Origin of the sequence: Micromonospora sp. CA-244673, assembly GCF_050948395.1 — a bacterium.
In the GTDB taxonomy this organism is placed as follows: domain Bacteria; phylum Actinomycetota; class Actinomycetes; order Mycobacteriales; family Micromonosporaceae; genus Micromonospora.
Genome location: NZ_CP192019.1, coordinates 3,512,491 through 3,570,161, shown reverse-complemented (window position 1 = coordinate 3,570,161; position 57,671 = coordinate 3,512,491). Strand labels below are relative to the sequence as shown.

General features: G+C 71.7%; 48 protein-coding genes (2 of these 48 only partly in view). 18 read left to right on the top strand and 30 right to left on the bottom strand.

The window, feature by feature from the left end; genetic code table 11:
- Window positions 1-1,229, top strand: partial view of a DUF4127 family protein gene (locus ACQP12_RS16575; protein ID WP_433289006.1) — the 3' portion only. Its footprint begins 412 nt before the window's first position; only the last 1,229 of its 1,641 coding nucleotides appear in the window; the start codon falls outside the window, past its left edge; its stop codon occupies window positions 1,227-1,229.
- 78 nt (window positions 1,230-1,307) lie between these two features.
- Here ACQP12_RS16575 and ACQP12_RS16570 read toward each other — a convergent pair whose 3' ends face one another.
- From ACQP12_RS16570 to ACQP12_RS16515, 12 genes are all read right to left on the bottom strand, one after another.
- The gene (locus ACQP12_RS16570) at window positions 1,308-1,724 is read right to left on the bottom strand and encodes a hypothetical protein (RefSeq protein WP_433289004.1); all 417 of its coding nucleotides are present in this window, start codon (window positions 1,722-1,724) and stop codon (window positions 1,308-1,310) included.
- A 3-nt stretch (window positions 1,725-1,727) separates the two neighbouring features.
- A complete protein-coding gene (locus ACQP12_RS16565) occupies window positions 1,728-2,216 on the bottom strand; it encodes an EndoU domain-containing protein (protein WP_433289002.1) in 489 nt (162 codons plus the stop codon).
- On the bottom strand, window positions 2,209-2,703 hold the full coding sequence (locus tag ACQP12_RS16560; protein WP_357204368.1) for a hypothetical protein: 495 nt from the start codon (window positions 2,701-2,703) through the stop codon (window positions 2,209-2,211). Before ACQP12_RS16560 ends, ACQP12_RS16565 begins: the two co-directional genes overlap by 8 nt.
- Before the next feature lie 2 nt (window positions 2,704-2,705).
- Window positions 2,706-3,032: a WXG100 family type VII secretion target gene (locus tag ACQP12_RS16555; RefSeq protein ID WP_091257727.1), complete on the bottom strand. Its 327-nt coding sequence runs from the start codon at window positions 3,030-3,032 to the stop codon at window positions 2,706-2,708.
- Window positions 3,033-3,060: 28 nt separating this feature from the next.
- Window positions 3,061-3,882 carry a hypothetical protein gene (locus ACQP12_RS16550; RefSeq protein WP_433289000.1) on the bottom strand — a complete coding sequence of 274 codons (822 nt, stop codon included), beginning with the start codon at window positions 3,880-3,882 and terminating at the stop codon, window positions 3,061-3,063.
- Window positions 3,883-3,967: 85 nt separating this feature from the next.
- Entirely contained in the window at window positions 3,968-4,903 is a 936-nt protein-coding gene (locus ACQP12_RS16545) for an ion transporter (protein ID WP_433288998.1), read from the bottom strand.
- 164 nt (window positions 4,904-5,067) lie between these two features.
- Window positions 5,068-5,361: a DUF1330 domain-containing protein gene (locus ACQP12_RS16540; RefSeq protein ID WP_357943728.1), complete on the bottom strand. Its 294-nt coding sequence runs from the start codon at window positions 5,359-5,361 to the stop codon at window positions 5,068-5,070.
- Between the two features lie 81 nt (window positions 5,362-5,442).
- Complete coding sequence (locus ACQP12_RS16535) at window positions 5,443-6,144, bottom strand: copper homeostasis protein CutC (RefSeq protein ID WP_433288995.1); 702 nt, start codon at window positions 6,142-6,144, stop codon at window positions 5,443-5,445.
- Window positions 6,141-8,258 carry a dipeptide ABC transporter ATP-binding protein gene (locus ACQP12_RS16530; RefSeq protein ID WP_433288993.1) on the bottom strand — a complete coding sequence of 706 codons (2,118 nt, stop codon included), beginning with the start codon at window positions 8,256-8,258 and terminating at the stop codon, window positions 6,141-6,143. The genes ACQP12_RS16535 and ACQP12_RS16530 overlap by 4 nt, the downstream gene beginning before the upstream one ends.
- A gap of 13 nt (window positions 8,259-8,271) precedes the next feature.
- Complete coding sequence (locus ACQP12_RS16525; RefSeq protein ID WP_357943722.1) at window positions 8,272-9,192, bottom strand: ABC transporter permease; 921 nt, start codon at window positions 9,190-9,192, stop codon at window positions 8,272-8,274.
- Complete coding sequence (locus ACQP12_RS16520; RefSeq protein ID WP_433288991.1) at window positions 9,189-10,148, bottom strand: ABC transporter permease; 960 nt, start codon at window positions 10,146-10,148, stop codon at window positions 9,189-9,191. The genes ACQP12_RS16525 and ACQP12_RS16520 overlap by 4 nt, the downstream gene beginning before the upstream one ends.
- Window positions 10,149-10,225: 77 nt before the next feature.
- A complete protein-coding gene (locus ACQP12_RS16515; RefSeq protein ID WP_433288989.1) occupies window positions 10,226-12,031 on the bottom strand; it encodes a peptide ABC transporter substrate-binding protein in 1,806 nt (601 codons plus the stop codon).
- Between the two features lie 288 nt (window positions 12,032-12,319).
- Here ACQP12_RS16515 and ACQP12_RS16510 point away from each other — a divergent pair, with 288 nt between their 5' ends.
- The 4 genes from ACQP12_RS16510 (at window position 12,320) to ACQP12_RS16495 (ending at window position 17,452) form a co-directional block, all read left to right on the top strand.
- On the top strand, window positions 12,320-13,465 hold the full coding sequence (locus tag ACQP12_RS16510; RefSeq protein WP_433288987.1) for an ROK family transcriptional regulator: 1,146 nt from the start codon (window positions 12,320-12,322) through the stop codon (window positions 13,463-13,465).
- A 12-nt stretch (window positions 13,466-13,477) separates the two neighbouring features.
- Window positions 13,478-14,947 (top strand): M81 family metallopeptidase, encoded by a 1,470-nt coding sequence (locus tag ACQP12_RS16505; RefSeq protein ID WP_433288985.1) that lies wholly within the window; start codon window positions 13,478-13,480, stop codon window positions 14,945-14,947.
- Between the two features lie 4 nt (window positions 14,948-14,951).
- On the top strand, window positions 14,952-15,944 hold the full coding sequence (locus ACQP12_RS16500) for an ROK family protein (protein ID WP_433288983.1): 993 nt from the start codon (window positions 14,952-14,954) through the stop codon (window positions 15,942-15,944).
- An 83-nt stretch (window positions 15,945-16,027) separates the two neighbouring features.
- The gene (locus tag ACQP12_RS16495; protein WP_433288981.1) at window positions 16,028-17,452 is read left to right on the top strand and encodes a M1 family metallopeptidase; all 1,425 of its coding nucleotides are present in this window, start codon (window positions 16,028-16,030) and stop codon (window positions 17,450-17,452) included.
- A 173-nt stretch (window positions 17,453-17,625) separates the two neighbouring features.
- On the opposite strand, the gene ACQP12_RS16490 is transcribed toward ACQP12_RS16495, so the two are convergent.
- On the bottom strand, window positions 17,626-18,078 hold the full coding sequence (locus ACQP12_RS16490) for a VOC family protein (RefSeq protein WP_433288979.1): 453 nt from the start codon (window positions 18,076-18,078) through the stop codon (window positions 17,626-17,628).
- Window positions 18,079-18,340: 262 nt separating this feature from the next.
- On the opposite strand from ACQP12_RS16490, the gene ACQP12_RS16485 reads away from it, so the two are divergent.
- Window positions 18,341-18,619: a hypothetical protein gene (locus tag ACQP12_RS16485; RefSeq protein ID WP_433288976.1), complete on the top strand. Its 279-nt coding sequence runs from the start codon at window positions 18,341-18,343 to the stop codon at window positions 18,617-18,619.
- 68 nt (window positions 18,620-18,687) lie between these two features.
- Window positions 18,688-19,626 carry an NADP-dependent oxidoreductase gene (locus ACQP12_RS16480; protein WP_433288974.1) on the top strand — a complete coding sequence of 313 codons (939 nt, stop codon included), beginning with the start codon at window positions 18,688-18,690 and terminating at the stop codon, window positions 19,624-19,626.
- A gap of 107 nt (window positions 19,627-19,733) precedes the next feature.
- On the opposite strand, the gene ACQP12_RS16475 is transcribed toward ACQP12_RS16480, so the two are convergent.
- Window positions 19,734-20,021, bottom strand: a complete 288-nt coding sequence (locus ACQP12_RS16475; RefSeq protein ID WP_357948985.1) for a DUF2277 domain-containing protein — start codon at window positions 20,019-20,021, stop codon at window positions 19,734-19,736.
- A gap of 163 nt (window positions 20,022-20,184) precedes the next feature.
- Here ACQP12_RS16475 and ACQP12_RS16470 point away from each other — a divergent pair, with 163 nt between their 5' ends.
- Window positions 20,185-20,622 carry a DUF6069 family protein gene (locus ACQP12_RS16470; protein ID WP_433288972.1) on the top strand — a complete coding sequence of 146 codons (438 nt, stop codon included), beginning with the start codon at window positions 20,185-20,187 and terminating at the stop codon, window positions 20,620-20,622.
- A gap of 64 nt (window positions 20,623-20,686) precedes the next feature.
- On the opposite strand, the gene ACQP12_RS16465 is transcribed toward ACQP12_RS16470, so the two are convergent.
- From ACQP12_RS16465 to ACQP12_RS16435, 7 genes are all read right to left on the bottom strand, one after another.
- A complete protein-coding gene (locus ACQP12_RS16465) occupies window positions 20,687-21,901 on the bottom strand; it encodes an RNA polymerase sigma factor (RefSeq protein ID WP_433288970.1) in 1,215 nt (404 codons plus the stop codon).
- A 43-nt stretch (window positions 21,902-21,944) separates the two neighbouring features.
- Complete coding sequence (locus tag ACQP12_RS16460) at window positions 21,945-22,316, bottom strand: YciI family protein (RefSeq protein ID WP_433288968.1); 372 nt, start codon at window positions 22,314-22,316, stop codon at window positions 21,945-21,947.
- A gap of 149 nt (window positions 22,317-22,465) precedes the next feature.
- A complete protein-coding gene (locus tag ACQP12_RS16455; protein ID WP_433288966.1) occupies window positions 22,466-24,157 on the bottom strand; it encodes a family 43 glycosylhydrolase in 1,692 nt (563 codons plus the stop codon).
- Between the two features lie 101 nt (window positions 24,158-24,258).
- Entirely contained in the window at window positions 24,259-25,263 is a 1,005-nt protein-coding gene (locus ACQP12_RS16450) for a substrate-binding domain-containing protein (RefSeq protein ID WP_357948998.1), read from the bottom strand.
- 23 nt (window positions 25,264-25,286) lie between these two features.
- On the bottom strand, window positions 25,287-26,351 hold the full coding sequence (locus ACQP12_RS16445; protein WP_433288964.1) for an ABC transporter permease: 1,065 nt from the start codon (window positions 26,349-26,351) through the stop codon (window positions 25,287-25,289).
- Window positions 26,348-27,886, bottom strand: coding sequence for a sugar ABC transporter ATP-binding protein (locus ACQP12_RS16440; protein WP_433288962.1), 1,539 nt, complete (start codon window positions 27,884-27,886; stop codon window positions 26,348-26,350). Before ACQP12_RS16440 ends, ACQP12_RS16445 begins: the two co-directional genes overlap by 4 nt.
- Window positions 27,887-27,965: 79 nt before the next feature.
- The gene (locus ACQP12_RS16435; RefSeq protein ID WP_433288960.1) at window positions 27,966-31,217 is read right to left on the bottom strand and encodes a DUF2961 domain-containing protein; all 3,252 of its coding nucleotides are present in this window, start codon (window positions 31,215-31,217) and stop codon (window positions 27,966-27,968) included.
- A gap of 254 nt (window positions 31,218-31,471) precedes the next feature.
- Here ACQP12_RS16435 and ACQP12_RS16430 point away from each other — a divergent pair, with 254 nt between their 5' ends.
- From ACQP12_RS16430 to ACQP12_RS16420, 3 genes are all read left to right on the top strand, one after another.
- Window positions 31,472-32,554: a GTP-binding protein gene (locus ACQP12_RS16430; RefSeq protein WP_433288958.1), complete on the top strand. Its 1,083-nt coding sequence runs from the start codon at window positions 31,472-31,474 to the stop codon at window positions 32,552-32,554.
- A 15-nt stretch (window positions 32,555-32,569) separates the two neighbouring features.
- Entirely contained in the window at window positions 32,570-36,253 is a 3,684-nt protein-coding gene (locus ACQP12_RS16425; RefSeq protein WP_433288956.1) for a GH116 family glycosyl hydrolase, read from the top strand.
- A 157-nt stretch (window positions 36,254-36,410) separates the two neighbouring features.
- Window positions 36,411-37,409: a LacI family DNA-binding transcriptional regulator gene (locus ACQP12_RS16420; RefSeq protein ID WP_433288954.1), complete on the top strand. Its 999-nt coding sequence runs from the start codon at window positions 36,411-36,413 to the stop codon at window positions 37,407-37,409.
- An 83-nt stretch (window positions 37,410-37,492) separates the two neighbouring features.
- On the opposite strand, the gene ACQP12_RS16415 is transcribed toward ACQP12_RS16420, so the two are convergent.
- Together ACQP12_RS16415 and ACQP12_RS16410 are read right to left on the bottom strand one after the other, a co-directional pair.
- On the bottom strand, window positions 37,493-39,127 hold the full coding sequence (locus ACQP12_RS16415) for a fucose isomerase (protein ID WP_433288952.1): 1,635 nt from the start codon (window positions 39,125-39,127) through the stop codon (window positions 37,493-37,495).
- Complete coding sequence (locus tag ACQP12_RS16410; RefSeq protein ID WP_433288950.1) at window positions 39,124-40,662, bottom strand: FGGY-family carbohydrate kinase; 1,539 nt, start codon at window positions 40,660-40,662, stop codon at window positions 39,124-39,126. The genes ACQP12_RS16415 and ACQP12_RS16410 overlap by 4 nt, the downstream gene beginning before the upstream one ends.
- Window positions 40,663-41,916: 1,254 nt before the next feature.
- Here ACQP12_RS16410 and ACQP12_RS16405 point away from each other — a divergent pair.
- From ACQP12_RS16405 to ACQP12_RS16395, 3 genes are all read left to right on the top strand, one after another.
- Complete coding sequence (locus ACQP12_RS16405; protein ID WP_433288948.1) at window positions 41,917-42,498, top strand: GNAT family N-acetyltransferase; 582 nt, start codon at window positions 41,917-41,919, stop codon at window positions 42,496-42,498.
- Between the two features lie 204 nt (window positions 42,499-42,702).
- Window positions 42,703-43,074 (top strand): VOC family protein, encoded by a 372-nt coding sequence (locus tag ACQP12_RS16400; RefSeq protein ID WP_433289295.1) that lies wholly within the window; start codon window positions 42,703-42,705, stop codon window positions 43,072-43,074.
- Window positions 43,075-43,307: 233 nt separating this feature from the next.
- The gene (locus ACQP12_RS16395; protein ID WP_433288946.1) at window positions 43,308-44,324 is read left to right on the top strand and encodes a LuxR C-terminal-related transcriptional regulator; all 1,017 of its coding nucleotides are present in this window, start codon (window positions 43,308-43,310) and stop codon (window positions 44,322-44,324) included.
- A 90-nt stretch (window positions 44,325-44,414) separates the two neighbouring features.
- On the opposite strand, the gene ACQP12_RS16390 is transcribed toward ACQP12_RS16395, so the two are convergent.
- Entirely contained in the window at window positions 44,415-47,363 is a 2,949-nt protein-coding gene (locus ACQP12_RS16390; RefSeq protein ID WP_433288944.1) for a M4 family metallopeptidase, read from the bottom strand.
- A 241-nt stretch (window positions 47,364-47,604) separates the two neighbouring features.
- Here ACQP12_RS16390 and ACQP12_RS16385 point away from each other — a divergent pair, with 241 nt between their 5' ends.
- Complete coding sequence (locus tag ACQP12_RS16385; RefSeq protein ID WP_433288942.1) at window positions 47,605-48,087, top strand: carboxymuconolactone decarboxylase family protein; 483 nt, start codon at window positions 47,605-47,607, stop codon at window positions 48,085-48,087.
- A 181-nt stretch (window positions 48,088-48,268) separates the two neighbouring features.
- Entirely contained in the window at window positions 48,269-48,859 is a 591-nt protein-coding gene (locus ACQP12_RS16380; protein WP_433288940.1) for a DUF4396 domain-containing protein, read from the top strand.
- A gap of 73 nt (window positions 48,860-48,932) precedes the next feature.
- Here the strand turns inward: ACQP12_RS16380 and ACQP12_RS16375 are convergent, their stop codons facing one another.
- Window positions 48,933-49,388, bottom strand: a complete 456-nt coding sequence (locus ACQP12_RS16375; protein WP_433288937.1) for a GlcG/HbpS family heme-binding protein — start codon at window positions 49,386-49,388, stop codon at window positions 48,933-48,935.
- Between the two features lie 131 nt (window positions 49,389-49,519).
- On the opposite strand from ACQP12_RS16375, the gene ACQP12_RS16370 reads away from it, so the two are divergent.
- Entirely contained in the window at window positions 49,520-51,280 is a 1,761-nt protein-coding gene (locus tag ACQP12_RS16370; protein WP_433288935.1) for a PucR family transcriptional regulator, read from the top strand.
- On the opposite strand, the gene ACQP12_RS16365 is transcribed toward ACQP12_RS16370, so the two are convergent.
- Complete coding sequence (locus tag ACQP12_RS16365) at window positions 51,225-52,709, bottom strand: MFS transporter (RefSeq protein ID WP_433288933.1); 1,485 nt, start codon at window positions 52,707-52,709, stop codon at window positions 51,225-51,227. The two genes, ACQP12_RS16370 and ACQP12_RS16365, sit on opposite strands and share 56 nt — an antisense overlap.
- 187 nt (window positions 52,710-52,896) lie before the next feature.
- Here ACQP12_RS16365 and ACQP12_RS16360 point away from each other — a divergent pair, with 187 nt between their 5' ends.
- Window positions 52,897-54,492, top strand: coding sequence for a hypothetical protein (locus ACQP12_RS16360; protein ID WP_433288931.1), 1,596 nt, complete (start codon window positions 52,897-52,899; stop codon window positions 54,490-54,492).
- 66 nt (window positions 54,493-54,558) lie between these two features.
- On the opposite strand, the gene ACQP12_RS16355 is transcribed toward ACQP12_RS16360, so the two are convergent.
- The 4 genes in view from ACQP12_RS16355 to ACQP12_RS16340 are tightly spaced (at most 25 nt apart) and all read right to left on the bottom strand, a layout consistent with a single transcriptional unit that may run on beyond the window.
- The gene (locus tag ACQP12_RS16355) at window positions 54,559-54,978 is read right to left on the bottom strand and encodes a RidA family protein (protein WP_433288930.1); all 420 of its coding nucleotides are present in this window, start codon (window positions 54,976-54,978) and stop codon (window positions 54,559-54,561) included.
- 25 nt (window positions 54,979-55,003) lie between these two features.
- Complete coding sequence (locus tag ACQP12_RS16350; protein WP_433288927.1) at window positions 55,004-56,611, bottom strand: gamma-glutamyltransferase family protein; 1,608 nt, start codon at window positions 56,609-56,611, stop codon at window positions 55,004-55,006.
- Window positions 56,612-56,613: 2 nt separating this feature from the next.
- Window positions 56,614-57,033: a Rieske (2Fe-2S) protein gene (locus ACQP12_RS16345; RefSeq protein WP_433288925.1), complete on the bottom strand. Its 420-nt coding sequence runs from the start codon at window positions 57,031-57,033 to the stop codon at window positions 56,614-56,616.
- A protein-coding gene (locus ACQP12_RS16340) for an aldehyde dehydrogenase family protein (protein ID WP_433288923.1) crosses the window boundary here: on the bottom strand, window positions 57,030-57,671 show its end. It continues 795 nt past the right edge of the window; only the last 642 of its 1,437 coding nucleotides appear in the window; the start codon falls outside the window, past its right edge; the stop codon is at window positions 57,030-57,032. The genes ACQP12_RS16345 and ACQP12_RS16340 overlap by 4 nt, the downstream gene beginning before the upstream one ends.

Genomic DNA, 57,671 nt, shown 5'->3' with positions numbered 1-57,671 from the left:
AGGTGCACGACACCATCCAGCGGCTCGCGGTCACCAGCACCGGCACCGAGCTGGACCGGTACCGCGACGCGCTGGTCAGCTGGGCGAAGCTCTACGACCAGGTGGTCAACCTCGGGCAGGAGGAGCTGCGGGCCCAGCTCGACGCCGTCCGGGCGCAGATCCCCGACCAGGTCGTCGAGGACTACCTCGCCGCGCGGGCCCGCAACCACCAGGTCAACCGCCTGATGGTCGAGTGGGTGGCCGACGGCACCATCAGCCACCTCGTGCTCTCCGAGGACGACACCGCGCCGGTCGGACTGGCCCGCGCCGAGCGGGTGGAACTGGAGGCGCTCGTCGCCCGGCTCGGCGTGGCCGACCGGGTGGAGATCTTCCCCGGCGCCGACGAGGTCGACGCGCTGCTGGTCGCCCGGGTGATCGCGGCCGGCACGACCCCCACCTACCGGGTGGAGTACGCCGGCGTCTCCGGCGAGAACTGGACCGCCCAGCTGGAGGGCATCCCGTTCGCGGAGAACATCCGCCGGCACGTGGCCGCCGTGGGCGGGCGGGTCGTCGACGGCGACGCGGACCTCGTGCTCGCCGTGAACACCCCGTCGGCCGCGCCCGCCCAGCGGGCCGCCGACCTGGACGCCTTCGTCGGGCGGATCGGCGAGCTGCAGGCCGCCGGCACCCCGGTCATCGTGGTGGACCCGCTCATCGTCAACAAGGCCGACCACGACCTGGTCGCGCGGATGGAGAGCGGTCTGGACCTCGCGGCGCTGCTGTCGTACTCGGGGTGGAACACCGGCGGCAACGCCCTCGGCCTGGCGCTCGGGCACGGCACCGCCCGGTGGGCGTACCTGCGCTCCTCCGGCAGCGGGTTCGGCGTGCCCGAGCTGCGCGGGCCCGGCCGGGCGCACGCCGAGTACCTGCTCTACCGGTTCGTCAAGGACGACCCGTGGAAGAACATCGTGCAGGTCGAGGCGTACGCGCACGCGCGGGCCCAGGGCTGGGACCCGCTCGCGCTCACGCCCGCGCAGAAGAGCTACTTCGACGGCTGGGTACGCGAGCGGCTCGTGCCGCTGACCGAGCGGTACTTCGCCGACCACTTCGCGGGGCACCGCATCGTGCTGGGCCGGCGGGGCGCGAGGACGTTCACGGCGACGCTGACGCGCTTCGACTCGGCCCGGGTCGAGCTGCCGTGGGACCGGCTCTTCGAGGTGATCCTGGAGCCTCGCCTGCAGCTGTCCTGACCGGACGGCCGGTCGCGCCGGGGGTCGGCCCGCCGGCGCGACCGGCGCGGTACCGGACCGGTTCGCGGCCTTTCGGCCTCAGTCCGTGAGGCGCAGCAGTGCCCGGCCGGGGAACGGCCGGCCGTTCTCCCCCTCCCAGGTGGCCAGGTGCCGCTTCTTCTCGGCCGGCGACGGCGCCAGGAAGTCGAAGTAGCGGAGGATCACGTCGCGGGCCTCATCGACGGTGTAGGTCGTCCCGGACGGCACCGGCCCGAGGCTCTCCACGGTCACGCCTTCGGGCGTGCAGCGCACGACGGCGGAGTTGCCCTCGAACTCCTCGTACGCGGAACGTCCGGACGTCACATCGTCGATGCACTGCAGCAGCTCCAGGCAGTCCGGGGCGTACGTCTGGATGTCGCTCACCAGCTGGGAGCCCAGGTCGCGGAAGTGCCCGTTGCGCGTCGTCAGGGAAGGCGCGCCGTACTGGTTCCGCTGGAACTCGATGCCGTCCTGCATGTGTCAGTTGCCCCCCGCCACCGGCCAGGCCGAATACCACGTCGTGCCGCCGGGATTGTAGAAGCCCTCCACCAGCAGCCCGTTGGCCCTACCCTGCCACTTGTTCGGATCCCCGGGGTGGGGACCCCCCGCCCGGAACGCGCCCTCGATGGTCTCGTCGACGCGCTGTGGCGTCCAGTTGTCGGGGAAGAACGTGCTGGCGCCCCGCTTCGGGCGCCAGACGCCGGTCGCGTCCTGCACGTCGACCCGGGCCCGGTACGTGCCGTCGACGTAGCGTTCCAGGATCATCTCCCGCCCGTTGGCGTCGACCCGGACCCGCGCTCCCGGCGGGTTCTCGCCCAGGAAGCGGTGGTGGAAGCCGGTGCCGCGTGGCGGAGTGGCGTTGGTGTTGACGTGGCCGCGGAAGACGTGCTCGTAGCGGCGGTGACGCATCCGCGCCCGGAGCCATTTCTCCACGGGCCGGAACAGGCCGGCCTTGCCGCGGCTACCCACCGAGCACCGCGTCGGTCGCCATGGTCAGCAACTGGTCGATGAGGGCGCCGGTGATGAGTTTGAAGATCGGGATCTCCAGCAACGACGCCCCGAAGGTGACCGCGGCCGTCGCGATCGCCTGCGCGATCTGGATGGCCAGCAGCGTCAACTGCACGATCACGTTGATCTTCAGCGCGAGCACGATGCCGGCGCACACCATGAGCCCGGCACCGATCAGCGCCGCCGCGCCGGCGCCGTCGTCGAGGTTCGTCTTCGCCGAGTCGCCTGCCTCCCAGGTCGCCTGGAAGCGCTCGATGGCGGCGTCGCGATTGTCGGTCCAGAGCTGCCGCGCCGACCGATCGGCCTCGGCCACGGGAGCCGCCAGGCGGTCGGGGAACGCCAGCCACGCCTGCCCCATCTCCAGCAGCTTCGTCTCGTCGGCCTCGGGCCAGGTGTACCCGAGCACACCCAGCAGGGACACCAGCTCGGCCGGAAGTGTCATGCCCATGGTCAGCCCAACATCTCGCGCAGGCGGCCGAGGTGCTCGGCGATGGCCCGCTCGGTCTCCTGATAGTTCATGCCCATCACCCGGCTCAGCTTGCCGATGTCCTCGATCTCGACCAGGTTGGCGTCGTAGGTCTCCATCGCCAGGTCCCGGATCGTCTCGTACACCATCCCGATGAGCGAACCCAGATCGTCGCCGCCCCAGGGCGTGCCGAAGGCCGCCAGTTCGGCGTTGAAGGCGGAGACCGCGGAGCGGATGCGCTGCGCCGAAGCGAGGATGTTGTCGCCCGCGTCGATAATCGCTTCCGGGTTGATCTCGATCTCACCGGTCATCGCCTGTCACCCCGACCCTCGCTCATCGTCACGGCTCCCGGATGCGGGCCATGATGCCGGTCAACGCCCCGGTCAGCGCGGCCATCTGCCGGGCACTGGCGTCCTGTAGCTCGGCCACCCGCCGGCTGAGGTCCTCCCCGACCGGTCCGGGAGGTACGGCGTCCGCCGTCCCCACCTCGTCCAGCGCCCGGTTCACCGCCTCGACGACCAGCTCACCGAGCTGCCAGGAGGTGAGCCGGCCGGCGCGCAGCTCCAGACGTACGACGCGACCGGCGCCGTCGACCTCCGCCGACACGTGTCCCGCGTCGTCGGATCCCACGCCCCGCCGCACCGGCTCGTGGGGCTCGCCGGCATCGGACGGAACTCCGCGGGCCGACCTGAGCACCTCCATGACCCCGCCGAGCAGGTCGGACGTTTCCTGAGTGGGGACGTCGCCGCCGAGCCCGGTGCGCGGGCCCGCCTTGGTGATCGCCTCGTTGAGCGCCTCCTGGAGGCGGCGCCAGGCCAGCTCGCTCTGGGCGACGGCCGCGGCGAGACCGTCGGCCAGTCCGGACAGCTCGGGCGCGGGCTCGACGCCCACCGGGTCGGCGCGGGCAGCGGCGAGCGCATTGTTCGCCGCCTCCACGACGACGGGGGCGAGATCATCACCGGACAGTCGCATCAGCTGCGCGGCCAGCCCGACCGACCGCAGGCGGCCCGCCGCCGCGACGACTTTGACCTGCCCGTCCGCGGCGTCTCCGTGGCCCTCGGCGGCGGCCTCCGGCCGGGACCGGTCCGCCTGCAGCTCCGCCAGCTGCCGGCGGTAGGCACCCACCCGCCGCACGAAGTCCACATCGCCGTCGTCTGGCATCCCGTAGCCTCCCCGTCACCGCCACCAAGACCCTAGCAACCGGCATCACCCGCAGCAGCGTCTGTTGTGGACGGACGCGGGGGCGTCAGCCCACGCGGTCGCGGTGCGGGCGCGGTCGGTGCTGCCCGTCCTCGCGGTCGATCCGGAGCTCCCGTTCGAGCTCGCCGATGACGGCGCGCAGGTCGTCCAGTCGCTGGGTGAGGGCGATCCGGTCGAGCTCGTCGGGCACCCCGTCGCCGTCCTCGTCGTAGTCCGGCGACAGCCGCTCGGTCATCTCCAGCCGGCGGGCCTCCTCCATGGAGTTGACGATGACCGCGATCAGGATGTTGAGCAGCAGGTTCACCGTGATCAGGACGTAGCTGACGTAGTAGACCAGCGTCCACGGCGACACGGCCATGCCCTGCTCAAGCAGGTCCGGCAGGGTCTCCAGCGACAGCAGCACGAACAGGGTCAGCAGCGAGCGGCCGATGTCGCCGTACTGCTCCGGGTACCGTGTTCCGAAGATCAGCCAGCCGGCCATGCCGTACACGTAGAGCGTGACCGCGGCCAGCGCGAGGAAGCCCGCGACGCCGGGCAGGCTGCGCCACAGCGCCGCCACAATGGTGCGCAGACCGGGTGAGAACCGCACCAGCCGCAGCACCCGGGCGACCCGCAGGAACCGCAGCACCCCCGAGTCGCCGTGCAGGCCGGGTACGAAGATGCTGGCGATCACCAGGAAGTCGAAGACGTTCCAGCCGTGCCGGAAGAAGTCCTGCGGCCGGCGACCGAAGGCCAGCACCCGGATCGCGATCTCCACGACGAAGACGAGCCGGAAGAACCACTCCAACCACCGCAGGACGGGGTGCGCCGCCCCGACGTCGCGGTAGGTCTCGAAGCCGAGCACGATCCCGTTGAGCATGATGACCACGACGATCACCACGTCGAAGGCACGCGAGTCGGCGATCAACCGGCAGCGCTCCGCCAGGCTGGGCCGCCCGGCCGGCGGTGCGTTGCGCTGCCGGGGCACGGTGGACGGCCTCACCGCCCCGGCCCGCCCACACTCCCAGCGGGACCGTCGGACTGAGCAGGTGCGCGGTGCCGGGCAAGCATGCGGACAAGCCTAGAGGTGCGGCCGGTTCGCGCCCGTCGCCGTCCCCCGGTGCCGCCCGTCCCGGCCACCCGGGCGCGCCCGTCGGTCGGCCGGCGTCAGGGCGTCGCTTCGATGATGCGCAGGTCGCGGTCGGCGCCGTCGCCGAGCGCCCGCAGCGCCTCCTGGTAGGCGGGGGTCTCGTGGGCGGCGAGCGCGGCCTCGACGCTGTCGAACTCGATCAGCGTGGTGCGCTCCAGCGCGCCGGACTCGAACGCGTGCGCCGGCAGGCCGCGCGCCAGGAACGTGCCGCCGGCGGCGCGCAGCGCCGGCCCCGCCAGCTCCGCGTACGCGGCGACCTTCCCGTCGTCGCTGATGGACCGGTAGGTGGTGATCCAGTAGGCCTTCGGCACCGTCGCTGACTCCCGCTCATCAGGATGGGCACCCCCGTTGGACTGCCCTACGCAGGTTAACCGTCCTCGACCGGCGCGCGGTCAGGTCTGGGCACGGGTGGCGTCGACAACCCGGCGTACCTCGTCGCCGTCCGTGGCCTCGCGGCCGTCGCGCCGCGCCGGTGCGCGCAGGTGCACCTCCCGCGCTCCGGTCTCCGCGAGCACCTGCCGGACGTTGTGCGACCGGATGCCGCCGCCGGCGACGACCCGCAACCGGTCGCCGGCCCGCTGCCGCAGCGCCGCGATCCGCGTGGCGCCGGCCAGCGCGCTTGGCGCCCCGCCCGAGGTGAGCACGGCGTCGGCCCCGAGGTCGATGATCTGCTCGATCGCCGTCAGCTGGTCGCCGACCTCGTCGAAGGCCTTGTGCACCGTCACCGGCAGCGGTCCTGCCGCCGCGATCAGGCGCCGCAGCACGGCCAGGTCGAGGTCGCCGGCGGCGGTGACGGCACCGACCACCACCCCGACCGCGAGATCGTGCGGATTGGGCAGGCCGCGGATGGCCGCGATGTCGGCGAGCATGACCTGCTCCTCGACCTCGCTCACCCGGAAGTCACCGCCACGGGGACGGACCATGACCCGTACGCCCACCCGGCGCAGCGTCCGCAGCGCGACCGCGACCGTACCCAGGCTCGGTGTGGTGCCGCCCTGGCCGAGGTCGGCGCACAGCTCCAGCCGGTCGGCGCCGGCGGCCTCGGCCACCAGCGCGGTCGGCACGTCGCTCACGCAGATCTCGACCGTGGTCATGCGGCCGCCCCGGCCCGGGCGGACGCCGCGGTGGACTCCGGACGCAGCGGGAAGTGGCAGGCCACCTGGTGCGCGCCGCCGGCCAGCGGCGGCTCCGTCTCGCAGATGTCCTGAGCGAGGGGGCAGCGGGTCCGGAACCGGCACCCGGTGGGCGGGTTGAGCGCGCTGGGCAGCTCGCCCCGGATGGTCACCCCGTCGCGCGCGGCCGCGGCGTTCGGCGTGACGGACGGAACGGCGTCGATGAGCGCCTGCGTGTACGGGTGCCGGGCGGCGCGGACCACGTCCCGCGCGGGCCCGACCTCGACGAGCTTGCCGAGGTACATGACGCCGATCCGGTCCGCCATGTAGTCGACGACGGACAGGTCGTGACTGATGAAGACGTACGCCAGACCGAGCTCACGCTGCAGGTCCCGCATGAGGTTGAGGACCTGCGCCTGGATGGACACGTCCAGCGCGCTGACCGGCTCGTCGCCGACGATCAGGCGGGGTTGCAGGGCCAGCGACCGGGCCAGCCCGATGCGCTGCAGCTGACCGCCGGAGAACTCGTGGGGGTAGCGTTCCAGGACCCGCCGCGACAGCCCCACCTGGTCGAGCAGCGTCGCGATCCGCGCCCGCCGCGCCGCCGCGCCGCCCACCTTCTGGATCTCCAGGGGTTCGGCGAGGATGGCGTCGACGCGCATCCGCGGGTTCATCGCGGCGTAGCTGTCCTGGAACATCAGTTGGACCTGCCGGTGCATCCGGCGGCGCGCCCGTCCGGCCAGGCCGGCGATGTCCGTGCCGTCCAGCATGATCTGCCCGGCGGTCGGCTGCTCCAGCCCGACGGCCAGCCGGCCCACCGTGGACTTGCCGCAGCCGGACTCGCCGACCAGCCCGAACGTCTCCCCCGGGCCGACGTCGAACGACACACCCGCCACGGCGCTGACCTGCCCGGCGGTCCGGCGCAGCAGCCCACGGCCGTGCGCCGCGTAGTTCTTGACCAGGTCCCGCACCGACAGGACGGGTCCGGCCGCCGGCTCACCGGGTGCGGCCGCCGCGCCGGCCGGCTCCGGCAGCGGCTCGACCCGTGCCGGGGCGGGCAGGCTGACCGGCGCGGCCGGCTCCGCCGGCACCGGGTGCAGGCAGGCGTGCTGGTGCGCGCCGGCCGACAGGGTCACCTCGGTGGTCCGGCAGTCGTCGGTGACGTGCCGGCAGCGTGGGGCGAAGCGGCAGCCGGTCAGGGGGCGGGACAGGTCCGGCGGCAGGCCCGGAATGCTGTAGAGCCGGGCGTGTTCGCCGGACTCCCGGATCGCCGACTCGGGGAGCGCCTCCATGAGCGCCTGGGTGTAGCGATGCCGCGGCGAGCGGAACAGCTCTGCGGTCGCGGCGGTCTCGACCACCCGTCCGGCGTACATGACGGCGACCCGGTCGGCACGGCCGGCGATCACCCCGAGGTCGTGGGTGACCAGGATGACGGCCATCCCGAACTCTTCTCGCAGGTCGTCGATGAGTTCGAGGATCTGCCTTTGGGTGGTGACGTCGAGCGCCGTGGTCGGCTCGTCGGCGATGAGCAGTCGGGGAGAGCAGATCAGGGCCATCGCGATGGCGACCCGTTGCCGCATCCCGCCGGACAGCTCGTGCGGGTAGTTGTCGACGATCCGCTCCGGGCGCGGCATCCCGACCCGGCGCAGGATCTCGATGGTCCGCTCCCGGGCCTCGGCCCGGCCGACCCGCTCGTGCACCCGCAGCGGTTCGCCGACCTGGACGCCGATACGCATGGTCGGGTTGAGCGAGGTGAGCGGGTCCTGGAAGACCATGCCCATCCGGACACCACGGATCCGGCGTACCTCGTCGGCCGGCAGCGATCGCAGGTCCCGGCCCTCGAAGAGGATCTGTCCCCCGGACACCCGGCCGCCGGGCGGCAGCAGACCCATGATCGAGAGCGCGGTCATCGTCTTGCCGCTGCCGGACTCCCCCACGACGCCGAGGGTCTCCCCCGGCATGACCTGCAGACCGACCCCGTCCAGGGCGTGCACCGTGCCGCGGCGCAGCGCGATGTCGGTGTCGAGGTCGCGCAGTTCCAGCAGGGGCTGGACTTCGCCGGCTGCCGGCGTGTGCCGGGCGGTCGATTCGCTCATTCTCTGCTCCTGCTCAGCGTCGCCGGAGGCGGACCTCGAAGGCGTCCCTCAGCCCGTCGCCGATGAAGTTGAAGGCGAGGACGATGAGGATGATGGCGATGCCGGGCGGGTACAGCAGCCACCAGTGGCCGCTGTAGGTGTCCGCCAGGCCGTCGGAGAGCATCCCGCCCCAGTTGGCCGCCGGCGGGGGGACGCCGAGGCCGAGGAAGGACAGGTACGCGACGTAGAGGATCGCGTCGGCGACCTGGAAGGTCGCGTTGACGATCACGGTCCCGATGGCGTTCGGCACGATGTGCCGGCGTACCGCCCGGCCGCCGGTCCCACCCATCCCCCGCATGGCCTGGACGTACTCGCGGGAGCGCAGGGTCAGGGCGTCGCCCCGGACCAGCCGGGCCGGTCCCAGCCAGGCGAAGGCGCCGATGATGACGATGAGCATGGACACGCTCGGTGTGACGATGGCGGCGAGCAGCATGAAGAGGAACAGCGACGGGATCGACATCATGGCGTCGACCACCCGCATCATCGCCGAGTCCACCCAGCCGCCGGCGAACCCGGCGACGGCGCCCCAGATCGTGCCCACGGCGGTGGCGAGGATCCCGGCGGCGAGCCCGACGATGATCGAGGTCTGCCCGCCGAGCATGAGCCGGCCCAGCTGGTCGTAGCCGACCCCGTCGGTGCCGAGTGGATGCCCCTGCTGCCCGGGCGCCAGGTGGACAGCGGTGAGATCCGTGTGCACCTGGTCGGTGTGGTAGAAGAGCGGACCGAGGAAGCAGATCCCGGCCAGCAGGACGAACAGGCCCAGGCCCACCAGGGCGAGCCGGTTCTCGCAGAAGACGACCAGCCCCTGCCGCCAGAGGCCGCGCACCGGCGCCTCGGCGTCGGCCGGCTGGTCGGGGACGGCGCCTGGGCGGACCGCCTCGGAGAGTGTGGTCATGACGCGCTCCGCTGGAGTCGGACCCGGGGATCGATGGCGGCGTAGAGCAGGTCGGCGACGAGCGCGCCGACCACCGTCGCGATCGAGATGATGACGGTGACCCCGAGCAGGATCGGGAAGTCACGCTTGAGCGCCGCCTGCCAGAACAGCTGCCCCATGCCGGGGAAGTTGAACAGCGACTCGACGACCAACGCCCCGCTGAACAGCGCGGGCAGGTACATCCCGAGCAGCGCGATGACCGGGAACAGCCCGTTGCGCAGGGTGTGCCGCAGCACCACCCGCCGCTCCGAGAGGCCCTTGCTGCGGGCGGTGCGGACGTAGTTCTCGTTGAGGTTGTCGACCATGGCGGAGCGGACGTACCGCGAGTAGACCGCGATGGTGACGACGGCGAGGGTGATCGTGGGCAGGACCAGCCCGGCCGGAGCGGCGAGCACCTCCGCCACCGTGAATCCCTGTGGCGCCTCGGGCGGCAGGATCGGCCAGACCTGCGAGAAGAGGATGATCATCATGAGGCCCATGAAGAAGATGGGCGTGGCGTACGCCAGCAGCGACAGCGAGGTGATGGCGTAGTCGGGCCAGCGGTTGCGGCGTACGGCCTGGATCACCCCGAGCGGGATCGCCAGGACGATGGCGAGCACGGTCGACAGCAGCGACAGCACCATGGTCTTCGGCAGCCGCTGGGTGATCGCCTCGACGACCGACTGGTTGAGCTGGTACGAGTAGCCCAGATCGCCCCGCAGCAGACGGTGCACGTACATGCCGTACTGCTGGATCCAGGGCCGGTCGTAGCCCATGTCGTGGTTGAAGGCCGCCAACTGCTCCAGCGTGGCCTCCTTGCCGAGGGTGGCGCGCGCCGCGCCTCCGGGCAGCAGGTGCAGGATGAGGAACGCGATCACCGTGACGAGCACGACGACGACGAGGGCCTGGCCCAAGCGCGTGATGAGGTACCGGACCACCTGGGCCGTGCCTCCTCCCTGGTCGGGGCCCCGGCGGCGCGGTGCGCGCCGCCGGGGCCGGGACGATCAGCGATCGGTCACTTCCAGGACCAGTCCTGGAAGTACATGAAGTTCATCGGGTCCTGCGGCTCGACCCCCTGCAGGCCGGACCGGTACGCCGAGACCTGGAACACCGGGTTCGGCATCCAGAGCACCGGCAGGTCCTTGGCGAGGAAGTCGTTGTACGCCTTGAGCGCGCTCTCGTCGCCGGAGAACTGCGTGGCCTCGATGAGCTTGTCGGCCTCCGGGTTGCTGTAGCTGCCCAGGTTCACCGGGGCGCCGGTGGCGAAGAGCCGCTCGCCGCTGGCGAAGGCCGGGTAGTACCAGCTGCCCTGCGAGCCGAAGAAGGACATGTCCCACGAGCAGGTGGCATCCGTCGGCTTGCACGCCGGGGTGACCGCGACCGAGTCGGGCACCTCCTTGATGGTCAGCTGGATACCCAGCTTGGACATCTGCGACTTGATCTCGGCGAACATCTTCGTCGTGGCCGCGAAGCCGGTCTGGCTGGTCACGGTGAGGTTCAGCGCCGCGCCGGCGGCGATGCCGTCGCCGCACTGGTTCGGCCCGGTGCCCGGCGTCTGGCAGGTGGTCTGCCCGTCCGGGGTCACCTTCCAGCCGTGGCTCTCCAGCAGTTCCTTCGCCTTGGCCGGGTCGAAGGAGTACGCGCAGCCGGCGGCGTCGGCGCCGTTGGTGCCCGGCTTGGCCGGCACCGGACCGCAGGTCGGCGCGGCCGTGCCGGACCAGATCACCTTGCTGATCGTCGGCTGGTCGATGAGCATCTGCAGCGACTGCCGCAGGTACGGCTGCTTGAACAGCACCCCGGTCTTCGGGTTGTTGAAGTTCAGCTGCAGGTAGGTGACGGACCAGCCGTACCAGGGAGAGACCGTGTAGCCCTTGGACTTGAGGTAGCCCTCCTGGGAGAGGTTGGCCGCGGGCACGTACCCGTAGTCGATGTCACCGGCGCGCAGCACGTTGAACTCGGCGTCGTCGCCGGTGAACGGCCGGAGCACGACCTTGGCGAGCTTCGGCTTGTCCACACCGGAGTAGGTGGGCTGGGCGGCGAGGGTGACCTCGCCGTTCGGCACGTACTTCGCCAGCTTCCAGGGGCCGCTGGTGACCTTCCACAGCTCGTTCGAGTCGTAGGTCTTGGGGTCCTTGGCGGCCGTGGTGAGGAAGTCGAAGACCTTCTTGGCGCCCTCCGGCGTGCTGGCCAGGTCGCTCACGGCCGCGGTGGCGGAGTCCCGGTCCCAGGCGTGCTGCGGCATCGGGGTGATCTTGTTGAGCTGGTTGTCGACGAACCACGCGGTGTTGAAGACCTTGGTGGTGGTGATCGAGAAGGTCTTGTCGTCCTTGACCGACCACTGCGCGATGTTGTCCGGCAGACCGCCGGGCCGGTAGGACGCCCACTTGTCCTTGTTCGCCCGGACCAGGTCGTACCAGAACTGGATGTCCCTGGTGGTGACCGGCTTGCCGTCGGACCAGGTGTTGTCCTTCAGCGTGATGGTCAGCGTCCGGCCGCCGTCACTCACCACCGGCGCCTCGGCCATCGAGCGCTGCGGGTCGATGTTGTACTGCGCCGAACCGTCCAGCTTGTACTGGTAGAGGGACCGGTACAGCGCCTGGCCGAAGATGGCGTTCTCGCCCTGGGTGAAGCCGGGCGCCGAGATCGGCAGGATCCAGTTCGGGGTACGGAAGGCGACGGTCACGGTGTCCTTGCCCTGACTCCCGCCCTCCTTCGATGAACCGCTGCCACCACCGCAGGCGACCAGGCCCGCCCCGAGGGCGACCGCGCTGGCTACCGCCACCGCGCCGCGGAGGGCTCGCCGGGGAAATCTGCTCCTCATGAATCTCCTCGATTGATGTGCACTGCCCCGCGTCTCCGGGCGCTACCGGCGGTGCCACGAGTTCGGCCGCCTGGTGCTGCTCCTCGACGTTCGACGCGGAGAATGTATCCGGGCCGAAGTGTGGAGTCAACGAGACTTACCCTCTTTATTCGGCGACTTCGGCCAGGGTACGATCTAAGTCGGCGAAGCATCGACCGAAACTCTTCGCGTGGGCTCCGGCGCGCACCCTGCCGGGCACTGCGACACTGAGGCGGCGCCGGAGGACCGCCCGAACAAGGAGAGGCACCCTTGGAACCATCGATCTCCGCCACGCTGCGAGACCAGACCCTGAGCCTGCTGGCCAGCGGCACGGTCACCTCGCGCGCCGACCTCATCGAGGCGTTGCAGGTCGCCCCCTCGACCGTCACGAGCGTGGTACGCCGGCTGCTGGAGGAGGGCGTCATCCTCGAGGAGGGGGTGGGCCGGTCCACCGGGGGACGACGCCCCCGGATCCTGCGCCTGCGGGAGACCAAGGGGATCCTCGCCGTCGCGGAGCTGGGCGGCAGGCACGCCCGGGTGGGGTTGTGCGCGCCCGACGGAGGGCTGCGCACCACCGAGGAGGTGGCCATCGACATCGCCGCCGGGCCGGCGGAGGTGTTCGAGGTCGTCGCGGCGACGGTCGACCGGCTCCGGGCGGCGACCGCGGCCGGCCAGGAGGTGCTCGGCGTCGGCGTGGCCCTGCCGGGGCCGGTCGAGTTCCCCGGCGGGCGGCTGATCGGCCCGGCCCGGATGCCCGGCTGGAGTGGCGTCGACGCGAGGGCCCACCTCGCCGAGCGCTTCCCGGTGCCGGTGGTCGTCGACAACGACGCCAAGGCGGCGGCGATCGGCGAGTACGTCACCCGGCGGGACGAGTTCGGCGACATGATCTACGTGAAGGCCGGCACCGGCATCGGCGCCTGCCTGGTCAGCGGCGGTCAGATCTACCGGGGCGGCCGCGGCCTCAGCGGCGACGTCACCCACGTCCGGGTGGCGGACAGCGGCGAGCGGGAGTGTTCGTGTGGCAGCCGGGGCTGCCTGGAGACCGTCGCCAGCGGCGCCGCCCTGGCCCGCCAGCTGGCCGAGCAGGGCTCGTCGGCGACCACGATCCGGGAGATCGTGAGCGCCGTCAGCGACGCCGACCCGACCGTGGTGACCATGGTGCGCCACGCCGGCCGGCTGCTCGGCGTCGCCCTCTCCGGCCTGGTCAACTTCCTCAACCCCGACGCCGTCGTCATCGGCGGCGCACTGTCCAGCCTGGACGTCTACGTGGCCGCGACCCGGGGGATGCTCTACGAGCGCTGCCTGCCGTCCATGACCCAGTCCCTGACCATCGAAGCCAGCGTCGCGGGCCCGGACGCGGCCCTGGTCGGCCTCGGGCACCTGCTGCGCACGACGACCGACGTACGACCCTCCTGAGGAGCAACACCCGTGCCCCGTCCCCTCCGCGTCGCCATCGGCGGCATCCACATCGAGTCCAGCACCTTCTCGCCGCACCTGAGCACCGCCGACGACTTCGAGGTCACCCGGGGCGACGCGCTGCTGGCGCGCTACGACTGGCTCTCCCCCGCCCAGCCCTGGGCCGCCGACGTCGAGTGGATCCCGCTCGTGCACGCCCGGGCCCTGCCCGGCGGGGCGGTGGACCCGGCGACGTACGAGGCCTGGGCCACCGAGCTGGTGGAGAAGCTGGCTGCGGCCGGCCCCCTGGACGGCATGCTGCTGGACATCCACGGCGCCATGACGGTCGTCGGAAGCGACGACGCGGAGGGCGACCTCGTCACCGCCATCCGGTCGGTGATCGGGCCGGAGCCGTTCGTCTCTGCGGCGATGGACCTGCACGGCAACGTCTCGCAGGTGCTCTTCGACGCCTGCGACCTGCTCACCTGCTACCGCACCGCCCCGCACGTCGACGTGTGGGAGACGCGCGAGCGCGCCGCCCGGAACCTGGTCGAGGCGCTGCGCCGGCAGCAGCGCCCGCACAAGGCGCTGGTCCACGTGCCGATCCTGCTGCCGGGCGAGATGACCAGCACCCGCGAGGAGCCGGCCCGGGGACTCTACGCGCGGATCGGTGAGGTCGAGGCCCGCGACGGCGTCGTCGACGCGGCGATCTGGATCGGGTTCGCCTGGGCCGACCAGCCGCGCTGCCGCGGCGCGGTCGTCGTCACCGGCACCGACGCCACCGCCACCACCGAGGCGGCCCGCGAGCTGGGCGGGCACTTCTGGGCGGCCCGCGACGAGTTCGCCTTCGTCGCCCCCACCGGCTCGATGGACGAGTGCCTCGACGCCGCCCTGGCCGCGGTCGCCGATCCGGCCCGGCGGCCGTTCTTCATCAGCGACTCCGGCGACAACCCGGGCGCCGGCGGCGCCGACGACGTCACCTTCGCCCCCGAACGGATGCTGGCCCGCCCCGAGATCCGCGACGGCTCCCGTCGTGCCGTGTTCGCCTCGCTGGTCGACCCGCGGGCCGTGGCGCAGATCGCCGACCAGCCGCTCGGCTCGCCGGTCCGGGTGACCGTCGGCGGGCGGATCGACCCCCGGGACCCGGGGCCGCTCCCGCTCGACGGGATCCTGGAGGCGGTCGCCGACGATCCCGACGGCGGGCGGTGCGTCAGCGTACGGGTGGGCGGGCTCAGCGTCCTCGTCACCTCCCGCCGGATGCAGTACCGCCTGCTGGACTCCTACGCACGGCTGGGCATCAAGGTCGACGAGATGGATCTCGTCGTGGTGAAGATCGGCTATCTCGAACCCGAACTGTTCGACGCGGCCGGAGACTGGCTGCTCGCGCTGACGCCGGGCGGCGTCGACCAGGACCTCGCGCGGCTGCCGTACCAGAACGTGGTGCGACCGGTGTTTCCCCTGGACCGCGACTTCACGGCGGACCTCGCCGTGGTGACCGGGTGATCGCGTGACCCAGCCCGAAGACCAGTGCGTCCTCGCCGTCGACGTCGGCGGAACGACCATCAAGGGGGCGGTGGTCGGCGAGGACGGCCGGCGCCGGCACACCCTGACCGTGCCGTCGTGCGCGGACGACGACCCGGTCAAGGCGGTCCGCTCCCTGTGCCTGCAGCTGCGCGACGACGCGCTCGGCCTCGGCGCCGCGCCCGCCGCGATCGGCGTGGTCACGCCGGGCCTCGTCGACGAGACGAACGGGGTGGTGCGGTACGCGGCCAACCTCCGGTTCCGCGACGTGCCGCTCCGCACCCTCGTCGGGGACGACCTCGGGCTCCCGGTGGCGGTCGGGCACGACGCGCGGGCGGCCGGCGTCGCCGAGGCGGTGGCCGGGGCGGCCCGTGGGCTGGACAACTTCCTGCTGCTTCCGCTGGGCACCGGCATCGCCGCGGCCGTGGTGGTGCACGGCGAGCCGGTGCCCGGCGCGACCGGCTCGGCCGGCGAGGTCGGCCACATGCCGGTCCACCCCGGCGGGGAGCCGTGCAGTTGCGGGCAGCGGGGATGCCTGGAGGTCTACGCCTCCGCCGGCGGGCTGGCCCGCCGCTATGCCCGACTCGGCGGAACCCCGGACTCCGACAGCCGGGCCATCGCCGACGCGGTGGCCACCGATCCGGTCGCCGCCACCGTCTGGAACGACGCGACGCAGGCGCTGGGGATCGCCCTGGCCACCCTCACCCTGACCCTCGACCCGGCCCGCATCGTTCTCGGCGGCGGGCTGGCGGACGCGGGCGCGCTGTTCTTCGACCCGGTACGCGACGCCCTGCGCGCGGCCCTCGCCTGGCGGACCCCGCCCCCGGTGCTGCGCTCCGCCTTCGGCCCGCAGGCCGCGCAGATCGGCGCCGCCATCCTGGCCCGACGGCTCGCCGGCCTGTCCGTTCCCGACGGCTGGGGCGCACCGGCCGTCGGTGACCACGATCAGGACGAGGGTGGAGTGGCCTCAAGACCTTGACGATGCCCGTCCGGGTGCGAGTGGATTGGGCGTACGCAGCTGGCGGCCGGCGAAGCCACGGCCGTCCAAGGGAGAGGATCCACATGACAGTCCCACGCCTGCGCGGTGCCGCGCTCGCCACAGTCGCCCTGGTGGCTGTCGGATCGGTGGTGGCGCCGGACGCGGCCGGCGCAGCACCCGGCAACCCGGGAGCCCCTCGCTACTCGGCCGGTGCGGCGAGCGTCGGCGACCCGTACTTCCCGGACGAGGGCAACGGCGGATACGACGTCCAGCACTACGACCTCACCTTCTCCTACGACCCGGCCACCCGGTTGATGGCCGCCACCGCCACCATCACCGCTGTCGCCACACAGGACCTCGACCGGTTCAACCTGGACTTCCGCGGCCCGGAGATCTCGTCGCTGACGGTCAACGGGCACGCGCACGGCTTCACCCGCAACGGGCAGGAGCTGGTCGTCACGCCCCGCCCGAAGCTCAAGACCGGGCAGGCCTTCACCGTGGTGGTGCGGTACGCCGGCGTACCGGGTCCGATCACCGACCCCGACGGGTCGATCGAAGGCTGGGTGCCCACCGACGACGGGGCCTTCGTCGTCGGTGAGCCGCAGGGCACGCCGGCCTGGCTGCCCACCAACGACCACCCGACCGACAAGGCCACCTTCCGGTTCACCGCGACGGTGCCGGAGGGGCTCACGGCCGTCGGCAACGGCCAGCTCCTCTCGCAGGAGACGCGGGACGGCTGGACCACCTTCACGTGGGACTCGACCGAGCCGATGGCCACCTACCTGGCGACGATCACCATCGGCAGGTTCGTGGTCACCGAGTCGACCACGCCGAGCGGGATCCCCGTGTACGTCGCCGTCGACCCGCGGCAGGTCGCCGGGTCCGCCGCCGCGGTCGCGCAGATCCCCAAGATGATCGACTTCTTCTCCTCGACGTTCGGCCCGTACCCGTTCGCCTCGACCGGTGCGATCATCGACCGGGCCCCCGACGTGGGCTATGCCCTGGAGACCCAGACCAAGCCGATCTTCTCCAGCGCGGCGAGCGTCGGCACCATGGCGCACGAGCTGGCGCACCAGTGGTACGGCGACTCCGTCTCCCCGCGGCGGTGGTCGGACATCTGGCTCAACGAGGGCTTCGCCACCTACGCCCAGTGGATGTACACGGAGTACAACGGCGGCGCGTCGGTCAGCCAGACCTTCAACAGCGGCAGCAACTACGGCCGGGCCGCCTCGTCGTCGTTCTGGCAGATCGTCCTCGCCGACCCGGGCCCCGAGGACATGTTCAGCAACATCCCGTACAACCGGGGGGCGATGACGCTGCACGCGTTGCGGGGCAAGGTCGGCGACGCCACCTTCTTCCGCATCCTGCGGACGTGGGCGGCCAGCCACCGGTACGGCCACGCTGCGACGGCCGACTTTGTCGCCCTCGCCGAGCGGGAATCCGGGCAGAACCTCGATGCCTTCTTCGACGTGTGGCTGTTCCAGAAGGGCAAGCCCGCGACCTGGTGACGTCGGCGGGGTCTCGCGACCGCTTCCTGTCGCGAGACCCGCCGACCCCTCGGGCCGGTGGGAGCACTACCCCGCGTTGGTGTGGCGGGCCGTGCTGAACCGGCGCCGGTGGGCGGCGGGGCTCATCGACAGCTTCCCGGCGAAGACCCGTCGCATGCTCTCGTAGGGCCAGATCAGCGTGGGAACGAGCCCAGGGGTGACCTGTCGCCCACGGACCAGTTGTGGCCGAACGGGTCCGTGAAGCCACCTTGACGGTGCGTCCCCCAGGGCACGCGGTGATCCTCGATTGCCGCTCCGGCGACTGCGCCGGCCGCGACGGCGCGCTCGATGAAGGTGTCGGGGTCATCGACGAACACCTCGATGCGGGTGCTCGTGACCCCCGCCTGACCGGGGCTGGTCTCGGTGGCGTTCTCGGGATCGACCTGGTGGAGGAAGAAGGGGGCGCGGCTGATCTCAAGGCCGGCCACGCCACCAAGGTTCCACAGCTCCGTCGCGCCCAGTGCCGTCTTGTACCAGGCGACCGCGGCGTCTGCATCGGAGACGATCAACATCACGGAGATCACTGGCGGCGCAGCGGCCACCGTGTCACCGGACAGGGCGGAACGATCTTTCAGTTCCTCGGTCATGCCCACAGCATGCCGGACATCGCCAGCAGCGTCTCCCCAGTCCTGCCGACTCCACCACTTCCCACTCTCGCTGAAATCACGTCATCCCGGCCGGACGAAGGCGGCGCCGTACGACGATCGGTGGGCAGCATGGAGCGCGGAAACGTGGTCCGCACGCAATTGCCGGAGGGTCGGAGATCATGCCAGAGGTCATCGCGGGGTTGGCGATTCCTGAGACAGCCGCGGTCGCCGAAGCGACACCACGCCGGGCATCCCCGACCGGATGGCCCCGGAAATCGCGACCACGTACCTCGGCGTCCTGACCGACGTGCTCGGCCTCGGCCTGGACGGGCTGGAAGACGATCAGCTGGCCGCGATACTCGCCGTCCATCCACGAGGGGATTTCAAGAACGAGTTCCTGCGCGCCTACGTCGACGGGCTGAAGAACCGACCCGACACCACCAACGGCGCCGTGAACTCCGACGTGCTCGAACACTTCATCCCCGGCTTCCAGCGCGTGACGACGGTCGAGCGCATCGTCCGTTCGCCCTGGCCAAGCTGATCGGATCCGACCTTGCGGACCCCCACAAAACAGCCCATACCGTCAACCGCTCTTGAGAGGATCCGAGCATGCGAGCGATCACCGTGCGGGACCGTGACGCGGGTGTCGGCGGGCTCACCCTGACCGACATGCCCTACCCCCACGCTGCGGAGAACGACGTCATCGTGCGCGTGCACGCCGCGGGCTTCACCCCCGGCGAGCTCGACTGGCCGGCAACGTGGTCGGACCGCGCCGGCCGCGACCGGACACCCACCATCCCCGGTCACGAGCTGTCCGGCGTGGTGGCCGAGCTCGGCTACGGAACCACCGGCCTCACCGTGGGCCAGCGGGTGTTCGGGCTGACCGACTGGGCCCGCGACGGCTCCCTGGCCGAATTCACCGCGGTGGAGGCCCGCAACCTCGCCCCTCTCGCGGCCGACATCGAGCACACCGTGGCCGCGGCGCTGCCCATCTCCGGGCTGACCGCGTGGCAGGGACTGTTCGACCACGCCCATCTCACGACCGGACAGACCGTCCTCATTCACGGCGCCGCGGGCGGCGTCGGCTCGATCGCCGTCCAACTCGCCCGGGAGGTCGGCGCCCGCGTGATCGGCACCGGCCGGGCCGCCGACCGTGATGTCGCGCTCCGCCTCGGCGCGCAGACCTTCCTCGACCTGGACGCCGACGATCTACGGCAGGCCGGCGAGGTGGACGTGGTGCTCGACGTCATCGGCGGCGACATCCTCGAGCGGTCGACCGAACTGGTACGCCCGGGCGGCACCGTCGTCACCATCGCCGTGCCACCCACCGTGCAGCCCCAGGACGGGCGAGCCGTCTTCTTCGTCGTCGAACCCGATCGCGCCCGGCTGACCGACCTCGCCCAACGCGTGCGGACCGGACGGCTCAACCCCATCGTCGGCGCCGTGCGACCGCTTGACGAGACGCCCTCCGCGTTCGCCCGCCGCCACCGCACGCCCGGCAAGACGATCATTCAGGTCACGGACGAAGCGGGAGCGCGGCACGCGTGATCACCGTGCGCGTGCCAGCGCCTCGCTGACCGCCGGTACGGGCCGCGTGTTCATCGGATGCCCGACGACCCGGAAGCCCCGTCCGGAGCGGGCCAGATCGGGCGCCGTCAGCCCGCCGTTGCCCCTCGAGGACCATACCGTTCGGCGGCGCGCGCCCTGGCCTTCGCGGCCTCCACCTCGCGGTCGCGGGGAGGCGCCTTCGTCACGAGGCTGTCCAGCAGGGTTCGGGTGGCCGCCGTCACAGCGCGGACCGCCTCCCCGAACGCCTCCTCGTTGGCCGCGGACGGCCGTGTCGTGCCGCTGACCTTGCGCACGTACTGGATGGCGGCGGCTTCGATCTCGTCGTCGGTCACGGGCGGTTCGAAGTTGTGGAGCACCCGAATGTTCCTGCACATCCCCCTACAATGCCAGGCCCGAGGGCCCGGGGCGGGCCGGCGTAGCCGGAGGCGAATGTCCCGGAAAAAAATATGGGCCTGCTTGTCGATTGGGGTTGGTCCTCTTCGTCGTCCTGGTGAGGGCCCGGCACCGAGCCGGTCCATTCACCCGATGGAGGGCACGATGACCACCACTGCGAACACGACCCACGCCACCACGTCGACCTTCGGTGCGCTGATCCGGACCGGTGTCATCGCCGCGGTTGCCGCGAGCGCCGCCACCATGGCCGTCGCCGCCGCCGGCCACGCGGCAGGGGTCAGCCTCGATCTGGCCGGCGCCCCGATTCCGGTGGCGGGGTTCGGCGTGCTCACCGCTGTCTTCTCGCTGATCGGCGTGGTCATCGCGGCGCTGTTGTCCCGTTTCGCCCGGCGTCCGCGGCGCACCTTCGTCCGCACGACGGTGGTGCTGACGGTTCTGTCGCTGGTGCCGGACGTGATCGCCGACGCCGGGACGACCACCAAGGTGCTGCTGATGCTCACCCACCTGGTCGCGGCCGCGATCGTGATCCCCGCTGTCGCGCGCCGCCTGCCCGCCGGACCCGTTGCTGCCACCCGGGCCTGACCGAGCACCTGGGCACGGCCGACCCCGGGCCGCGCCCGGGTACCGGCCGGCCGAGCTGGTGAAATCAGGTCAGCGTGGCGGCCTTGCGCAGCAGCACCGAGCGTTCGCGCTGGTTGGCGCACAACCGGGCCGCCAGCTCCAGCTCGGCGCGCGCCTCCAGCCGCCGGCCGAGCCGGGCCAGCAGCTCACCGCGTACGGTCGGAACCAGATGCGAACCGGAGAGCCGGTCCGAGGCGATCAGCTCGTCCACGATCGCCAGGGCCTGCGCCGGGCCCGTGGCCATGGCCACCGCCACGGCCCGGTTGAGCTCGACCACCGGCGAGGGCGCGACCCGGCCGAGCGCCTCGTAGAGCACCACGATCCGGTCCCAGTCGGTCGCCTCGACCGAGGGCGCCGCCGAGTGGGTGGCCGCGATCGCGGCCTGCAGGCCGTAGGGGCCGAGGCCGCGAGCCGAGGCCTTGGCCAGCGCGGCCAGCCCACGGCGGATCGCCGAGAAGTCCCACCGCCGCCGGTCCTGGTCCTCGAGCAGGACCGGCGAGCCGTCCGGGGCGGTCCGGGCCGGGAAGCGCGCGGCCGTCAGCTCGAACAGGGCGAGCAGGCCGTGCACCTCCGGCTCGTCCGGTTGCAGCGCGGCCAGCGTGCGGGCCAGCCGGATCGCCTCGTACGCGACGTCGGGGCGTAGCAGCCGGTCGCCCGACGTGGCCGTCGACCCCTCGGTGAAGATCACGTAGAGGACGCTGAGCACGCCGGCCAGCCGCTCCCGGCGCTCGTCCGCCGGCGGCAGCTCGAACGGCACCCGGGCCGCCGCGATCGTCTTCTTGGCCCGGGTGATGCGGGCCTGCACGGTCGGCACGGGTACGAGAAACGCGCGGGCGATCTCCTCGCTGGACAGGCCGCCGACCACGCGCAGGGTCAGCGCCACCCGGGCCTCCGGGGAGAGCACCGGGTGGCAGCTGACGAACATCAGCGTCAGGACGTCGTCGTCGATCTTGTCGGGGTCGATTTCCTCGTCGACCGCGGGGTCGGCCGCCAGGAGGGCGTACCGGTCCTGGAGGGCGGCCCGGCGGCGGATCGCGTCGATGGCCCGCCGCCGGGCCGTGGCCATCAACCAGCCCGCCGGATTCCCCGGAGCGGCGAGCGGCCACGACACCAGCGCCTCCGCCACCGCCTCCTGGGCCGCGTCCTCGGCCAGGCCGAAATCGCCGGTGAACCGGGTCAGCGCGGCGACGATGCGCGCCGACTCGATCCGCCAGACGGCCTCGACATCGGCCGTAGCCATCAGCTCTGGCCGTTGCTCTCGCGCCCGGCCCGGTCCTCGGCGGTCACTCGCCGACCTGCGGGACCTCGTCGCTCCCGGGCACCCGCCGGACCTCGATCTTGGCCCCGGGGGCCGCCGGCACCCGCTTGGCCCACTCGACCGCCTCCTGCTTCGAGGCGACGTCGAGCAGGAAGAAGCCACCGAACAGTTCCTTGGTCTCCCCGTACGGCCCGTCCGTGACCACCGGGGCCTCGCCGCTGAAGTCGACCACGACGCCCTGGCCCGGATCGTCCAGCCCTTCGGCCGCGAGGAGAACGCCGGCCTTGACCATCTCCTCGATGAACTGGCGGGTCGTGGTCATCATCTCGTCGATGTTGGCCATCATGGCCGCGTTGGACTCGTCGGTGCCCCGCATGATCAGCAGGTACTTCGGCATCGCGTTCTCCTCGTCCGGCGGGGCCGCCTCTCGGCCCTCGCACCCTAACGTCGAACGAGCGGACCGCGGATCGACGCGACGCCGGAGAATCTTTGCCGCGGCTCCCGCGGCCGGCCACCTGCTCGGGTGGGCGGCCGCGGGGCCGGAGGCTACGCCGCGCCGTTGAGCGAGGCCGCCAGGGCCTGTGCGAACCCGGTGTCGGCGGGCGCGCCGCTCACGCCGATACGCCAGGTCCCGCCCGGGAGGTCGCCCACCGGCAGTGACCGCCCACCCGGCTGCCACAGGGGCTGCCAGGCGACGGAGCCGCTCGGCCGGTTGAACCACCGGTTGTCCTCGCTCCAGGCCGACCCGGCCCGGTACGCGACCGCCAGCGTCGTGGCGTCGTCTGTGGCGAGCACCCACGGGGTGAAGCCGGCCGCGTCCCCGTCGCGATCGGCGCCGGCGGGGTCCGCGAGCCGGGGCAGGGTCGAGTCGAGATTCCAGGCGGCCTCCCAGACCGGCGCGCTGGTCGCGCCGGTGACGTGCCAGAGGAGGTCGACGTCCACCGTGGTCGGTGCGAACCGGAAGCGCCAGTCGACGGTCACCGGCTCGTCGCCGAGCGGGATGCCGGCCAGGAGCAGGTCCGTGCCGTCGGCCGACACGGTCACGTTCCGGGCGGGGCCTGCCGTGTCGGTGGGCCCGAAGGTCCCGACCGCGAGGTAGGGCGCCGTGGAACGGAACGACGAATCCGTCACGGGCCGGTACGCGCCCCGGCCGGTCGGGTCGGCCTCGTAGCTGACCAGCCGGGACTCGGGCGCCGTCTGCACGACGGCGCGGTAGTAGGGCGTGCTGACGATCCGTCCCTTCGTCACCACCGGCGTACGCCAGTTCAGCGGCGCCAGCCAGAGCCCGCCCTGACCCCAGCCGGCGCCCGTGACGTACCACTGGCCGGTGCCGGAGTCGTCCTTGACCACTTCGGCGGCGTGCGCCTCGATCCGGCCGGCGAGCTGGTCGACGGTGAAGTGGAACGGGTCCTCGCTGCGGTACACGCGGGTGTCCTGGTAGCCGCTCTCGCAGCAGACGAAGAGATACCACGAGCCGTCGTGGTGCACCACGAACGGCGACTCGGTCGGCCCGCCGAAGGTGCCGGTGGCCGGGTGCTCGAAGGCCGTCCGCCGGTCGCTCCAGTGCACGAGGTCACGGCTCGTGCGGTAGGCGACGATGTGGTGGCCACCGGCCGGGGTGCTGTTGGCGGTGTAGTACATGACCCACTGGTTGCCGACCCGGGTCACCATCGGGTCCCGGCCGTCGAAGCCGTCGGTGAAGAGCGGGTTGCCCGGGTGCCGCGTCCAGGTCGTCAGGTCCTTCGACGTGGCGAGGTGCATCCGGTACGCCTCGTGATCGGCGGTGCCGCCCGCGTAGAACATGTAGTAGGTGCCGCCGTGGAACAGCACGTACGGCGCCCAGATGTGCGTCTCCCCCGCGCTCGGGTCGGCCTGCAGGGCGAACGGCTGCTTCGTCCAGGGGCCGCGGGGTGACGGCGCCGTGGCATGGCCGAAGAACTTCTCGTCCAACGGGTTGGCGGGCTCGGCGTGGGTGATCGCGAAGACGTGCCACCGGCCCGTCGCACGGTCACGCACCATGGTGTGGTCGTTGTAGTACCAGCGCTCGTTCTCGCCGACGCCGGGGTCGTACACGTTCACGAACTCGCCGGCGGTGACCTGGACGGACCGGTTCTCGTACGGCTGGTTGGTCAGCGCGGCGGTGTCGGCGGCCCGGGCCGGCGCCGGGGCCACGATCAGGCCCAGGGCGAGGGCGAGCAGCGCGGACAGCCGACCGACGCGGGACGGTGAACGGGGCATGCGTTCCTCCAGAGCTCTACGGGTGGCGAGGTGGTGCGCCGGACGGGCGCCTGGCGCGCTGGTCCGCCGCCTGTCTCCGGCGGCGGACCAGCGCCGGGGCCCTACTGCTTGCCGCCGAGCGTGGTGTAGACCTCCGCGGCGTTCTCCTTGGTGATCTGCTGGGTGCCGAGGGTGGTCGTCTTCGGGACGTCCTTGGCGCAGTCGACGAGGATCTTCTTGGCCAGGTCGACCGCCTCACGCCCGCCGGTCGGGTACTGGAACGTCGCCTGGAGGCGGCCCTGCTCGACGGCCTTGATGCCGCCCGAGGGGACGGGCAGCGCGTCGATCCCGGTGAACTTGATCGCCGTTTCCTTGCCGGCCGCCTTCGCCGCCAGGTAGGCGCCCTCCGCCATCGGGTCGTTGTGCGCGTAGACCGCGTCGATGTTCGGGTTGGCCTTGAGCATCGCGTCCATGACGCTCTGCCCCTTCTCCCGCAGCCACTCGGCGGTCTGGCTCGCCACGATCTCGATCTTCGGGTTGCTGGCGATGCCCTCCCGGAAGCCCTGGGCGCGCTCGGCGGCCGGGGTGGAGCCGGGCAGGCCGGAGATCTCCACGACCTTGCCGCCCTGCGGCAGCAGCGTCTTCGCGTAGTACTCGCCCGCCGCCTTTCCGATCGCGACGTTGTCGCCACCGATGAAGGCCGTGTAGGCGTCACCCTCGACCTTGCGGTCCAGCACGATGACCGGGATCCCCTGGTCGTACGCCTTCTTGACCACCGCGGTCAGCGGCTTCGCCTCGTTCGGCGAGATGATCAGCAGGTTGATGCCCTGGGAGAGGAAGTTCTCCACGTCGGCCACCTGCTTGCTGTTGTCCTGAGCCGCGTCCGAGACGACCACCTTGAAACCGGGCACGGACTTCGCGGCGTTGCTCACGTCGTCGTTCATGACCTGCCGGTACGGCTCGGCGTTGTTGGCCTGGGACATGCCGATCAGGAAGTCCTTGCCGCTGCCGCACTTCGCCGAGGCATCGGAGCTGCCGCTGCCGGGGTCGTCCTCGACGCTGCACGCCGAGGTGGCGACGAGCGCGGCCAGCGCCAGGATCGTGGCGGCTCTTCGGGCGTAACGCATGGTTTCCTCCATTGGGTGGTGGGTCAGGCGATGCGGGGACGTAGCTTCTGCAACGCGGCGGCAGCCACGATGACCAGGCCCTTGACGACCAGCTGCACGTTCGCGTCGATGTTGTTGAGGGCGAGGATGTTGTTGAGGATCCCGAGCAGCAGGGCGCCGGCGATGGTGCCGCCCATGGATCCACTGCCACCGGCAAGGCTCGTCCCGCCGATGACCACCGCCGCGATCGCGTCCAGCTCGTAGCCGGCGCCGTCGTTCGGGCTCCCCTGGTTGAGCTGGCCGGCGTGGATGATCCCGGCCAGTGCGGCGAGCAGGCCGGCGATCGCGAACACGGTGATGCGGACGCGGCGCACCGGCACCCCGGAGAGCCGGGCGGCCTTCTCGTTGCCGCCGATGGCGTAGACGTGCCGGGCGAAGGCCGTGGTGCGCAGCACCAGCAGCGCACCGACGCCGATGGCGAGGAACAGCAGTGCCGGCACCGGGAGGATCCCGTTGATCGATCCGCTCAGCGTCGAGAACGCCTCCGGAGCCTCCTGCGGCCCGTCACCGTAGGCGATGGGGATGCCCAGCCCGCCGGACCACATCCGGGCGATGCCCCGGGCCGCCTGCAGGCCGGCGAGGGTGACGATGAACGACTGGATGCCGAGCCGGGCGACGATCGCGCCCTGGGTGGCGCCGAACGCGGTGCCGATCAACAGCACGATCAGGACCGTCGGCAGGATGCCCAGGCCGCTGTCGACCATGAGGGTGGCCGACCCGACCGCGGCGAGCCCGAGCACCGCCCCGACGGAGAGGTCGATCCCGCCGATCAGGATCACGAACGTCATCCCGACCGCGATGATGCCGATCTCCGAGACCGCCCGGACGATGTTGGCGAGGTTCCCGGAGCTGAGGAAGACGCTCTCGCCGTTGCGGACGGGCGACACGGCGATCGCGATGATGAAGACGGCAGCCAGGCCGAACAGGCTCTGGAACCGGAAGAAGCTGTCGACGATCGCGTGCCGGTCCCGCGGCAGCCGGATGGGCCGGCGGCGGGGCGGTGTCTCGCGCGGCGCTTCGGCGACGGAGGTGGGGGTCGGCGAGTTCATCGGGCCTCCTTGGCATCGTCACCGTTGGCCGCGGCGAGGATCGCTTGTTGGGTGGCGGACGCGCGGGGCAGCGCGGCCGCGGTGCGACCGCGGTGCAGGACGACGACCCGGTCACAGAGGCTGAGCAGCTCCGGCAGTTCGGACGAGGCGAGCAGGATCGCCATGCCGGTGTCGGCGAGTTGGTGCAGCAGCCGGTAGATCTCGGCCTTGGCCCCGATGTCGACGCCTCTGGTCGGCTCGTCGAGCAGCAGCAGCCGCGGTCGCGTCAGCAGTTGCTTGGCGAACACGATCTTCTGCTGGTTGCCGCCGGAGAGCGTGGCGGTGGGGACCGTGGGCGAGGCGGCCTTCACCGCCAGGGCGCTGAGCTGCCCGGCCACCGTCCGCTTCACCGCCTGCCGGCGGACGAGGCCGAGCGTCGTCAGTGTCGACAGCGCGGAGAGCACGACGTTGTCGGTCACCGAGTGCTCGAGCATCAGTCCGGCGCCACGCCGGTCCTCGGGGACGAACGCCACCCCGCGGGCCAGGGCTGACCGTGGGCCGTGCGGGCGGTACGGGCGGCCGTCGAACGTCACCTGGCCGGCGCGGCGGCCGGAGCCCGCGGCACCGAAGAGCGTCTCGAGCAGTTCGGTGCGGCCCGCGCCCATCAGCCCGGCGAGTCCGACGATCTCGCCGGAGCGCACCGTGAGGTCGACACCGGCCGGCTCGGTCCGCCCGGGTGTCGGCCGGCGTGGCGTCACGGCGAGTCCGCGGACGTCGAGCAGCACGTCCCCGGGCTCGTTCCGCCCCTCTCCGTAGAGCGCGTCGACCGACCGGCCGACCATCAGCTGGATGATGTCGTCGCGGGAGGCGGCCTTCGGGTCGACGCTGCCCGCGACGCTGCCGTTGCGCAGCACGGTGACCCGGTCCGCGACGACCTCGATCTCCGCCATCCGGTGCGAGATGTAGACGATGCCGACGCCCGTCCGGCGCAGCTCCGCGATCGTCGCGAAGAGGCGTTCGACCTCGGCGTCCGCCAGCGCGGCGGTCGGCTCGTCCATGATCAGCACCCGCGCGTCCAGCGACAGCGCCCGGCCGATCTCGACCAGTTGCTGCTCGCCGACACGCAGCGACCCGACGAGCCGCCGTGGGTCGAGGTCGGCGCCGAGCGTACGCAGGTGGTCGGTGGCCTGCCGGCGCATCCGGCGGATGTCGACGGTGCCCACCCGGGTGCGCGGCTCGCGCCCGAGGAACATGTTCTCCGCGATGGAGAGCCCGGCCACCAGGTCGAGCTCCTGGTGGATCGTGGCGATGCCGGCGCGGTGCGCGCCGGCGGGGCCGCCGAAGGTCACGGGCCGCCCCTCGACCTCGATGGCGCCGTCGTACTCGGTGATCACGCCGGAGAGGATGTTGATCAGTGTCGACTTGCCGGCGCCGTTCTCGCCGAGCAGCGCGTGCACCTCACCCGCTCGGACGGTGAGGTCGATGTCGCGGCAGGCGTGCACACCGCCGAACCGCTTGCCGATGCCGGTCATCCGGACCAGCGGGCGTTCTGTCATGCGGCACCTCTGAGTCGTCTGCGGGTCTGCTGCGGGTCGGAGCCGCCGGGCCCGGTGCGGACCCGGCGGCTCCGGTCGGTCACGAGACGAGCCGCGCCTCGACGTAGTCGAGCCCGGCCAGGTAGCCGACCGACGCGGCGGCCTTGCCGGTCACGGTGAGCGTGAGCGTGTGCCGGCCCGCCGTCAGCTCCCGCCGGCCGTAGTCGAGCGGGTCGCTCACGACCACCTCCGGCGAGTGGTACGCATCGAACTCCGGCCCGATGCGGGCACCGTCGATCGCCACCGTGTTGGTGCCGTAGTCCCGGGCCAGCGTCTGCACGAGGCGCAGGTCGTAGGTCCCGGTGGTGGGCACGGTGAAGTTGACGGTGACGCTCTGGTTCGGGCCGTTCGCGTGGAACCACAGCTGCGCGCTCTGCGACCAGTGGATGCCGCAGCAGTCGCCCTGCGGATCCGCCGGCGCGTCGGCGCTGACCACGGGCAGGAGCGATTCGCCCTCGATCCGCAGCGTGTCGCCCGTGCTGGCCGAGGCGGTCGGCGAGTACGGCCCGGCGTTGCCGGCCGCATCCACCGCGCGCACCCGGTAGTACCAGGTCTCGCGCAGCCCCAGACCCGCGTGCTCGAAGCTCGGGCGGGTCGTGGTGCCGACCCGGTTGCCCGGCCCCGGCGTGAAGCCCGCCTGGCGGGAGGCGAACACCTCGTACCGGGGGGCGTAGACGTCGTCGCGGGCCGGCTGCCAGGCCACCGTCACGGCGTTGGTCGTGCCGCTGGTGGCGGTGAGCCCGCTGACCGCGCCCGGCCGCTGGTGGTCGGTGAACGGGGTGACCAGGCTGAGCACCGCGTATCGGGCAGCGGACCAGGCCGGAGCGCCGGCGGTCGGCGTCAGGGTGACGGTCACCGCGTCCCTGCCCCGGGTGAGCGCGGCCGGGAGCCGGTACTCGTCCTCCAGCCACCGGTGCGACCCGTTGGCCAGCGGCTGCGACCAGGTGCCGGCGTCGCGCCCGTCGATCCGGACCGCCACCGACTGGTACGCGGCCGACTGGTCGCCGACCCGGCGCAGGACCGCGCCCGCGTTGTCCTCGTCGAGGGCCACCCGGAACCGGATCGGGTCGGTGGAGGCGCGGACGTCATCGGTCGCCGGTCGGGGCGCGCCGTCGTCGCCCTCGAAGGTCGCCGTGAGCACCGTCCGGTCACCGCCGGAGGCGTATTGGTGAGCCGCCTCGCTGGCGGCGTCGCCCACGTCGACCGTGTCCGTCCAGCGCTGCCCGACGGTGTCCTGGCCGTACCAGTACGCGGTGGAGCCGTACCGGGCCGGGTCCTGGTCGCCCGGGCCGTGCTCGATGCCGAACCGCAGTCCGGTCGAGAACGCCACCGACTCCGCGAGCATGAGCCGGTACGCCCCGGTGCAGTCGTACCGGCAGCCGTAGTCGGCGATCTCGTGGGCCGGGTTGCCGTTCATCGGCGCGGAGAACGTGCCGTGGTTGAAGTACCAGCCGCTCTCGTAGAAGTCCTCGGTGCCGGTGCCGTGGATGCTCGGGCTCTGGGCGCCGTCCACGTAGACGCGCTCGTCACCCTCCAGGTAGTTGCGCTGGTTGCCGGCGGGGATGTGCCCCTCCATGGTGTGGGTGACCCCCACGAACTTCCCCCGCCCCGCGACGTCGAGGAAGAGATGGTCCGCTCCCGGCGTGGTGTCGGCGCTGGTCGCGGTCGCCCGGAAGTAGCCGGTGTCGCCGGTCGGCCGCAGGGCCGCCGCCCACTTGGCGGACCGCGCCGTGGTCACCGTGGCCACCGACGGCTTGATCGCCACGTCGGACCCGTTGCGCAGTTCGATCGACCAGCGCGACCGGTAGGGCATCGGCCACCAGGCCGACAGCGTCGCGGTCGCCGGGTCGACGCCGAACAGCAGGGACCGGACGGAGTGCAGCCCGAGGCCGGTGCCGAAGAACTCGCCGAGCGGGGCGTCCACCGTGGTCCTGCCGTCGAACGAGACGCGCAGCCGGGTGTCACGCAGCACCGCGTCGGACGCGGCGACGGCGGCCTTGCGCTCGTCGTCGGCCGGGTAGGACGAGGTGTTGCTGCCCTGCCAGGTCTGCGCGGTGATCCGGTAGCCGTGCGCCGCCTCGACGTCGGTGTGCGCCGGGCCCAGGTCGACCGTGTCGGTGCGCTTCGCGGCGCCGGAGACGAGGCTGTCGACCCAGTACGTGAACTCGTTGACGTCGAGGTCGGACGAGACGAACTCGTTGCGGATGGTCAGCTTCGACTTGCCGGCCGTGGCGCTCGCCGGCAGCTCGACGGTCTGGTCCAGCCAGGTACCGAACGGCACCGGGTCGTTGGCGGGCCACTCGGCGACCGGTACGCCGTCGACCAGGATGCGGGCCCGCTGGTGCCCGATGTGCGGATCGAGCCGGCGGGTGAGCCGGACGCCGGTGTTGGCCGGGTCGACGCCGACGGTGAACTCGCTGCCACCGCCGGCGCCGAAGGCGCGACCGTCGTCGGCGATCGGCTCGGGCGCGCCGACGAGCTGCGGGATCTTCAGTTGGAGTGCGCTGATCGCGCCGGGGCCCACGCCACTGGCGAGGGTCGCCCGACCGCCCGCGGGGACGGCGAAGGTGCGCTCAGCTGTCGTGGCGCCCGGCTGGGCGGGCTTGGGGTCGCGGGTGCCGGCGGCCTTGAGCTGCGCGATGACGTCCTCGGCCCGGTCGGTGGGGTCGAAGGTGCGGACGCCGTCCGCGGTGGTGAACTTCCGGTAGGAGACGTGGTGGAAGATCGGGTTCTTCTCGGTGGTGACCCGCATCGAGCTGCGGTAGGTCATGGGCGCCTTGATGTAGACGCCGCCGGAGCTCTGCGCCGCGTTGGCGACCACCGGGTAGACGAAGGGAGCACCGAGCTTGCCGTCCACGACGTCCTGGAGCTTGGCGTCGAGCACGGTCTTTCCGTCGAGGACGACCGTGATGGTGCCCGTGGCGGAGACGTTGCCTTCGTCGCGGGTGAACCAGATGGAGTCGATCTCGCCGGCGCCGGTCGCCTCGGCGATGACGCAGCCCTCGGCGCTGGTGCGCAGGCACGAGTACCGGCCGGAGAAGCCGTCGTCGTTGCCACCGCTGCGGTCGAAGCTGGAGAACTGGTAGGCCCGGGATCCGTCGGTGAGTTCCGGGAGCCGGTCGAGCCGGCGGTAGACGTCCCAGCCGACGGGGCCGTTCGTGGTCGGTCCGGTGGCGGCCGAGGCGGGTGCGGTGAGACCGACGACGGCCGAGCCGGCGATGAGCGTCGCCGCGGCGGCGGCACCGAGCAGCCGCCGCGGCGAGGTACGTCGTACACGGGTGGTGGGTGTCATGAATCGCCTTTCCACATCGGTGGGTGGGGCGGATCGTGAGGCACGACAAGGAATCGATTTCTCGCTGCAGCTGCGACCAGGTTAGGCAGCCGTCGCACGGCGGTCAATCCTTGAATGTTCACGACGAGGTCGGCGGCACTTCGACGTTGACAGCCCCATCCGCCACTCCTATGGTCCTCGAAAAGAACTGAGCAAACGATTTCTCGTTCACGAGAGCGCACCGCGCTCGCGCGGCGCGCTGGGAGGGGGCAGCCGTGCCCCGACTCGTCGTCCTCACCGGATTCCTCGGCGCGGGCAAGACCACCACCATGCTGGCCGCCGGACGGCTGCTCACCGCACGCGGCGGCCGGGTCGCGGTCATCACCAACGACCAGGGCAGCGACCTGGTCGACACCCAACTGGCCCGGGACGCGGTGCCCGACGTCGGCGAGGTGACCGACGGCTGCTTCTGCTGCCGCTTCGAGGACCTCGCCGACCTGGTGACGGGCCTTCTCGACACCGGACGTGCGGACACCGTCCTGGCCGAGGCCGTCGGCAGCTGCACCGACCTGCAGGCGACGGTCATCCGCCCCCTGCGGGCCCGCTACGGCGACCGCCTCGCGCTGGCTCCCCTCACCACGATCGTCGACCCGGCGCGCGTCGGCGTGCTCGACGGCGACCTCGGCTACCTGTTCGACCGCCAGCTCGCCGAGGCGAACCTCATCGCGGTCAACAAGTCCGACACCCTGCCCCGCGCCGAGTTCGACGCGCTCCTCGACCAGATCCGGCGCGGCTATCCGGGCGCGGACGTCCTCGGCTACAGCGCGAGCCTCGGCGAGCACGTCGACGAGCTCGTCGCGCAGTGGACCGGCGAGCCGCCTCGCGGCCGCGACGTGGACCTGGCGGTCGACTACGACCGGTACGCCGCGGCGGAGGCGCGGCTGAGCTGGCTCAACCAGGTGTGGCAGGTCTCGGCCGGTGCCGGATTCTCCGCACGTCGCTGGGCACACGTCGCCCTCGAATCGCTCTCCGCCGCCTGTGCCCGGCGGGGAGACGTCATCGGTCACGCCAAACTCGCCGTCCGGTCGCCCGCCGGGCTGATCCGCATGAGCGTCGTGGCCGCCGGTGATCCGCCGCGGCACGAGCCCACCGGGCCCGACGGGCCGGCGGTGGCCCGCGCCACCGTGCTGCTCAACGTCCGCGCCACCTGCCCACCGGAGGACCTGGAATCCCTGGTACGGGCCGCCGCCTACGACGCCGACCTCGCGGCCGGCGCCGCCGCCCGGCCCGGCCCGGCGAACGCCTTCGCACCGTCCTACCCCCGCCCCGTGCACCGTCTCCCGGCCGCATCGGCCTGACCGTCAGGAGCACCCATGGCAGACCAGTCGCACGACCAGTGCTGCGCCGGCAACGCCTGCAGCCCGAACCGTCGACACTTCCTCGCCCTCTCCCTCGGGGTCGCCGCCGGCACCCTGCTCGCCGGCTCCCGGGCCGAAGCCGCCGCCGCCCTCGGCGTACCCGAGGATCGGCTGATCGGCGTGCCGGTCGACAAGGCGCTGCCACCCGGCTGGTCCACGGCGCTGTACCGCCGGGGCGAGCCGACCAGCTACGAGGGCGACGACCTCCGCTGGCTCGGTATGCCGGTCGGCGGTGGCGCCACCGGCCAGCTGTACCTCGGCGGCGACGGGCGGCTGTGGAACTGGGACATCTTCAACCGACCGGCGGCCGGCACCACCGACGTCGGGTACGCGAGCCCTCGGCAGCCCGCCTCGCCCGTCCGGCACGGTTTCGCCCTGCGGACCCGGTCGGGCGGGCGGGTCCAGACCCGCGCGCTCGACGCCAGCGGCTTCGACCAGGTGCGTTTCACCGGGCAGTACCCCATGGGCACGGTCCGGTACCGGGACGCCGACGCTGCGGTCGAGGTGACCCTGGAGGGATTCTCGCCGTTCGTACCGCTGTCGGTCGCGGACTCGACGCTGCCGGCGACCGTGCTGGTGTACACGCTGCGCAACACCTCGCACCGACCGGTGGACGCCACCCTGCTCGGCTACGTCGAGAATCCCGCCTGCCTGGATACCAGGACGCAGCGCGGGATCCTGCTGCGGTCGACGGCGTTCGGCGACGGGTCGCTGCGCGGAGTCCAGTTCTCGGCCGCCGAGCAGACCGAGCCGGCCGACCGCCCCGACGTCGTCTTCGAGGACTGGGAGCGCGACACCTACGACGGCTGGACCGTCGAGGGCACCGCCTTCGGCGCCGGCCCGGTGCTGGTCTCCGCGATGCCGGACTACATGAAGAACGGCGGGCCGCTCAACGCGACCGGACAGCGACTCGTCACCTCACACGACTTCCGCGGGGCCGACGGCGACATCGGCCGGGCCGACGCGCCGACCGGCAAGCTCACCAGCGCCCCGTTCACGGTCGCACGCAAGTCGGTCCGGCTGTCCGTCGGCGGCGGCAACCACCCCGGGCAGACCTGCGTCAACCTGCTCGTCGACGACGCGGTGGTCGCCACGGCGACCGGCCGCAACGCCGAGGCGATGCACAGCGTCTACCTGGACGTCTCCGCGTACGAGGGGAAGTCCGCGGTCATCGAGATCGTCGACGCCCACTCCGGCGGGTGGGGGCACGTCAACGTCGACCGGATCGTGTTCACCGACGTCGCACCCCGCCCGGAGATCGTGTTCGAGGACTGGGAGCGCGACACCTACGAGGGCTGGACCGTCGAGGGCAGCGCGTTCGGCGCCGGCCCGGTGCTGGTCTCCGAGGTGCCGGACTACATGAAGCGCTTCGGCGATCTCGGCGCGTCCGGGCAGCGGTTCGTGACGTCGCACGACTTCCGCGGCTCCGGCGGTGACTCGGGTCGAGCCGACGCCGCCACCGGCAAGCTGACCAGCCGGCCGTTCACCGTGGAGCGCCGCTACGTCAACGTGGCCGTGGGCGGCGGGAGCCACCGCGGCAGCACGTGCGTCAACCTCCTGGTCGACGGCGCCCTGGTGGCCAGCGTGGCCGGCCGCGACGCGGAGCCGGTCAGCGTGGCGACGATGAACCTGTCGGCGTACCAGGGCCGCACGGCGGTCATCGAGATCGTGGACGCGGACACCGGCGGGTGGGGGCACGTCAACGTCGACCGCATCGTTTTCAGCGACGTGCCGACGGATACCCGGCCGCTGGACCAGGTGCCCGACAACGGCACGCTCGTTCTCGCCGCGCTCGACAACCGGGCGGTGACGCGTCCGTCGCTCGCCGAATGGGACAGCCTCGACGAGGTGTTCGCGGCCAAGGCCGGCCCCGCGGAGGTGGACGGCTCGCTGGCCGGGCAGGCCGGATCGGTAAGCGTGGCGGTCCGCCTCGCGCCCGGCCAGAGCCGCACCGTGCGATTCGTGCTCGGCTGGCACTTCCCCGTGCCGGACCGCGTTTCGCTCAGCTTCCTGCGCGGCTCGGACAGCCTGCGCCGGCACTACGCGACCCGGTTCGCCGACGCCCGCGCGGTGGTGGAACACGTCGCCCACGACCTCGACCGGCTGGAGGCCGACACCCGCACCTGGGTGAAGACCTGGTACACCGACGCCACCCTGCCGCACTGGTTCCTGGAGCGCACCCTGGCCCCCGCGTCGACGCTCGCCACCAACACCTGCTACCTGTTCGACGACGGACGGTTCTACGGCTGGGAGGGTGTGTACTGCTGCGCGGGCACCTGCGAGCACGTATGGAACTACGCCCAGTCCATCGCCCGGCTCTTCCCCCAGCTGGAACGCGACACCCGCAGCAGGGTGGATCTCGGCATCGGATTCCACCCGGACACGGGCCAGATCGGCAACCGCGCCGAGGCCGACATGGGCTGGGCCACCGACGGGCAGTGCGGCACGATCCTGCGCTGCTACCGGGAACACCTGACCGCGCCGGACGACACCTACCTGCGGGTGAACTGGCCCCGGCTACGGCGCGCGCTGGAATGGATCATGGAACACGACGTGGGCCCGGACGGCACACTCGACGGCCCGCAGCCGAACACGCTCGACACCACCTGGTACGGCCAGATCGCCTGGATCACCGGAATGTACGTCGCGGCGCTGCGGGCGGGCGCGGCGATGGCCGACGAGGTGGGCCAGCCCGAGTTCGCCGACCGGTGTCGGACCCTCGCCGATTCCGGCAGCCGGCACCTGTCCACGGAACTCTTCAACGGCGAGTACTTCATCCAGGAGATCGACCCGGCCCACGCCGACGCGATCAACAGCAACCGCGGGTGCCACATCGACCAACTCTTCGGGCAGAGCCTCGCCGGTCAGCTCGGGCTCCCCCGTGTCGTACCGGCGGAGCAGGCCGTCAGCGCCCTGGAAAGCCTCTACCGGTACAACTTCACACCCGACCACGCCGCCTACCGCGAGGGCAGCGTCATCCCGGGCGGCCGCTGGTTCGCGATGGACCACGAGTACGGCATGCTGATGACCACCTGGCCGCACGGTGGCGCCGACACAGCGGCGGGCAGCCCGGCGAGCTGGGCCGCCATGTACTTCAATGAGGTGTGGACGGGCCAGGAGTACCAGGTCGCGGCGCACATGCTCCAGGAGGGCCTGGTCGAGGAGGGGCTGACCCTCACCCGGGCGGTGCACGAGCGGTACGCCGCGGGCAAGCGCAACCCGTACAACGAGATCGAGTGCGGCGATCACTACGCCCGGGCCATGGCCAGCCACGGTGTCTATCTCGCGGCCTGCGGCTTCGAGCACCACGGCCCCCGCGGCCACATCGGGTTCGCGCCCCGGATCAGCCCCGACCGGTTCGCCGCCGCGTTCACCTCGGCGGAGGGGTGGGGCCTCTTCCGGCAGGAGCGCCACGGCGGGCACCTCACCGGCACGGTCGAGGTCCGGTACGGCCGCCTCCGGGTGTCCAACATCGCTCTGGCGGTGACACGTTCCCCGGCACGGGTGACGGTACGTCTGGGCAATCGCCGGCTGCCCGTGCGTGACTGGTCGTGCCGGGACGGGCGCATTCTCGTTACCTTGGACGCCGAGGTCGTGGTCGGTCGGGGAGACGCCATCCAGGTGATGCTCAACGGCTGAACGTGTCGGTGCTCGCGTCGAGCGCCGGCGCGGGACGCCCGTGACTGTCCCGTCACTTTCCGCCCGTATGATGCCCAGTCCCCGAACCCGCGAGGGTACGGGCGGCAGGCACTCGTTCTCGGGCTTGTCATCGTAGGAATCCACCGGATGGAGGCGAATGGCGACGATCTACGACGTGGCGCGGCAGGCTGAGGTCTCGCCCGCGACGGTCTCGCGGGTGCTGAACGGCCGCACCACGGTCGATCCAGTCATGGCCGCGCGCGTGCACCAGGCGATGCAGGACCTCGACTACCGTCCCAACGCGGTCGCCCGCAACCTGCGCCTGAGCCAGACCAGCCTCTGGGCGGTCATCATCTCCGACATCGGCAACCCCTTCTTCACCTCGATGGTGCGTGGGGTCGAGGACGTCGCGCAGAGCGCCGGCTACTCCGTGGTCCTGTGCAACACCGACGAGGACCCCGAGAAGGAGTCCCGGTACATCGCGGCGGTCCTCGCCGAACGGATGGCCGGCGTCATCATCTCCACGTCGGGCCGCTCGACGGTGATCAACCGGCTGCTCGAGGCCCGCATCCCGGTCGTGGCGATCGACCGTCAGCTGCGCGGCGTCACCATCGACACGGTGCTCGTCGACAACGTGCACGGGGCCGGGTTGGCGACCACGCACCTGCTCGACAACGGCTACCAGCGAGTCGCCTGCATAACCGGCCCCCGCCGGATCTCCACGGCCGCCCAGCGGCTCCGGGGCTACCAGCGCGCGCTGCGGGCGCGCGGGCGGGAGGCGACCGACGCCCTGGTGCGGTACGCGGACTTCCGCGAGGAGGGCGGCTACCGGGCCATGGCCTCGCTGCTCGACAGCGACAACCCGCCCGACAGCGTCTTCGCCACGAACAACCTGATGACCGTGGGCGCCGTCGAATGCCTCGTCGACCGCGGCATCCGGGTGCCGGACGAGGTCGGGGTCGTCGGCTTCGACGACATTCCGTGGGCACACCTGGTCCGGCCGTCACTGAGCACCGTCTCCCAGCCGACGTACGACCTCGGACGCGCCGCCGCCGGGCTGCTCACCGAACGGATCGCCAACCCGTCGCGACTGCCGTCGACCGTCACGCTCAGCACCGGGCTCCAGGTGCGCGACAGCTCCACCCGCCCGAGCTGACAGCTCGCCGGTACGGCAGGAGGCCGCACTCCGGCCCGGCGACCCGGCCGGGCCCACGACCGGCCGGGTCTCCGAGCGGTTACTCAGAGGCTGACGTCGCCACAGAGGTGCACCTGGACGCCGAGTTCGGCGAACAGCGCGGCCTTCACCCGCAGGGCCCGGTCGGCGGTCTCCGCGTCCGGCGCGTAGGCGACGTTGACGTGGTTGGCCTTGTGGCGGGCCATCAGCTGGTCGCGGCCGACCCCGTGCAGCACGGCATGCATGATGGGCCACTGCGGGTTCGTGGCCTCCAGCCGGCGCCGGGTCTCCTCCTCGGGAAGCTCGACGACGGTCGCGCGGCCGAGGTCGACATGCAGCCCGCCATCCATGATGAACACCCGGGACCAGACGATCTCGCCCGGCTTGGAGACCCCGCTCAGCGTGCCGCCGCCGAGCGGGAAGAACATCGGCGGCTGCCGCATGCTGTACGACTTGTCGTACCCGCCGTTGTGCGACGCCGGCACGGAGCCGGAGATCTCGAACACCCAGACGAAGTCGTCGCCGTAGGTCTCGCCCCACCGGATGTCGTGCAGGGTGGTGGCCGGGTCGAGGCCCATGGCGGTCCAGATGCGGTTGGTGACCAACGAGTCGACGGCCACCCCCTCGTCGACCTCGTTGAAGTGCGGCAGCGGCGCGCCCGCGTAGAGTTCGCGACTGCCGTCGCGGCTGCGTACCGGTGGCCGCTGGACGTTGTTGAGCAGCCCCTCGGCCAGGTCGCTGGCGGGGACGGTGTCCTTCAGCCCCTGCTGGTACTGGATGCCGACCGCGTCCAGGCCGAAGTCGTCCGCGATGCGCAGGGCGGCGACGTACATCTTGAACTGGCTTGTGAGCTGGGCGTCGGTGAGCTCGGTCGCCTCGTCGGTGCCGGTGTGGAACGTCATCCCGGCCTCGTCCAGCCAGCGGCGGACCGCGTGGGCCTCCTCGTCGGGGACCCGTGCCATCTCGGCGACCAGCGCGCTCTGCGACAGCCGCTCCTTGTAGATGCCCAGCGGGTTGATCAGCTCGTCGTCGAAGATCGCGTTGTACATCCCCATGCAGCCCTCGTCGAAGACGCCGATGATGGCCTTCTCCCGGACCAGTTGCGCGGCCAGGGCCCGACCGAGCCCGACCTCCGCGTCGTCCGGCAGGGCGGGCAGATCGCGGACGTGGCTGGTGTCGTGGCGCAGCTCGCCGGTCTCCAGCCAGGTGCGCAGCCCGTTGACCGCCCAGTCGTCGGTGAAGTCCCGGCTCCACAGCGCGGAGTGCCGTACGCCCGCCTTGGTGAGGCTCGCGGTGAGGTTGAGCAGGCCGACCAGGCCCGGGAACTCGCCGCTCCAGTTGGCGACGATGAGGATCGGTCCCCGGTGGCTGCGCAGCCCGGCCAGGACGTGGTGGCTGTACTGCCAGACCGCCTCGACCACGATGAGCGGCGCGTCGACCGGGATGTGCTTGAAGACCTCGATTCCGGCGCGCTGGCTGTCGATGAAACCGTGGCCCTTGTCCGGGTCGAAGGCGTGGCCACGCTCGACCTTCCAGCCGAGCGCGTTGACCGCGGCCGCGAGGTCGGCCTCCAGCTGCTGCTGCGTGGGCCAGCACGTGACGTTCGCGCGGGGGCGGAGATCGCCGCTGGCCACCGTGTAGACGGTGCCGGGCGCCGCGGCGGGCGGATCGGCCAGCACGGGCAGCGGGTAACGGGTCATGGGGCGACTCCTTCGGTGCGTGGGGTGTCGCTGGCCGCCGGCGGGCCGGCGGCCAAAAGACGGTCCTGACGTGCAGCGAGCGCGTGCGCGACCCGCTTGGAACTCGTGTAGAGCTCCCGGTACAGCCCGTAGAGCTCGTCGTAGTCGGCGGCCAGCTCGGCCCGGGGCTGCCGGATCTCCTTGACGGGGTTCCACGCCTCGATCGAGACGGGCCACCCGGTCCGCGCGGCGAGGAACGCCGCTCCGTAGCTCGCGCCGATGGTCTGCGACGGGATGACCTGGGCACGCCCGGTGACGTCCGAGACGATCTGGGTCCACAGCCCGCCCTGGGTGCCGCCGCCGACCGCCACGACCCGCCGGATGTCACCACCGCTCGCCTCGATCGTCTCGATGTTGTGGCGTACGCCGAGAGCGGTCGCCTCGAGCGCGGCGCGGTACAGGTCACCGCGGGTGTGCGAGACGGTGAGGCCGGCGACGACCCCACGGGCCCGCGGATCCAGGATGGGCGTGCGCTCACCTGCGAAGTACGGGAGCATGAGCAGTCCCTTGGCGCCCGGGCCGGAGGCCTCGGCCAGCCGGAGCAGCTCGGGAAAGTCCGGTGAGCCGAACAGCTCGCGCAGCCACGCCGTGATCGCGCCCGAGGTGGCCAGGCCGCCGGCGAGGTTCCGCGTTCCGGGCAGAGCGCCGACAGTGCCCCACAGCGACGGGTTCGTGAGGCGGGCGGTCACCGTGTGGACGAGGAACATGGTGGTGCCGTACATCAGCATCAGGTCGCCGACGCGGTGGGCGCCCACGCTGATCGCCTCCGACCAGGCGTCGATGGTGCCGGTGACGACCGGGACGCCGGCGGGCAGGCCGGCCTCGGCCGCCGCGGTCGCCGTCACCGTCCCGGCCACCTCGTCGGGCCAGCGCAGCGGCGGCAGGACCAGATCGGGTGCGATCTCCGTGGCCCATGGCGTGTACCAGTCCTGGCCCTCGGTGTCGTAGAGCGGTGTGCACTGACTCGCGGAGTGCTGATCGAGCACGTAGTGGTCCGTGAGCTTCCACGCGAGCCACGAACTGGGCATGAAGAGCCGCCGGGCGCGGGCGAAGAGCTCCGGTTCGTTGTCGGCCACCCAGGCCACTTTGGCGCCCGCCGCCTGGCTGGACAGCGCCGAGCCGCAGCGCCGGAGGATCTCCGCCGCGCCGAACCGCTCGGTGAGGTGCGCGATCTGTGGGGTCGAGCGGGTGTCGACGCCGTAGAGGATGGCTGGGCGCAGCGGGGTGTTCGCGGCGTCCGTGAGCAGCACACAGGGACCCATGCCGCTCACCCCGACGGCGACGACGTCGGCGTCGCCGGGTGCGAGGAGCTCACGGCTGAGCGCGATGAACTCCTGCCACCAGACGTCGGCGTCCATCTCCACCCAGCCCGGTCGGGGGCGGCTCACCTCGTGCAGGCGCGTCGCCGAGCGGAGAACCCGGCCGTCGGCGTCGACGAGGACACCCTTGCTGCTCGATGTGCCGATGTCGACGCCCAGAACGGCCGCAACCTTCATGGGCGCCACTGTTCCAGCAATCGATTTCCGAATCAAGACCGATCCGTCGGCGTCTTTCCCTACCGCGTGCCAGCACGCGCACCGGCATGGAGTCGTATCGCCTGATGGGTGCGGGTGTGGGCACGACCCGAGAGAGTCGACACCGACGGGAAATCGTTAACTCACTTCGGCTCCGGACGCAGTGGACCCGCCGAGCCCTCCCGATGCCGACAGGCGCCGTCGCGTGGCCGCCCGCTCTGCGGCCGTCCCCGCGAGGTCGCCGAAGGACAGGGCGAAGGCCAACGGGAGAAACAAGTCGCCGGGAGCGGCCGGAATGTCGCAGAAGGGGCCGCAGGGGCGATCGGCGCGTGGTCGACGCCCAGCTCGCCGACCCCGCCCTTCAGCGCTCGGCACCAGGACAAAATGGGTGGCCTCGCCAGCCCTGCCCGCCCTACCTTTAGCTGGATCTTCTTCTCCGACTCACTCACGAGAGGACTTCACCCCGCGTGACACCGCCTGCTCTCTAACCTGGCACCTCCCCGTGCATCGGTCGCCGACGTCGCCGTCGGCTCTCTTCCCATGCCCTCCGTCAGGTCTTCAGAGAGATCATGTCTACGCGTCCTCATATCGTGCTGTCCTGGATCCTTGGGCGTACGCGCCTTCCCCAACCCACGTCCCGCTGCGTCCACTGCCGTTGCGACCTCGCCGGCTCTGGCGACGGCAGTTCCGGTGTCGATGCCAAGGGCGACCTCCTCGCCCGGAGCAACCGGGCCGCCGTGGAGTGGGACTCGTGCGGGGAACGGCTCGCCGCGCCCCTTCCCGAGAGCCACTGGCCCGTCCAGCTTTCGGTCATCTTCGACGATCCCGTGCCCCTTCGCCCCGAACGGCTCATCGTCCGAGGGATCGGGCACCAGCCGCGGGGAGATCGCCCGCCGCGCCAAGACCGGTATCCGGCTGAACCGCAGAACTCACCGGGACTACTCCTTCGTCCGGGTGTGAGCCGCCGCCGTGGGCCTGAGCCGGGGCGAGAAGCACGGTGGCCCTGCCCTGGGCTGCGGCACGCGGCGGTCCGCGCGCGGTCGTTCATGACCGGACGCGAACCAGCGTCGGGGCCGGCCCGATACCGGCGACGACGGTGAGCCTCGGGTGCATACATCCGGACGCGCCGATGAGCGAACACGTCCGGGTGTATGCACCCGCCCGCCGAGAAAACCCCTTGCGAGGGGGCCGGCACCGGATATCTGGTGGATCGGCCACCGATCCCAGGAGGGAACATTGACGCCCGAGTCGCTGCCCACCCCCACGCTGCACACCACTCGCCTGAGACTGCGCCCCTTCGACGACGCGGATGCGAACGACCTCTTCGCGCTGCACAGCAACGCCTACGTGCTGCGCTACTGGGACGCGCCGCCGTGGAGCGAACGCGTGCGCGCCGAGCGGTTCATCGCGGCCTGCCGGCAGATGGCAGAGGCGGGCACCGGGGCGCGGCTGGCCGTGGATCGTGGCTCCGACAAGGCGTTCATCGGCTGGTGCAGCCTGAACCGCTGGAATCCGGACTACCGCAGCGCATCGCTGGGCTACTGCTTCGACGAGGCGGCGTGGGGCCACGGCTACGCGACGGAGGCCGCGCACGCGGTGCTGCGGTGGGCATTCGACACGCTGGACCTGAATCGCGTGCAGGCGGAGGCCGACACACGCAACGTGGCGTCCGCCCGTGTGTTGGAGAAGCTCGGGTTCGTGCGTGAAGGGACGTTGCGGGAGGACTGCATCGTGAACGGCGACGTCTCCGACTCGTGGGTCTACGGGCTGATCAGGCGCGAGTGGCGGCCCTCGGCCGAGCCGGTGCCCGCCCGCTGAGCCCTCGTTCCCTCGCGCCACGTCGCCCGGCGTGCTCCGCTTCGCTGCGTCGAGGGGCCGGCACCGGGCACTCCCCTGCCGCTGCCTGTGGCGTCACCTTGCCGGCGACGACGAACGAACACGGTCCGGACACGCCGTTTCCCTTGCGCGAGCGGCCATACTGACCGCGCGGGCCGGGGCCCGATCACGAAGGAGGTGGCGGCTTTGCCGATCGGTCGGCTCCACCATCTGATCGTCGACTGCCCGGATCCGTTGGTCGAGGCGCGGTTCTGGAGCGCGGTCCTCGGCGACCCGATCACCTACGCGGACGAGGACTTCGTCGTCGTGTCGGCCAGCACGTCGGCGTCCGGGCTGGCGTTTCAGCGCGCCGCCGACCTGACGCCGCCCACGTGGCCGGCGTCGGCAGTGCCGCAGCAGATGCACCTCGACGTGATGGTCGACGACCAGGCTGCGGCAGGGGAGGCGGTGCTCGCGCTGGGCGCGCGGCCGTTGCCCGGCGACCACGTCTACGCCGATCCGGCTGGCCACCCGTTCTGCCTGATCAGACGCCCTTCCTGGGCGCCGCCCGTGAACTGAACTCAGCCGTCCTGATCTTCAACGAGGCGCCGATCTCGATTCCCGGCTCGACGTCCATCGGCTGGTACGGGCCCCCTGGGTTGCCATCAGGGCTGGTAGAACTTGCACCGGCTGCCCAGCAGCCCGGGCCACCGCAGTCCCGGCGACGACGAGGCCGCCCTGGCGGCCTGACCACCACACCGATGGTGTCCGCCGGAGCGGAACGAGGTCAGACCACAGGAGTGTCAGAACGGATGGACGGAACTGCAGGCAGCCCGTGGGCGGTGACCGGTCTGGATCCACTGGCCGGGCGGGTGTTGGAGCACCTGGTGACCGTGCCGTCGGGGGACGTCACCGAGGTGGCGGCGGCGGTCGGGGTGTCCCCGGCGGCGGCGGAACGAGCGCTGCGGCACCTGGCGGACTCCGCACTGGTGCTGCAGATCGACGGCACGACACCGCGGTGGGCCGCCGGCCCTCCACGGTCGTCGCTCAGCGCCCTGCTGGCCCGGCGGCGGGCCGAACTGGCCCGCGTCGAGGGCCTCGTGGAGCGGCTTCACGAGGTGTACGAGGCGGTGTCCGGGCCGCGTGGTGCGCACCTGGTGGAGGTGCTGGAGCGCGAGGACGAGGTGCCGGCGCGCTACGGCCAGCTGCTGAAGGGGAGTTCGGTCGAGGTGCTGCATCTGGCCAAGCCGCCGTATGTGACGGCCGCGCAGGCGTCCGTCGGGGAGTCGGGAGTGGCGCCCGGGGTGCGGTTGCGGTCGGTGTACGAGACGGAGGGGTTCACCGACGCGGTGTCGCTCGCGACGGCGCTGCGCGGGACGGGTCAGGGCGGGGAGCTGCGGCTGGCGTCAGGGCTGCCGGTGAAGCTGGTGGTGTTCGACCGGGCGGCGGCTCTGCTTCCCGTGCGCGGGGACCACCCGGCGGCGGGTTCGATGGTGGTGCACTCCCCCGCGCTGGTGGTGGCGCTGGTGGCGCTGTTCGAGAGCGTGTGGGAACGCGCCGAACCGGTGTCGCTGGCGAGCCGACACGACGGGCCGGCTCCGAAGGGCAGTCCGACGACCGCGGGGCCGGACGGGCGAACCCGGGAGATCCTGCACATGATGGCAAGCGGGATGAAGGACGAGGCGATCGCCCGCGTGCTGAAAGTGAGCCGCCGTACCGTGCAGAAACACGTCAGCGATGCGGGAGTCCTGCTCGGCGCCCGGACCCGGTTCCAGATCGCGCTGCTGGCGTCGGAGCGGGGGTGGCTGAAGGAGTCGGCGGGGACCTGACCGGGGCATGCCCCGGACACGGCGACGCGCCGGGACCGCCTGTGCGGGGGTCCCGGCGCGTCGTCGTACTGCACGCCTACCGGCAGGGGCTCACTTGCAGGACTTGGCTCCCTTCGCGTACGCCAGGCCGAAACCGCCCGCCGACGAGTCCATGAAGATCACCTCGCGCCCCGCGCCCGCCGTCGCGAACATCTGCGCGCCCGGGCTGCACGACGCCGGGCCGACGTACTTCCCGGTGAACGTGTACTGCTTGAGCTTCGGGTTGAGCGAGTTGTCCGGGTAGCCGCCGGTCGAGAGCCAGAGGTCCGCGGGGGCCTCCTCGGTGACCGTGAGGGTCGTGTCGGACAGCGTGAGGACGTCGGCGCGGATCGCCTGCGGGGAGTTCTCCTCGAAGAGCAGGTGGCTGGTGCCCGTGGCGAAGTCGAAGAGCCGCACGGAGTCGTTGAACGTCCCCTGGCTCCACTCGCCGTCGACGTAGTGGCCGTAGTCACGGTTGATCACCCAGGCGACGCCGGTGCCGGACAACTGCGGGTAGCTCATCGTCTCGGCGCCCGGGTCGCCGCCGGCGAAGGTCGTCTTGCCCGTCGCCACGTCGTACACCTCGACGCCCAGCGACCACCAGGTGCCGTCGGGGTTGGGCTGCGCGTAGTCCTCGTACCGGACGTAGGAGATCTTCCCGTTCTTGACGCTCGGCGCCGTCGCGTTCCCGAGCCAGTCGGGGTGCGCGAGGGTGTGGACGGTCCGCGAGCTGCCCTTCAGGTAGCGCACGACGTCGCGGTATCCCTGCTCCGGGTCGTACTGGCTCCACGCGACGACGTCGCCGTCGAAGCTGAGGCCGTCGATCCGGTACGGGGAGCTGAAGATCTCCTCGACGTGGCCGCCGCCGACGGGCGCCGACAGGATGCGGTTGGTCTCCCACGTCGGCGAGTCGGGGTTGCCCGCGATCGACAGCCACACGACCCGCTTGCCATCGGTGTACGGGAAGGTGTGGTTGTTCCCGTCGTTCGGGGAGATCCGGTACGGCGCGACCTTGCCGTCGATGCGGCCCACCCAGATCGACATCGGCTCGGTGCGGTTCGCGTCCGACCGCGGCACGGTGAACCAGCCGCCGGCCATGCTCGCCTTGGTGTCGCTGTACAACCCGGTGTTCAGCCGGTCGACCAGGAGGTCGGTGTTCTTGCCGTACAGGCCCGCCTTCCACTTCGCGGTGATCCCCCGCGAGTCGAACGCCGCCCGCACCACCTTGAGGTCCTTGTTGCTCAGGCCGAAGGACTTGGCGGAGGCGAGAACCGCGTCGCGGGCGTCGACGAAGTCGGACATGGGCGCGAGGTAGTCGGTCAGCGCCCGGTAGACGATCTTGTCTGCGACCGCCCCGCCGAACGCCTGACGCAGGTCCCACAGCGCCCCGGACACGATCGTCGAGTTGAGGTGCACGCCGCCGTCGTCCATCTGCGGCGTGTCCATGAGGTGCTGGAAGTCCGCCGTGGTGGCGCCGTCGTCCAGGTTGCGCAGGGCGCACCTGGTGGGCGTGAGCGTGCGGCAGAGGTCGCCGCCGATCAGGCTCGCCTCGGGGTCGGACATGGGCGTGCCGGCGGCGTCGAGGTCGATGGCGTTGCCGAAGTAGTCGGCGATCGCCTCGTTGAGCGCGCCCGGCTGGCCGGCGTAGACGAGGCTGGCGGAGTTCTCCACCACACCGTGCGTCATCTCGTGGCCCACGACGTCCGGGTCGGCGGCCAGCGGCAGGTACTCGTCGTCGCCGCTGCCGTACACCATGCGGGTGCCGTCCCAGTAGGCGTTGACGAACGGGTAGCCGCCGTAGGTGATGCCGACGATCGAGTTGATCGCCATGCCGTCGTCGTCCAGGCTGTTGCGCCCGAGCTCCGTCTGGAACCACTCGAACACCTTCGCGGCGTCCCAGGCCGCGTCCACGGCGCCCGCGTCGGTCAGGTCCGCGCCGAGCGTGCTCGACGGCGACGCGAACGGCCCGACGCCCTCGGGCAACTGCCCGTCGAGCAGCTCGTAGTAGTCCCGGCCCCGAGCGTCCCAGGTGGTGATCGGCACCGTCCGGCCGTCCGGGAGGGTGTGGGTCTGGTCGATCATGAGGTAGGGGCCGGCGTCGTCGACCCGGACGAGCGGGAGCGGCACCGGTACGCCGTGCAGGCTCTTGCCCTCGCCGACGACCGGCGTCGTGCCGTTGCCCGACGCGGGCGGCTCCGCCACGGCCCGCGGCGCGACGGCGGTCCCGTCGGCGGCCAGGGCGGCGGCCTGCTGCGCGGTGGCGAAGGACTTGATCCGGCTGACGCTGAGCAGCGTCACCCCGTTCGTCGCGCCCACGTACACGTCGCGGAGCACGGGCTGGCCCGTGACCACGTCCTTGCCCTTGACGAGCACGCGCCGCGCGAGCACGCCGGTGCCGGTCGGCATGACCACGAGCCCCTGGTCGGTGCCGGTGAGGTCGACGTGGGCCGCGTCAGGTGTCGTGCCGGGCCGCGGGGCGCCGGCCACGACGGCCGCACCGGGGTGCAGGCTCTTGCGCACGTCCTCGACCGCTCGGGAGATCGCGACGTCCGCGGGCATCGGGGTGCGGGTCGTGTCGACGTCGAGGTCCGTGAAGTAGCTGCCCGACGTGCCGGTCACCGCACGCTTGCCGGCCTTCTTCTCCATCCGCACCACGTACTGGGCGCCGAACACGGGCAGGCCCTTGTACTTCTGGTTCAGCCGGACCGTCTCCCGCGCGCCCTGCGTGTCGACGCTCGCCGTGGTGAGCGTGCCGGCCGGGTCGGCGATCTTGTAGCGGTCCTTGTGGCCCGTGAGGTGGGCCTTGGCGGCCTTGTCCGGTGCGATCGTGGCGTCGACCGGCTCGGCCAGGTCGTCCACGAGCGCGGGGGTGTCCGTCGCGGGTGCCGCGCTGGCCGGGACGGAGGCCTCCGCGGCCGTCGTCGCGCCCGTCGGCGCCGCGTTCGCGGCCTGGGCGGTGGTTCCGAGGAGTGCGGCCGTCGCCAGGATGGCGAGGGCGGGTGGTGCCTTGACTCTGCGCATCTGTTGCTCCTGCAAGGTGGTCCAGCGCCCGGCCGGCTCCTTGCGGCACGGGATTCGCTCACCCTCACCGCGGTGTCGCCACCGGCACAAGAACGACTTTGCGCATCTGCGCAAGTCAGAAGCCCGCCGACGGAGAGCCGATCCGGGGGCCGAGATGCGTGTGGGGCAGCGCGCGGGCTGTCCCTCTACGTGGACGTCCCCACGACTGGTGTTGTCGTTGGGACCTTGAGGAGGTCATCTCTTGGACACCAGGATCCAGAACGTCCGGCTGAACGCCACGTCGAACGAGCAACTCATGGCGCTGGCAAACGCCGGGGCCGCGGCTTTCGGCCATACCGCCACACTCCAGGTGGAACAGGCCCTGGCCCAGCTCCTGCGGTTACGCGTCGCACAGATCAACAATTGCAGCTACTGCCTTCTGGTGCACCACGCCGCTGCCCGCGCCGCCGACATCCCGCCGTACAAGGTCGAGACCCTCACCGCGTGGTGGGAGACGCACCTGTTCACCGAGGAGGAGCGAGCCGCGCTGGCCTACGCCGAGGCGTTGACCCGAGCCTCCGACGCCACCGTCGACAACCGGTTCCAGGAAGCGCACGACAGGATGGTCACGCACTTCACGGAGGACGAGATCCTGGAGATCGTGGCCGTTGTGATCAACATGAACATCTGGACGCGACTCAAGCTCGCCGAGGGTGCCATGCCCACGACGGCGCCTCCCGTGTGAGTTGATACCCGGAGCTTGTGATATCCCCGTCGCCGGCATTGCATTGAGTGTCCTGGGGCGGAAAGGAGATGTTCTGCAACCGACATGGCTCGTGGCGCTCTCGTGGGCTGTGCTCTTTGTAAGCCTTGCCAGCACCGCCGTCATCGTTATTGACCACTTTGTGCTTCGATACCGCCAGCCGATGAAGGTCATGGAGATTGTCTGGCCGGCAACCGGCCTCTATTTCGGACCAGCAGCCGTCCTGGCCTACCGACAGTGGGGTAGACCTCAGTCTCCCCGGTGGCGGGAGCGGCACCGCATCCCGCCCAGGAGGTCGCGACATGCCATCACGATAATCGAAACCTTACATTGTGCGACGCACTGCGTTCTCGGTGCCATCATTGCCACTCTTGTCACCTTCGGCTTCAGCCTCGAACTGTTCGGTAAGCGATTGTGGCCTGAATTCATCGGCGACTACGTGGCCGCAGTGGTGGTGGGCCTGGCATTCCGCTACTTCACCGGGGCTGACACGGGTGGTCGAAGAGCGTGGGCCGCGATGCGGCGATTTCTCAGGGGAGACCTGCTGAGCGTGTCCGTCTTCGAGCTCGCCCTGTTAGGTTGGCTGGCGCTCATGGAGCTCATGGTTTTCCACGAGACCCTGCTGCCCAGCAGCCCGGTGTTCTGGCTCATTGTCCAGATCGGGTTGATCATGGGCTTCTTTGCCGCTTGGCCACCAACCCTGTGGCTGATCCGTCACGGTGCCAAAGCGGAGCTGCTGAGCCCGCCCCGGTAGGTGCTCGGCCGCGATCCGTCGCGCCACGTCGACCTGGTCGCGGGTGCCGGTCCGGTGCCCTGACCAGCAGGGACTACCCGCCGAGCCCCAGTTCGGCGACGTGCTTCGAGAACGCCTCCAGCGCCGCGGCGCCGACGGCCTTGTCCTGCTCGCCGTTGCCGCCGCTGACACCGACGGCGCCGACGATCTGGCCCTCGTACTCGATGGGGAACCCGCCGACGAAGATGGCGAACTTGCCGGGGTACATGTGGCTGATCCCGAACGCCTCGTTGCCCGGCAACGCCGGGCCGTTCGGCGGCTCGTTGAACTTGTGCGTCGCCCGCTCATGCCCTGCCGCGGTGAACGCCTTCGCCATCGCGATCTCCACCCCGGTGAGGCGGGCACCCGGCAACCGGTGCAGCCCGAGCACGTGGCCTCCGTCGTCGCAGACGCAGATCGTCTGCTTCACTCCGATCTCCTCCGCCTTCGCGCGGGCTGCGGCGAGCATGGGGAGCGCGTCGTCGAGCGTGATTCGGTAGATCCTGTGCACCGTGCCTCCTCTGCGGCCCCACTGCCGGGCGGTCCCTGCGACCAGCCTGCCCGGGCGAGCAGGCCGCGAACAATGGCTAGACTGCCGCGACCCGACGGGGCAAGCTTGTGCAACCTGTCCAAGGAGTTGCCATGGCTGACCCAGCGGGAGCACTGACTCAGGACGGTCCGCCCGGCGAGGCGGAGCCGCAGCAGCTGACGGTGGGTCGCCTGCTGCAGGAACGCCTGCTCAGCCCGGCGCGGATGACGGCCTCGGCCGACGTGCTCGACACTGCCGTCACCTGGTGCCTGCCGTGGGACGATGTCGCGGCCGGCGCGGATCCGCTGACCGGAGTCGTCGTCCACGCCCGGGCCGACCAGGTCCGAGCGGCGGTGCTGCGCAATATCGGCCGGCGCGGGGCGGCGGCCGTCGTCGTCGCCGGCGGTGCCGGTGATCTCACCGACCCGCTGGCCGAGGTGCCGGTGGTCCACGTCGGCGCGCACGTCGCGTTCCGCCAGCTCAGCCAGCTGGTGGCGGAGCTCGTCCTGGCCCGGGACACCCACGTTCTGCGCTACGGCCTGAGGGTGCACCGTTCGCTGGTGGAGTTGCTGTACCGCGGGGCCGGGCTGGCCGCCCTCGGGCACCAGATGGCTCGGCTGTCGGGATGCTCGGCGGCGATCCTCGACCCGCAGTATCGGGTGCTGGCGTTCGAACGCAGCCGGGATCGCGTGTTCGAGCCGACAGCGGTCGCGGACGCGCTGCGCGAGGACGAGTCCCGCCGGGCGGTCGGCAGGACCTCCGGGGATGGCGGCCCCTCAGGCCATCCGACGGGCTTCAACTCTGAACAGCAACACGCCGGGCCCCAGGTCCGCACGCTGCTGATCGACGGGATCAACGCGACATGCGTGCTCAATCCGATCCTGCTCAGCGGTCGGCACGACGGCTGGGTGGTCATCGTGGAGTCGGCCGATCCGCCCCGCCCGCACGACATCGCCCAGCACCGCGTGGTCGTCGAGCAGGCCGCCACCATCGTCGGTACCGAGATGCTGCGGCTGCGCAGCATCGAGCAGGCCGAGGAGCGGGCGCGGGGCGACTTTGTCCACGCGCTGCTGCACGGCCGCTTCTCCGACCAGCACGAGCTGGAGGCCCGGTCGGCGCACTACGACTTCCCGGTCGGGGCGACCTACGGCGTGATCGTGGCCAACGGGCTCAGCTCGGCCGGCAGCCCCGACTCCCCCGCCGCCCTGTTCCAGCTGGCCCGGCACGCCGCCCGCGTCGACGCCCGACCGAACGCGCACACCCTGGCGACGGTCATCGGCGACGTGCTCGCGGTGATCCGGCAGGTCGAACCCGCGGGCCACCGGGACTCCCCGGACGCGGCAGAGCGCACGCTGGCGGACTTCGCGCGCACCCTGCAGGCGGAGTTGGAACGCAGGACGCACCGCGACGTTGCGGTGGCGTACGGACGCTGCGTCGGCGGCGCCAGCCGCATCTTCGACAGCTACCGTGAGGCGCGCATCGCGCTCGGGATCCGGAACCGTCTTGGCGTGGACCAGGTCTGCGGCTTCCAGGACCTGCGGGTCTTCGCCACGCTGGTCGAGCTCGCGGAGAGCCCGCAGGGACGTGATTTCGCCCGGGACATGCTGGCCCCGCTGCGCAGCTCCCGCGCCGGCGGAAGCGACCTGGAGCAGGCGGTCATCGCCTACGTCGCCTCCGGCGGAAACCTCAACGCCGCCGCGCGGGAACTGCACATCCACCGCAACACGATGCTCTACAAGCTCGACCGCGCCTCTCGGCTGCTACAACTGGATCTGCGGGAGGCCGAGCACCAGTTCGCCGTCTGGCTGGCGCACAAACTCAACCTGCTCGCCGAGACAGTGACGGTCGTCGACCGCGATCTCCACCCGACGTAGTTGCCGGCGACGTGCGATCGATGTGGAGCGGGGACGGGTCCGGGCCGACGAAGCTCACCACCAGCCCGACGGCGGCGATCACCGTGCACCCGGCGAAGAGCAGTACCAGATCGCCGTGCGGATAGACGACCGCCACCCAGGCCGCGCCCAGCGCCGACCCGCCGAAGCGCATCATGTTGAACAGCCCGAGGGCGGCGCCCGATCTCCCCGCGGGTGACCGGGTCGCCCCGGCGGCGGAGGGCGTCTGCACGAGGGCCACGCCCACACCTACCGCGAGGAGCAGCGCGACGAGCAGCGCCACGCTCCGGCCCGTGCTGCCCGCGTACAGCCCCAGCAGCAGTTCCGCCGTGCCGAGCAGCACCAGACCGGTGCGCAGGATCCAGCGCGGCCGGCCGCGTTCGCTGAGCACGCCGACGACGGGCGCCAGCACCGCCATGGCGGCGGGCAACGCCAGCACCAGCAGCCCCGTGACGGCGGTGGTCCACCCGAGGGAACCGGTGAGGTGGAGCGGCACCGCGACGAGCGTGGCGGCGAGGCAGAACATCTGCGCGGACGCGGCGACCGTGCTGCGCAGGAAGCGCGATTCGACGATGAGACGCGGCCGGATGATGGGCGCCGCCGCCTTCGCGGAGGTGATCGCGAAGCCCACCAGCAGTCCGATGCCCGCCACCGCGAGCGCGATGGTGAGCCAGGCCGGCACCAGGTGGTGCGGGACGGCGGTGGCGCCCGTCATCAGCAACGCGGCACCGAGCGTCAGGGTCACCGCGCCGGGCCAGTGCAGCGCGGCGGCGTGCCCGCGATCGTTCGGCACCACCAGGACGGTGGCGAGCAGCAGGAGCACCGCGACCGGAGCGAGGCACCAGAAGATCGCCCGCCAGCCGGCGAAGTTGGCCAGCAGACCGCCCAGCGGCGGGCCGACGGCCTGCCCGATCCCGTTGGCGGCCGCCCACGCGCTCATCGTGCGGGCTCGCTGGCCCGGCCCGTAGATGGAGGCGAGCATGCCCATGACCGCGGGTGGGTAGGCCGCACATGCCAGGCCCTGCAGGGCGCGCATCGAGACGAGGACGGGCAGCGACGGCGCCAGTGCCGCCCCCACCATGGCGAGCGCCATGAGGGCCAGCGACGCGATGATCGTCCGGCGTCGTCCGAACCGGTCCCCCACCCAACCGCTCAACGCCATTCCGGCGGCGAGGACCAGGACGAAGCTGCTCACGACGAGCACGCCGGAGGACAGCGAGACGCCGAGGTCGGCGGTGATGTCGCGCAACGGCACGTTCAGCACGTTGTTGATGACGGTGCCGAGCAGTGTCGCACCGAGCAGGGTCAGCAGTACGGCGAGTCCCGCCGGCCTCTGCCGCGGCAGAACGTCCGGGGCGGGCGGCGTGGCGACCGACTGCACCGCGCCACTGCGCGGTCGGGTGTCCCGCACGTCCGTCCTTCCCATCGTCTGCGCAGCTCACCTACCGTTCGAGACTGCGCCGTGACCGTTGCGCGATGCTACGGCACTGTGCACAAAGTTTGACCGCCGGCCTGTGCACATGGGTGATAGACGCTGACCTTGCACGCGCGGAGTCTGACGGGCAATCAACTCACTGCAAGAGTCCGTGAGGTGGCAGATGCAGCTAACGGCGGCCCACTGGGTCTATCTCGTCGGCGTTGTGGTGATCATCGCGACGATGATCGCCCGGAAGAACATCGTAGTCCCGGCCGTGGTCGCGACGTTCGTGACCGCGCTCGTCTTCTCGCACAGCATCGTCCGCGGGCTCTCCGCGGTGTTCAACGCCAGTCTCGTGGCGGCGACGAACCTGTTCAACATCTTCCTGATCATCGCGCTCGTGACCGCCATGCTGCACTCGTTGCAGGCGCTCGGGGCGGACCGGAAGATGGTCGCCCCGTTCCGAGGCGTGATGCGCAACGGCCACCTCGCCTTCTGGACGTTGGTGGTCGTCACGTACTTCATCTCCCTGTTCTTCTGGCCGACCCCGGCGGTGCCGCTGATCGGCGCGGTGCTCATCCCGGTGGCGATCCGCGCGGGGCTGCGGCCGATGGCCGTCGGCCTGGTGGTGGCCATCGCCGGCCAGGGCATGGCCCTCTCCTCCGACTACGTCATCCGGGTCGCCCCGGGGCTGTCGGCGAAGGCGGCGGGAGCGGACCCGAACGTGGTCGCCGACCGGGCCATGGTGCTCTCGCTCGTCGTCGGTGGGGTCGCCCTCGCGGTCGCCTACCTGATGGAGTTCCGCACGATGCGCCGACCCGACCCGGCGCTGCTCGCCGAGTGGGAGTCGACGGCGGACGGCAGCGGCGAACGCGTGAAGGACCTGGCGGTCACCGAGCGGGAGCGCGAGCTTGTGGGCGCGGGCGATCGGCCGGCGGGTGGCGGCGACGTGCCGTCCCTGCGGGGCGGGCCGCCGACGGTCGGCCACGGCGTCGCGCTGCGGGAGGAGTACGACGAGGAGCTGCGGGACGGCCCCGGGGAGGCGACCCCCGGCTACCGGGGCAACCCCCTGGTGCCGACCTTCTTCGCCATCTTCGTACCGGTGGCCTACCTGGCGCTGATCGTCTACATGGTGGTCGCGAAGTTCTCCGGGAGCGTGCCCGACCTGCAGGGCGGTGACGCGGCCGCCCTGGTCGGCGGCATCGCGGCGCTCATCGTCTTCCTGGCGGCGCTCGCCGGTGACGGCAAGGGCTTCCTGGAGAGCTCCGCGGAGCACGTGGTCAACGGGCTGGTGTTCGCGTTCAAGGCCATGGGTGTCGTCCTGCCGATCGCCGGTTTCTTCTTCATCGGCAACGGCGACTTCTCCGGCCAGATCCTCGGCACCGCCGACCCGACGAAGGGGCCGGCGCTCCTGTACGACCTGGTCACGGCGGCGCAGAGCCACATCCCCCACAGCGGCTTCATCGCGGCCTTCGGCATCCTGCTCATCGGCATGATCGCGGGCCTGGAGGGGTCGGGCTTCTCCGGCCTGCCGTTGACCGGTTCGCTGGCGGGCAGCCTCGGCCCGGCCGCCGGGGTCAGCGCCGGAACGCTCGCCGCCGTCGGTCAGATGGGCAACATCTGGTCCGGTGGCGGCACGCTCGTCGCCTGGTCCTCACTCATCGCCGTCGCCGGCTTCGCCCGGGTGCCGGTGATCGCGCTCGCCCGCAGATGTTTCATCCCGGTGGTCAGCGGGCTCATCGTGGGCACCATCTTCGCGGTCGTCTTCTTCCCGTAGCCGGCGGCAACACGACCGACGGAGGCGGCGGGCCAATGCCCGCCGCCTCGGCCGTGCCGCGACAGCTCAATCGGTGGTGACGGCGACGGTGAGTTCCACCTCGACGGGCGCCCCGGAGGGCAGGCTCGACACCCCGACGGCCGCGCGCGCGACGCTGCCCCGTTCGCCCAGCCAGTCGCGCAGCACCTCGGACGCCCCGTCGGCGACGGCGGAGTGCTGCGTGAAGTCGGGACGGCAGGCGACGTACACGGTCATCCGCAGGCACCGCCGCACCCGGTCCAGCCCGCCGACCGACTCCGCCACCGCGGCGACGGCGTTGCCGGCCGCGAGTCCGGCCGCGGCGCGCGCCTCGGTCACGGTCAGGTCCGCGCCCACCAGGCCGCGCACGGCGAGCCGGCCGTCCACGCGGGGGGTCATGCCCGCCGTGTACGCGATGCCCTCGTGCACGACCACCGGCACGTAGTGACCCTGGGGGGCCGGGGGCACCGGCAGAGTGTTCCGGTCGCCGGGTTCAGCCACCGATCGCCATCCCGTCCTGCCGGGGGTCGGCGCCGCCGGCGAGGCAGCCGAGCCGCTCGTCGACGGTGATCGCCAGGGCGCTCCCGCCCGCGTCCCACGGCCCCACCAGCCGGACCGGGTGCCCGGCGGCGCGCAGCTCCGCGACGGTCCGCTCGTCCAGCCGGGACTCGCAGATCAGCTCGTCGGGCGCTCCCACCACGTCCGCGTCGCTGCCGGGGAACACCGTGAACCGCGGCGCCGACACCGCCTGCTGCGGATCCATGCCGTGGTCGATCAGGTGCGACAGCACCTGCATGTTCCACTGCACCTGCCCGTCACCGCCGGGTGTGTTGCCGACGTGCCGCAGCGCTCCCCCGGCGTCGGTCACCAGCCACGCGAGGCAGGTGTGCAGCGGACGGCGGCGTGGTCGTACCTGGTTCGGGTGGTCCTCGACCAGGTACGCGCCGCGCCCCAGCCGGTTGTTGAGCATGATGCCGGTCCCCGGGATGGTGATCCGGGCGCCGAAGGTGAAGGCGAGCGAGTGGATGAAGCTGACCGCGCGGCCGTCGCCGTCGACCGCGAGGGTCGTCGTGGTGTCTCCGTCGGGCGTCAGTCCGGCCGTCACGAGCGGATGGGCTCCGGCGGCCAGCTTCGCCCGTACGTCGGCGACCGCCTCGGGTCGCAGCAACGCCCGCCAGGCGTCCGTGTCGGTGCCGCAGCGGTCCCACCGGTCCCGGAATGCCTGCCGGGCCGCTCCGGCGAGCCGGCTCACCGCGGCCGCGCTCAGCCACGGCAGTCCGGAGAGCGTTCCGTCGCAGACGGCCGCCTGCTGCAGCACCATCCAGCCGGGGGTGGGCAGTGGTGTCGTGTGCAGAACCAGGTCGCCGTACCGCCCGGCGATCGCCTCGCCCTCGAGCGGGAGGCCGGTGGCCGCCCACTCGTCGCCGCTGAAGGGAGCCCCCGCCGCTGCCAGCGCGGCCACCGCCCGCTCGGCCAGCTCACCGGTGTAGAGCGCGCGGGGATCGGCGGCCAGCAGCCGCAGCGAGTCGGCGAGTTCCGGCTGGGCGAGCCGTTCGCCGACCTGCGGCGCCCTACCGTCGCGCAGGAACGTCCGTCGGGCCCCCTCGTCGGCGCGTAGCTGCGCCTCGTGGTCGAGGATGTCCGCGCGGGTCTTGCGGGTGCAGGGCAGACCACGTTCGGCGGCGGCGATCGCCGGTGCCCACAACTCGGGCAGGCCGCGCGTCGCCCCACGGGCGTGCAGGGCGGCGATCGCGGCCACCGCACCCGGAGCCGCCACGGCGAGCGCCCCGCTGAGGGGAATCGCGGACCGGCCCTGACCGTGGTAGAACGCCAGGTCGCCGCCGTCCGGCCCGTACCCGCTGCCGTTGACGGTCCACACCGATCCGTCCGGCTCCCGCACCACGGCGAAGGCGTCGCCGCCGACGCCGCACTGGCCCGGCAGTGCCAGCCAGGACATCGCTGCCATCGCCACGGTCGCGTCGATCGCGGTGCCGCCCTCGGCGAGCACGCGGTGACCGGCGGCGCTCACCGACGGGTGGCTCGAGATCGCCATGTGGTCGCCGGCGAGGACGGGGTTGCGGGTGGGTGCCGGCCCGTTCACGCTCACTCCGGTCCCTTCACCGGCTTGCGGCGGCGGGGACCACCGGTCGCGATGTCCTCCGGCGTCACGCCCACGTAGATCTGGCCGTCCTGTTCGCGTACCGGGAATGTCCTGATCGGTTCGGTGGCGGGCGGGCAGACCGGCTCGCCCGTCTCGAGATCGAAGACGCTGCCGTGGCAGGAGCAGCCGATGCCGTCGTCGACAAGCTTGCCCGACGACAGCAGGCAGTCCAGATGCGTGCAGTAGTTCGACGTCGCGTACGCCCTGCCCTCGGAGCGCGCGACGCACAGCTCCAGCCTGTCGGCGTAGAAGCGGCGGACGTACCCGTCGGGCACCTGGCCGGAGCGGGCGACGCGGACGAATCGGACGTCACTCGGCTCCCCGCCGTGGTCGGCGGCGCCGATGACCTCGGAGGCGCTCATGAGCCCACGTACACGGTCTTGTCGACGGTGTAGAAGTGCATCATCGTCTCCCCTGCCTGTTCCTTGAACGTCTGGGTGCTGGAGTTCTTCACACCGCCGAACGGGGCGTTCATCGCCATCCCCGTGGTGGGCTGGTTGACCTTCACCAGGCCGCTGTCGACCCGGCGGGCGAAGTCGAGCGCGCGGCCGAGGTCGCGGGTGACGATCCCGGCGGACAGGCCGTACGCCGTGTCGTTGGCGACGCTGATCGCGTCGTCGAAGGAGTCGACGCGCAGCACGGCCAGGACCGGCCCGAAGATCTCCTCCTGCGCCAGCGGCGACGACCGGTCGACGTCGGTGAAGACCGCCGGACGGACGAAGTTGCCGTGTTCCAGGCCAGGGTCGAGCGGCTCGTCGCCGGCGCGGAGAACGGCGTCGGCGGTCGCGGCGAGGTCCAGGTAGTGCCGGGTCCGGTCCAGTTGGCCGCGGGTGGCGAGGGGGCCCATCTGCACCCCGTCGGAGAGTCCGTTGCCCACCCGGCGGGCGCGGGTGAGGGCGACGATCCGCTCGACCAGCGCATCGTGCACGGCGTCGTGGACGACCAGGCGGCTGGTGCCGGTGCACGCCTGCCCGCTGAGGCCGAACGCCCCACGGACCAC

Coding starts and splice junctions, on each gene's coding strand:
- ACQP12_RS16455 (WP_433288966.1), bottom strand. CDS start 24,157: ATGCCCCGTTCACCGTCCCGCGTCGGTCGGCTGTCCGCGCTGCTCGCC.
- ACQP12_RS16470 (WP_433288972.1), top strand. CDS start 20,185: ATGACCACCACTGCGAACACGACCCACGCCACCACGTCGACCTTCGGT.
- ACQP12_RS16445 (WP_433288964.1), bottom strand. CDS start 26,351: ATGAACTCGCCGACCCCCACCTCCGTCGCCGAAGCGCCGCGCGAGACA.
- ACQP12_RS16480 (WP_433288974.1), top strand. CDS start 18,688: ATGCGAGCGATCACCGTGCGGGACCGTGACGCGGGTGTCGGCGGGCTC.
- ACQP12_RS16435 (WP_433288960.1), bottom strand. CDS start 31,217: ATGACACCCACCACCCGTGTACGACGTACCTCGCCGCGGCGGCTGCTC.
- ACQP12_RS16460 (WP_433288968.1), bottom strand. CDS start 22,316: ATGCCGAAGTACCTGCTGATCATGCGGGGCACCGACGAGTCCAACGCG.
- ACQP12_RS16465 (WP_433288970.1), bottom strand. CDS start 21,901: ATGGCTACGGCCGATGTCGAGGCCGTCTGGCGGATCGAGTCGGCGCGC.
- ACQP12_RS16550 (WP_433289000.1), bottom strand. CDS start 3,882: ATGCCAGACGACGGCGATGTGGACTTCGTGCGGCGGGTGGGTGCCTAC.
- ACQP12_RS16390 (WP_433288944.1), bottom strand. CDS start 47,363: ATGCGCAGAGTCAAGGCACCACCCGCCCTCGCCATCCTGGCGACGGCC.
- ACQP12_RS16525 (WP_357943722.1), bottom strand. CDS start 9,192: ATGACCACACTCTCCGAGGCGGTCCGCCCAGGCGCCGTCCCCGACCAG.
- ACQP12_RS16410 (WP_433288950.1), bottom strand. CDS start 40,662: ATGAAGGTTGCGGCCGTTCTGGGCGTCGACATCGGCACATCGAGCAGC.
- ACQP12_RS16535 (WP_433288995.1), bottom strand. CDS start 6,144: ATGACCACGGTCGAGATCTGCGTGAGCGACGTGCCGACCGCGCTGGTG.
- ACQP12_RS16440 (WP_433288962.1), bottom strand. CDS start 27,886: ATGACAGAACGCCCGCTGGTCCGGATGACCGGCATCGGCAAGCGGTTC.
- ACQP12_RS16555 (WP_091257727.1), bottom strand. CDS start 3,032: ATGACCGGTGAGATCGAGATCAACCCGGAAGCGATTATCGACGCGGGC.
- ACQP12_RS16370 (WP_433288935.1), top strand. CDS start 49,520: ATGGCTGACCCAGCGGGAGCACTGACTCAGGACGGTCCGCCCGGCGAG.
- ACQP12_RS16530 (WP_433288993.1), bottom strand. CDS start 8,258: ATGAGCGAATCGACCGCCCGGCACACGCCGGCAGCCGGCGAAGTCCAG.
- ACQP12_RS16560 (WP_357204368.1), bottom strand. CDS start 2,703: ATGGGCATGACACTTCCGGCCGAGCTGGTGTCCCTGCTGGGTGTGCTC.
- ACQP12_RS16475 (WP_357948985.1), bottom strand. CDS start 20,021: ATGTGCAGGAACATTCGGGTGCTCCACAACTTCGAACCGCCCGTGACC.
- ACQP12_RS16570 (WP_433289004.1), bottom strand. CDS start 1,724: ATGCAGGACGGCATCGAGTTCCAGCGGAACCAGTACGGCGCGCCTTCC.
- ACQP12_RS16515 (WP_433288989.1), bottom strand. CDS start 12,031: ATGAGGAGCAGATTTCCCCGGCGAGCCCTCCGCGGCGCGGTGGCGGTA.
- ACQP12_RS16380 (WP_433288940.1), top strand. CDS start 48,269: ATGAAGGTCATGGAGATTGTCTGGCCGGCAACCGGCCTCTATTTCGGA.
- ACQP12_RS16345 (WP_433288925.1), bottom strand. CDS start 57,033: ATGAGCGCCTCCGAGGTCATCGGCGCCGCCGACCACGGCGGGGAGCCG.
- ACQP12_RS16360 (WP_433288931.1), top strand. CDS start 52,897: ATGCAGCTAACGGCGGCCCACTGGGTCTATCTCGTCGGCGTTGTGGTG.
- ACQP12_RS16450 (WP_357948998.1), bottom strand. CDS start 25,263: ATGCGTTACGCCCGAAGAGCCGCCACGATCCTGGCGCTGGCCGCGCTC.
- ACQP12_RS16420 (WP_433288954.1), top strand. CDS start 36,411: ATGGCGACGATCTACGACGTGGCGCGGCAGGCTGAGGTCTCGCCCGCG.
- ACQP12_RS16415 (WP_433288952.1), bottom strand. CDS start 39,127: ATGACCCGTTACCCGCTGCCCGTGCTGGCCGATCCGCCCGCCGCGGCG.
- ACQP12_RS16495 (WP_433288981.1), top strand. CDS start 16,028: ATGACAGTCCCACGCCTGCGCGGTGCCGCGCTCGCCACAGTCGCCCTG.
- ACQP12_RS16425 (WP_433288956.1), top strand. CDS start 32,570: ATGGCAGACCAGTCGCACGACCAGTGCTGCGCCGGCAACGCCTGCAGC.
- ACQP12_RS16485 (WP_433288976.1), top strand. CDS start 18,341: ATGGCCCCGGAAATCGCGACCACGTACCTCGGCGTCCTGACCGACGTG.
- ACQP12_RS16490 (WP_433288979.1), bottom strand. CDS start 18,078: ATGACCGAGGAACTGAAAGATCGTTCCGCCCTGTCCGGTGACACGGTG.
- ACQP12_RS16395 (WP_433288946.1), top strand. CDS start 43,308: ATGGACGGAACTGCAGGCAGCCCGTGGGCGGTGACCGGTCTGGATCCA.